Origin of the sequence: Nocardia sp. NPDC003269, from assembly GCF_042888005.1 — a bacterium.
Taxonomy (GTDB): domain Bacteria; phylum Actinomycetota; class Actinomycetes; order Mycobacteriales; family Mycobacteriaceae; genus Nocardia.
The window spans coordinates 1-55,578 of sequence record NZ_JBIAPA010000006.1 but is presented as its reverse complement, the minus strand read 5'-3'; the positions used below and the strand labels follow the sequence as shown (position 1 = coordinate 55,578).

The following is a 55,578-nucleotide window of genomic DNA, read 5'->3' as shown; positions in this document are numbered from 1 at the left end:
CTCCCAGCTGCCGGTGCGCGGGTCGATCCTGTTGCTGCTGGTGCTCATGGTGGTGGCCGAACGCTTCGACCTGGATGTGGTGCTCGGCGCCTTCGCCGCGGGCATGGTGCTGCGCAGGCTCATCGCCGCGGGCCATCCGCGCGTCGACGAGCAGCTCGAGACCATCGGCTACGGGCTGCTGATCCCGGTGTTCTTCGTGGTCTCGGGCATGGCGATCGATATGTCGGCGGTGGCGGACAGGCCGCTGCTGTGGGTGTCGTTCGTGCTGGCGATCGCCGTCGCGCGCGGGTTGCCGGTGTGGCTGAGCGAGCGGTTCGTCCCGCACGGGCGCAATCTGGCATCGCCGCACGAGCGGGCTCAGCTGGCCCTGTTCGCGGCCACCGGCCTGCCGATCATCGTCGCCGTCACCCAGGTGGCCGTGTCGACGGAGCTGATGACGGCGGATACCGCCTCGGTTCTGGTCGCCGCCGGCGCGACGACGGTTCTGCTGTTCCCGCTGGTAGCGCGCCTGATCGGCGGGAAGGCGCCACTCGCGACCGTACCTGCTCATGAATGAGCTTGCATAGTCGTGCATAATCATCACATGGTTGATTCGTCGGGAGGACCCGCGCTGCGGGTGGCGGTTGCCGGTGCGAGTGGATACGCCGGTGGCGAAGTGTTGCGTTTGCTGCTGTCGCACCCCGAATACCGAACCGGGCGCCTCGAGATCGGGGCGCTGACCGCCGGATCCAACGCGGGCACCGCGCTGGGCGCGCTCCAGCCGCATCTGCTGCCGCTGGCCGACCGGATCCTGCAGGAAACCACCCCCGAGGTCCTGGCCGGGCACGACATCGTCTTCCTCGGCCTGCCGCACGGCCAGTCCGGTGCCATCGCGCAGGTACTGCCCGAGTCCACGGTGATCATCGACTGCGGTGCCGACTTCCGGCTCACCGACGCCGCCGCCTGGGAGAAGTACTACGGCAGCGCCCACGCGGGCAGCTGGCCCTACGGCCTGCCCGAGCTGCCCGGCGGCCGGGCGCGGCTCACCGGCGCCCGGCGCATCGCCGTGCCCGGCTGCTATCCGACGGTGTCCAGCGTCGCGCTGGCGCCCGCCATCGCGGCGGGCATCATCGAGCCGACCGTGAACGTGGTCGCCGTCAGCGGCACCTCGGGTGCCGGCCGCAAGCTCGATGTCGGCCTGCTCGGTTCCGAGGTGATGGGCAGCGTCCGCGCCTACGGCATCGCGGGCGCGCACCGGCACACCCCCGAGATCGCGCAGAACCTGAAGGCGGCGGGCGGCGTCGACGTCGCGGTGTCGTTCACTCCCGTGCTCGCCCCGATGCCGCGCGGCATCCTCGCGACCTGCACCGCCCCGGTGAAGGTGGACGCGGCCGAGGCGCGTGCCGTCTACGAAAAGGCCTACACCGATGAGCCGTTCGTGCACCTGCTGCCCGAAGGCGTTCTGCCGCAGACCGGTTCGGTGCTGGGCTCCAACGCCATCACCCTGCAGGTCGCCGTCGACACCGACGCGGGCCTGCTCGTGGTGATCGGCGCGATCGACAACTTGACCAAGGGCACCGCGGGCGCCGCGGTGCAATCGATGAACCTGGCCGTCGGATTCGACGAGACCGCAGGACTTTCCACCGTAGGAGTGGCACCGTGACGACCCCTGATCCGCACTCGACGGACCACGGCAACTTGATCCACACCCAGGGCGTCACCGCCCCGCTCGGCTTCCGCGCCGCCGGCATCGCGGCGGGCATCAAGGCCAGCGGCAAGCCCGACCTCGCCCTGGTCCTCAACGAGGGCCCCGAATACGCGGCCGCCGGTGTGTTCACCAGCAATCAGGTCAAGGCCGCCCCGGTGCTGTGGTCGCAGCAGGTGCTGAAGTCGGGGCGCGTGCGCGCGGTCATCCTCAACTCGGGCGGCGCGAACGCCTGCACCGGGCCCGGTGGCTTCCAGGACACCCACCGGACCGCCGAGGAACTCGCCGCCGCGCTGAGCAACTGGGGCACCGAGACCGGCGCCGGCGAGATCGCGGTCTGCTCCACCGGCCTGATCGGTGACCGGCTGCCGATGGACAAGCTGATCCCCGCCGTCACCGAGATCGTGCACGAGATGGGCGGCGGCATGTCCGGCGGCTCCGACGCCGCGCACGCCATCATGACCACCGACACCGTGCCGAAGGAATCGGCGTTCCACCACGAGGGCAAGTGGAACGTCGGCGGCATGGCCAAGGGCGCGGGCATGCTCGCCCCGTCGCTGGCCACCATGCTCGTCGTGCTCACCACCGACGCGGTGGCCACGCCCGAGCAGCTCGACCGGGCGCTGCGCCAGGCCACCAAGTACACCTTCGACCGGCTCGACGTCGACGGTTCCTGCTCCACCAACGACACCGTGCTGCTGCTGGCCAACGGCGCCAGCGGCGTCGCCCCGTCGCAGGAGGACCTCGACGCCGCCGTCTTCACCGTGTGCGACGACCTGGCCGCCCAGCTGATGGCCGACGCCGAGGGCGTCACCAAGCGGGTGCAGATCACCGTCACCGGCGCGGCCTCCGAGGACGAGGCGCTGACCGTGGCCAGGGCGGTCGCCCGCGACAGCCTGGTCAAGACCGCGCTGTTCGGCTCGGACCCGAACTGGGGCCGGGTGCTCGCCGCCGTCGGCATCGCCCCGGTGACGCTGGACCCGGACCGGATCGCGGTGTCGTTCAACGGCAATCCGGTCTGTGTCGACAGCGTCGGCGCGCCCGGCGCGCGCGAGGTCGACCTGTCCGGCGAAGACATCGCGGTGCTGATCGAGCTGAACGTCGGCACGGGCACCGCGATGGTGCGCACCACCGATCTCTCGCACGCCTACGTCGAAGAGAACTCGGCGTACAGCTCATGAGCAGCGGTGTGGTGCAGTCCCTTTCGGCGCTGGACAAGGCGCACGTGCTCGCCGACGCGCTGCCGTGGCTGCAGAAGTTCCGCGACAAGGTCGTCGTCGTGAAGTACGGCGGCAACGCCATGATCGACGACGAGCTCAAGGCCGCCTTCGCCGCCGATATGGCGTTCCTGCGCACCGTCGGCGTGCACCCGGTGGTCGTGCACGGCGGTGGCCCGCAGATCAACGCGATGCTGAAGAAACTCGGTATGGCGGGCGAGTTCCGCGGCGGTTTCCGCGTCACCACCCCCGAGGTGATGGACGTGGTGCGGATGGTGCTGTTCGGCCAGGTCGGGCGCGAGCTCGTCGGGCTGATCAACGCGCACGGCCCGTACGCGGTCGGCATCTCCGGTGAGGACGCGCACCTGTTCACCGCGACCCGGCGAACGGTCACGGTGGAGGGTGTCGCCACCGACATCGGCCTGGTCGGCGACGTCACCGAGGTCAACCCCGGCGCCGTGCTCGACCTGATCGACGCCGGGCGCATCCCGGTGGTGTCCACCATCGCCCCCGACGCCGACGGCGTGGTGCACAACATCAACGCCGACACCGCCGCCGCCGCGCTGGCGGAGGGCATCGGCGCGGAGAAGCTCGTCGTCCTCACCGACGTCGAGGGCCTCTACACCGACTGGCCCGACCGTTCCTCGCTGACCAGCGAGATCGACGCGGCGGCGCTGGCGGAGTTGCTGCCGCGCCTGGATGCGGGCATGGTGCCGAAGATGGAAGCGTGCCTGCGGGCGGTGCGGGGTGGGGTACCCAGCGCCCATGTGATCGACGGCAGGGTGCCGCATTCGGTACTACTGGAGTTGTTCACCGGAGAAGGAATCGGAACGATGGTGACCGCATGAGTGAAGTAGAGAAGCTGCAGCAGCGGTGGTCGGCCGCGATGATGAACAACTACGGCACCCCGAAGGTCGCGCTGGTGCGCGGCGCGGGCGCGGTGCTCTACGACGCCGACGGCAAGCGCTACGTCGACTTCCTCGGTGGCATCGCGGTGAACAGCCTCGGCCACGCCCACCCCGCCATCCTGGAAGCGGTCACCCAGCAGCTGGGCACGCTCGGCCACGTGTCGAACCTGTATGCCAGCGAGCCGGTGATCGAGCTGGCCGAGAAGCTGCTCGCGCACTTCGGTGACGGCGAGGGCAAGGCGTTCTTCTGCAACTCCGGCACCGAGGCCAACGAGGCCGCGTTCAAGATGGCCCGGCTGACCGGCCGGACCAAGATCGTCGCCGCCGAGGATGCCTTCCACGGCCGGACCATGGGCGCGCTCGCGCTCACCGGTCAGCCCTCGAAGCGGGAACCGTTCGAGCCGATGCCGCCCGGCGTCGTGCACGTGCCCTACGGTGACGCCGCCGCGCTGGAGGCCGTCGTCGACACCGACACCGCCGCGGTGTTCCTGGAGCCGATGATGGGCGAGAGCGGTGTGGTCGTCCCGCCGTTCGACTACCTGGCCCGGGCGCGCGAGATCACCTCGCGGGCGGGCGCGCTGTTGATCCTCGACGAGGTGCAGACCGGAATCGGCCGCACCGGAACGTTTTTCGCGCACCAGGCGGCGGGCATCGTGCCCGACGCGATCACCCTGGCCAAGGGCCTCGGCGGCGGTCTGCCGATCGGCGCCGTGCTGGCGCAGGGCCGCGCCGCGGAGCTGCTCACCCCGGGCCTGCACGGCACGACCTTCGGTGGCAACCCGGTGTGCGCCGCCGCAGCGCTGGCGGTCCTGCGGACGATCGACTCCGAGGATCTGCTCTCCCATGTGGAATGGGTGGGCAAGAAGCTCAGCGACGGTATCGCGCTGCTCGAGCACCCCGAGATCGATCATGTGCGCGGGGCGGGCCTGCTGATCGGCATCGTCCTGAAGAACGACATCTCCGCCCATGTCGACGAGCGGGCGCGGGAGGCGGGCTACCTGATCAACCCCGCCAAGCCGAACGTGATCCGGTTGGCGCCGCCGCTGGTGCTCACCGAAACCCAGGCCGACAACTTCGTCGCCGACCTGCCCGAGATCCTCGACAAGGCCGCCGCCGATGCGAAGGGAGCGAGTAAGTGACCCTGCGCCACTTCCTGCGCGACGACGATGTGACCCAGGCCGAGCAGGCCGAAATCCTCGCCATCGCCGCGGATCTGAAGAAGAACCCGTTCGCGCACCGGCCGCTCGACGGCCCGCGCGGGGTCGGGGTGATCTTCGAGAAGAACTCCACCCGCACCCGGTTCTCGTTCGAGCTCGGCATCGCCCAGCTCGGCGGGCACGCCGTCGTCGTCGACGGCCGCGACACCCAGCTGGGCCGGGAGGAAACCCTCGGCGACACCGGCAGCGTGCTCTCGCGCTACGTCGAGGCCATCGTCTGGCGGACCTTCGAACAGTCCCGCCTCGACGAGATGTCGGCCACCGCGACGGTGCCCGTGGTCAACGCGCTGTCCAACGAGTTCCACCCCTGCCAGGTGCTCGCCGATCTGCAGACGATCAGCGAGCGCAAGGGCGCCCTCGCCGGGCTGAACCTCACCTACTTCGGCGACGGCGCCAACAATATGGCGCACTCGTTGCTGCTGGGCGGGGTGACCGCGGGAATGAACGTGACCGTCGCCGCGCCCGCCGGTTTCGAACCGCTGCCGTGGATCCTCGAGGCCGCCGCCAAACGGGCCGCGGAGACCGGGGCGACGGTGTCGGTCACCAACGACCCGGTGGCGGGCGCGACCGGCGCGGATGTGCTGGTCACCGACACCTGGACCTCGATGGGGCAGGAGAACGACGGTCTCGACCGCGTCGGCCCGTTCCGTCCGTTCCAGGTCAACGCGGCGCTGCTCGCCGCCGCCGACCCGGAAGCCATTGTGATGCACTGCCTTCCGGCGCACCGCGGCGAGGAGATCACCGACGAGGTGCTCGACGGCCCGCACAGCGTGGTCTGGGACGAGGCCGAGAACCGGCTGCACGCCCAGAAGGCGCTGCTGGTCTGGCTGCTCGCGAAAGCCGCCGCGTGAGACCGCGAATCGGGGCCGGCGCGGAGGTCGGTCGATGAGTGCACCCGAGAAGGGCTCGCCCGCCATCGCCCGCACCCGCGCCGGCCGCCAATCGCGCATCGTCGAGCTGCTGTCCGCGCATTCGGTCCGCAGCCAGACCGAACTCGCGACCCTGCTGGCCGCCGAGGGCATCGAGACCACCCAGGCGACCCTGTCGCGTGATCTCGATGAGCTCGGCGCGGTCAAGCTGCGCGCCGCCGACGGTGGCGCGGGCGTCTACGTCGTCCCCGAGGACGGCAGCCCCGTCCGCGGCGTCACCGGCGGCACCGGCCGCCTGTCCAAACTCCTCGGCGACCTGCTGGTCTCCACCGATGCCAGCGGCAACCTCGCCGTCCTGCGCACCCCACCCGGCGCCGCCCACTTCCTGGCCAGCGCCCTCGACCGCGCCGCCCTGCCCTTCATCGTCGGCACCATCGCCGGCGACGACACCATCGCCGTCATCGCCCGCGAACCCCTCACCGGCGCCGAACTCGCCGCCCGCATCGAGGAATTGGCCTGACCCTCAGGGTTTCGTTCACCTGATGTTCCGCGCGGACCCCTGGTCCGCGTGCCGGGCCGAGTCGACACTCTCTGTATCGGCGCCGCGCGTCCGCGCTGCCGGTGGAGGCAGTGTTCGTGTGGATGGGGTCGGGTCGCTGTCCCCGTCGCACCGGGGAGGGGAGATGCGATGACTCTGCGGAAGGTATTCGCACGTTATCGGCAGTACCGGATCAGGCGGTTCCGGAAATTGGCCCAGGAGGCCGCGGCCATTTCGCCGAGCTGGCGTGCGCAGCGACGACGGCGTCAGCAGGTGCGAGTGCTCGGTGTGATTCTCGCCGTCATGTTCGTGTCCGCGCTGGTGGTACCGGTGCGGGAGGACCCGGCGTTCCTCGTCTGGATGCTGGCAATATTCCTGTTCACCTTTGTGTCGATCCCACTGGACCGGGTGATGGGTGGCCAGTCGGTGGCTCCCGCAGAGGTCCTCGAGGAGTGGGAGATCCAGCGGCGCAACGCCGCTCGCGGGATCGCCCTCATCGTCACGGTGCGGCTGTCGTTGATTCCAGTCTTCTGGCTCTACATCGTAGGAAACTTCGTCGACGGTGCGGACTATCCGCGAGTCATTCGCGGCTGCGCGATTCTGCTGCTCACCGTTCTGGTGATCGGCGGCCAGCTGCCGAACTTGGTGCTGGCATGGACCCGTCCCGACACCGACCCGGTGGACCGGCGGCCGCATCCGCCGACGCCCTTGCCCGGGTGTCCCGCACCGGCGCCGAATCATTGACGCCGATCGTGCCGGGTTACTCCCTGGCAGCGCCGTCGGGCCAGACGACGTCTACCGGGATGCCGTGGGCGCGGGCGGATTCGACGACGGTGGCGGTGCCGCCGCGCTCGCCCTCGTTGCCGTCCCACACCGCGACGAGGCGGTCGCAGTCGGTGAGGAGGACTTCGTTGGCGGCCTCGTAGGCGTTCTTGCCCGCGGTGTCGAAGTCCATCACCCGGACCGTGCTCGCGCGGGCGAGCAGGGCGTCGAACAGGGGTGCGTGGTCGGGCTTCACCTTGGCCGCGCGGTAGTCGCGGGAGGGGAGGACGACCTCCAGGCGTCCGTCTGCCGCCAGTACCGCTTCGGCGAAGATCGAATCCGCGCCGCGGGCCAGGCAGGTGATGCCGATCAGGTCGGGGACTTCGGTGAGGAGGGCCGAGATCGCCTCGCGCACCAGGGTTTCGGTGGCGGGGGTGAGGTTCATGTGGCCGGTGACGCTGATCCGCATCGGGGTCATCCCGCCGGAGTGGGTGGGGTGCGCAGGCCGGTCAGGGCGATCTCGGTGAGCAGGGGTGCCGAGTCGGGGGCGGCTTGGCAGCCCGCGCCGATGCCGTGGCCCAGTCGCAGGATGTCGCGCGGGGTGACGTCACGGCGTACGAGCCCGGCTTCCTGGACGGGGACCAGGACGGACTCGGCCGCCTCGGCGAGCATCGTCGAGCAGGCGGTGAAGACGTCGGAGGTCCGGTCGATCGCGGCCTTGAGGGTGGCCGCCAGGCCGTGCCGGTGCAGGATGTAGGAGACCAGTTCGCCGAACCACTCGGTGAAAGCGTCCGGGGGAGTGCGGGTTTCACGGAGCTCGGCGGCGCGCGCGGCGAGGGTCTCGATATTGGCGCGGTAGACCGCCTCCATCAGCGCCGTGCGATTCGGGAAGTGCCGGTACAGGGTGCCGGGTCCGACGCCCGCGCGCCGGGCGATGTCGTCGAGGGGGGCCTCGATGCCGTGCTCGGCGAAGGCGTCGCGCGCGCATTCGATGATGCGTTCGTAGTTGCGGCGCGCGTCGGCGCGCATCGGCCGCGACGGTGCGTCCACTCGGTCCTCCACTGGAAACGGATGAAGTCTCCGTTTAGGCTTGCGGAACCGGAGACTTTCTCCCTATGCTAGCTCTGTCATAAACGGAGACTCTCTCCGTTTAGCTTCCCCCTTGATGGAGCGCACTTGACCACCACCACACTTCCGGCGAAAGCCCAGGTAGCGCGCGCCCGGCCGGGCGTCGTCCTGGTCACCTTGCTGACCTGCCAGCTGATGATCATTCTCGATGTCACCGTGATGAACGTGGCCCTGCCGCGGATCCGGACCGATCTGGAGTTCAGCGCCACCGGCCTGTCCTGGGTGATGAACTCCTACACCCTCGTCTTCGGCGGCCTGCTGCTGCTCGGCGGCCGCGCCGGCGACCTGTTCGGCAGGCGCAGGCTGTTCATCGCGGGCACGACACTGTTCACCCTCGCCTCCCTGGCCGGCGGGCTGGCGCCCTCGGCGGGCTGGCTGCTCGCGGCCCGGGTACTGCAGGGCATCGGTGGCGCGATGGCCGCGCCCAATACCCTCGCGCTGCTGACGACGACGTTCACCGAGCCGAAGGCGCGCATCCGCGTGCTGGCCTTGTTCTCCGGCATGTCCAGCGCCGGATTCGCGATCGGGCTGATCGTCGGCGGACTGCTGACCGAATGGGTCGGCTGGCGCTCGGTGCTGTTCATCAATGTGCCGTTCGGGCTGCTGATCCTGGCGCTCGCCCTGCGCTACCTGCCCGACGCGCCACGCCGCGCCGCCCGCCTCGATCTGCCGGGCGCGGTGACCGCGACCGCCGGTGTCGCCGCGCTGGTCTACGGATTCATCAGCGCGGCCGCCGACGGCTGGGGCGCGCCGGGCACCGATATCTCCCTGGCGGTCGGCGCGGCACTGCTCGCGGGGTTCGTGGCGATCGAACTCCGGGCACCGCAACCGCTGCTGCCGCTGCACCTGTTCGCCGATCGCGATCGGGCCGCCGCCTACCTGAACATGTTCCTCGGGCCGATGGCGGGCATGTCGATGTTCTTCTTCCTGACCCAGTACCTGCAGGACGTGCGCGGCATGAGCGCGCTGGCAACGGGATTCGCGTTCCTGCCGACGGCGGCCCTGATGTTCGCGATGATCCGGCTGATTCCCCGGTTGCTGGCCCGCTTCGGCCCGAAACCGGTGACCGTGACTGGCACCGTCGCGATGACCACCGGGCTCGTGCTGCTGACCCGGCTCTCGGCCGACACCGGCTATTTCCCGCTGCTGTTCGTCGCCATGGTCGCGATGGGCTGCGGGATCGGGCTGGCGTTCTCGCCGCTGAACGTGATCATCATGTCCACGGTGTCGCCGGACGAGGCGGGCGCGGCGGGTGGTGCGTTGCAGACCATGCAGCAGACCGGTGGCGCGCTCGGCCTGGCCGTCCTGGTGACGGTCTTCGGCACCGCGGCCCGCGAGGCTGGCGGTTCACCGACGCACGCCCTCGTCGGCGGGATGACCGCCGCGTTCGGCGCCGCCGCCGTCATCGCGGCGCTGACCTTCGTGGTCGCCCTCACCTTCCGCAGTATCCGGTCGCCGCGATGAGCCGAAACTCCTGATCTGCCAGAGCAATACGTAGAGCGTCCAGGCGCAGCCCAGTCCCTGGGCTGCGCCGACGATCGTGTGCCGGACCAGGTCGTAGGAGCTGGCCCGGGTCACCGGGTCGTCGATGGCGAGCACGGCGCCGAGGACGGGGGCGAGGATCAGCCCGGTGCGGATCGCGCGACCCCACCGGGCAGGCGCCGATGACCGTCGGCTGGTGCGGCGAACCAGGTAGCGGGCGAGCGCGGCGGTACCGAGCAGCGATGAGGCATAGCCGATCACGTTGTACACCGTGTGCGGCCCGACCACCGGGGCGCGCAGCAACTCCCAGTGCCGCACCACGAAACCGGCTGTCTGCGTGCAGGAGTCCCACGCGAGGTGCGTCAGGGCGCCCAGGGCGATGGCGACGACCGGAACCCACAGGCGCCGGAGACCATCGGCGGGCACACGGGCCGGGAGGGCGACACGGAACGGGAAGAGCGCGGCGGCCGGTCCGGCGGAGAGCCGGAAGCACAGCAGCAGACCGACACCGATCACCAGGTCCCAGCTCAGCACCCCGACGAGCGAATGCGTCGCGGCGCCACCCAGCGGAATCGGCAGGTAGTAGACGACATCGGGCGCGATCGCCCCGGCCACCAGCGCCGACAGCGGCAGGCGCCGAGCCAGGGGCAGCACCGCGACCGGGTGGGCGAGCGTGATCGGCACCCCGCCACGCTATCCCGCCCGCCGCGGTGTCAGTCCCGGGTCAACCGGCGCCAGGTCCAGTCCACCCGGATATCCAGCGGCGCGTCCGGCGTGACCATCCGGGGATCGGTGTTCACGCCGTTGGGCGGACCCGACTGGGCCTCCACCGACAGCGACTCCTCCGGCAGGGTCCAGACGACGACATCGGTGACGGGACTGGTGATCGTGAATTCCAGGAAACCGGGCCAAGTGAGGCGCGCGGTGACGCCGTCGGGCATGGCGAAGCAGTCGTCCCACGGCGGGGGCGACGGCGGGATGTGACGGCCGGTGGGCAGGTAGTCCGGCCCGCGCTCGTATTGCCAGGCCGGCCGGACATCGAGGGCGAGCGGACCCGTGGCCGCGGGGACCTCGCGCAGGAACCAGGGATGCCAGCCGCCCTGGGCGGGAAAGGGATCGGCGTCGGTGGCGATGCGCAGGTGGAGTGTGAGGCCGGTGTCGGTGAGGGTGAACCGCTGGGTGACGGTGCCCGCGAACGGCCACGGGTCGGTCAGCCGGTGCCGCACCGTCGCCTCGGTCGCCGTGGCGGACACGACCTCCCACGCGCCGTCGCGCGCGGTGCCGTGGATGCTGTGCGGCGGATTGTTGATCGGCATCTCGTAGGTCCGGTCACCGACCGTGAACGTGCCGTAGCCGAGCCTGCCCGCCCAGGGCGCCATGACGAAACAGCCCGTCCCCGGGTCCTGCCGCAGCAGTTCGGTCCCGTCGACGGTGAGGCTGTGCAGCGCGCCGCCGTCACCGGGCGCGATGGTCAGTCCGGTGGTGCCCGCGTGGAGTCGCACGTCGTCGGCGGCCATGCCGGCGAGACTAGCGGCGCGCCGCGCTCAGCGGCGGGAGCCCACGCCGGATCAGGTGAACGGGTACTGCCCACCGCCCGCGCCGCCGCCGGGGGAGTTCGGGGTGGCGACGTCGATGATGCTCTGGACCAGGGCGACGACGGCCCGGCCGACATCGAGCACGCCGTTGCCGAGCGTGGAGAATTCCTGCGCGACGTAATGGAGCATCTTGTTCGTCCTCACGTTGGCGAGCCGAATAGTGCTCTCCCAGAGTGCCACACACCGCCGACATGGGCACTACATTGCACAGGTGACCGAGAGTCCAGCGACCGTCCGATTCCAGCCCGTGCCCGATCCCCGGCCCGACGACAAGCCCTGGCCGGACATGGTGTGGCCGGTGCCCGACGGCGCCCGGTTGAGCGGCGAGACGGTGCGGCTGACCACTGTCGATCCGTCGGCGGACGCCGGTGAACTCTTCGCCGCCCTCGACGCGGACGCGGTCTGGGCGCACCTGCCCTGGCGCCCGCGCGGGGCGAGCGAATTCGCCGATCATCTCCAGGAACTGAACGCCAACCCCGACTGGCATGTCTGGATCGTCCGCGCGCGCACCGGCATCGGCGATCGAGCGGCGGGAGCGGTGCTCGGCGTCACGTCCTACCTGGACGTCCGCCCGCGGGACGCGGCGCTGGAAATCGGGTTCACCGCCTACACGCCGTCGGTCTGGGGCGGTCCGGTCAACCCGGAAGCCAAACTGCTGCTGCTGGAATACGCGTTCGACGAGCTCCATGTAGGCCGGGTGCAGTTGAAGACCGATGTGCGCAACCAGCGTTCGCAGCAGGCGATCGCGCGGCTCGGGGCGCGCTACGAGGGGACGCTGCGGCGTCAGTTCCGGCGCGCGGACGGCACCGTGCGCGACAGTGTGCTGTTCTCGATCACCGCGGAGGACTGGCCGCGGGTGCGCGCGGGGCTCGCCGCGCGGCTCGGCGACCGCTGATCGGGCGGGTCAGGAGTTGAGGAAGTTCAGGATGGCCAGCGCCAGCGGGGCGCTCAGGTCGAACAGCACGCGACCGACGTGCAGGCCAGCGGTGGCGCCGGATTCGTAGTGGTCGGACAGGAACTGCAGGATCGCGTCAACCATGGATGCTCCCGGTGGGGTGGTGCGGGCGGGGGATCAGGCGAAGAAGCCCTGGAGGATCGGCGTGCCGAGGTCGATCACCGTCTTGGCGACCGTCAACCCCAGATTGCCGAGCCCGATGACGACGGCCCCGATCAGGTCGTAGTTCGCCTGGGCGAAATCACGTAGCTGCTGCATGTCCACTCCTCGACCCCGACCGATGGGTAGCTGATGTGACCAGCGTCTCACAGACGATGCTTGCTGCCAAGTTGCTGTCGGGCGTCGCCGCAGGTGATGGGCGATTTCGTCCGCGCCGGGCGATGCGATATGCGGTATCTCTACCCCCGGGTATGAATGAGATTGCATCATCGTGCATAATCATTTGCAGCAGCGGCGCGAGCCGACCGGCGGCCGGAGCATTCATACTGCTCCAGGCAGCCCGTGCAGATCACGTACACACTTCGAGGAGCACAACAGACATGTCCGATCGCGTCGTACTCGCCTACTCCGGTGGGCTTGACACCTCCGTCGCCATCAGCTGGATCGCGAAGGAGACCGGTGCCGAGGTGGTGGCCGTGGCCATCGACCTGGGCCAGGGCGGCGAGGACATGAACGTGGTGCGCCAGCGCGCCCTGGACTGCGGCGCCGTCGAGGCCATCGTGGTCGACGCGCGCGACGAGTTCGCCGACGAGTACTGCCTGCCCACCATCCAGGCCAACGCCATGTACATGGGCCAGTACCCGCTGGTGTCGGCCATCAGCCGCCCGCTGATCGTCAAGCACCTGGTCGAGGCCGCGAAGTTCCACAACGCGACCACCGTCTCGCACGGCTGCACCGGCAAGGGCAACGACCAGGTCCGCTTCGAGGTCGGCATCGGCGCCCTGGCGCCCGACCTGGAGGTCATCGCCCCGGTCCGCGACTACGCCTGGACCCGCGAGAAGGCCATCGCCTTCGCCGAGCAGAACAACCTGCCGATCAACGTCACCAAGAAGTCGCCGTTCTCGATCGACCAGAACGTGTGGGGCCGCGCCGTCGAGACCGGCTTCCTCGAGGACCTGTGGAACGCGCCGACCAAGGACGTCTACGACTACACCGCCGACCCGACGGTGAACTTCGAGGCGCCCGACGAGGTCATCATCACCTTCGACAAGGGTGTGCCGGTCGCCATCGACGGCCGTCCCGTCACCGTGCTGCAGGCCATCGAGGAGATGAACACCCGCGCCGGTCGCCAGGGTGTCGGCCGCCTCGACATGGTCGAGGACCGGCTCGTCGGCATCAAGAGCCGCGAGATCTACGAGGCGCCGGGCGCCATCGCGCTGATCACCGCGCACCAGGCGCTGGAGAACGTCACCATCGAGCGTGAGCTGGGCCGCTACAAGCGCCAGGTCGAGCAGCGCTGGGGCGAGCTGGCCTACGACGGCCTGTGGTTCTCCCCGCTCAAGCGCGCGCTGGACGCCTTCGTGCAGGACACCCAGCAGCACGTCACCGGCGAGATCCGGATGGTGCTGCACGGTGGTTCCGCCGTCGTCAACGGCCGCCGCTCCGAGCAGTCGCTCTACGACTTCAACCTGGCCACCTACGACGAGGGCGACACCTTCGACCAGTCGCTGGCCAAGGGCTTCGTGCAGATCCACGGTCTGTCCTCGAAGGTCGCCGCGCGTCGCGACCTGAACCAGAAGTAGTAGTCAGCACGTCGTAGTCTCGACACCGGCCGGTCCTGTCACGGACCGGCCGGTGCCGTGCCCAGCCATGCCCGCCAGCCCGACCGGAGGAGAATCCGATGACCCACAGCGGAACCAACGAAGGTGCCCTCTGGGGTGGGCGATTCGCGTCCGGCCCGGCCGAGGCGATGGCGGCGCTGAGCAAGTCGACGCACTTCGACTGGGCACTGGCGCCCTATGACATCCGCGCCTCCAAGGCGCACGCCCGCGTGCTGCACAAGGCCGGGCTGCTCGCCGACGACGACCTGACCGGCATGCTGGCCGGGCTGGACACCCTGGCCGCCGACGTCGCCTCGGGTGCCTTCGGGCCCGCCGAGTCCGACGAGGACGTGCACGGCGCGCTCGAGCGCGGCCTGATCGAGCGGGTCGGCACCGAGCTCGGCGGCCGACTGCGGGCGGGCCGCTCCCGCAACGACCAGGTGGCCACCCTGTTCCGGATGTGGCTGCGCGACGGTGTGCGCCGCGTCGCCGTCGGCGTGCTCGACGTGGTCGACGCCCTGGTCGCCCAGGCCGCCGCGCACCCGGACGCGGTGATGCCGGGCAAGACCCACCTGCAGGCCGCGCAGCCGGTGCTGCTCGCGCACCACCTGCTCGCGCACGCCCACCCGCTGCTGCGCGACCTGGAACGCCTGCGCGACTTCGACAAGCGCGCCGCGATCTCCCCGTACGGATCGGGCGCGCTGGCCGGGTCGTCGCTGGGCCTGGACCCCGAGCAGATCGCCGCCGAGCTCGATTTCACCGCGTCGGCGGCCAATTCGATCGACGCGACCTCCGCGCGCGACTTCGCCGCCGAGGCCGCGTTCGTGCTGGCCATGATCGGCGTCGACCTGAGCCGGATGGCCGAAGAGGTCATCATCTGGAGCACGCCGGAATTCGGGTACGTCACCCTCGCCGACGCGTGGTCGACCGGTTCGTCGATCATGCCGCAGAAGAAGAACCCCGACGTCTCCGAGCTGACCCGCGGCAAGGCGGGTCGCCTGATCGGCAACCTGACCGGCCTGCTGGCCACCCTGAAGGCCCAGCCGCTGGCCTACAACCGGGACCTGCAGGAGGACAAGGAACCCCTGTTCGACTCGGTCGCCCAGCTCGAACTGCTGCTGCCCGCCATCGCGGGTCTGGTCGGCACCCTCACCTTCCACACCGACCGGATGGCCGAGCTCGCGCCCGCCGGTTTCACCCTCGCCACCGACATCGCGGAATGGATGGTGCGCCAGGGCGTTCCGTTCCGGGTCGCACACGAGGCGGCGGGCGCCTGCGTGCGGGCCGCCGAAGCGCGCGGCGTCGGCCTCGACGAACTGACCGACGCGGAATTCGCCGCCGTCGACGCCTCGCTGACCGCGGGCGTGCGCGACGTCCTCACCGTGCAGGGCTCGATCGCCTCCCGCAACGCGCGGGGCGGCACCGCCGGTGTCCGCGTCGCCGAGCAACTCGACGAGGTCCGCAAGACCGCCGAGGACGCCCGCGCCTGGCTGAGCTGAACCGGGAGCGGGCTACCGCGCACGGAGTATCCGGCGGTGCCCGCTACCTCCCGCGGAGGAGTCCCGGCTGCGTTCCGTAGGCCGATGTTTCGGCCGATGTCCACGGGCATTGTTGTCCCCGAAGGCTTTCCGCATCGGAGGACATCATGGGACAACGCTGGGCCCTGCCCGTACTCGCTCTGCTGACCGCGACGACCGCCTTCGGCGCCGGTCTGTCCTGGATGACCCACATGCATCATCGCGCGCTCCGCTACCTCGACCCCGCGCGCATGACCGCCTTCGACGCCGGCTACGAGACGCTGTCGGACCTGACCGTGATCCCGGCCGGGGTCCTCGGCGTCGCGCTCTCGGTGCTGGTGCTGTGGATCCGGCCCCGCGGCGTACCGATCTGGCTGCCGATCCTGACCCTGGTGCTGCAACTGTCGGTGTTCGTCACGCGCGTCTGGTGGTGGGGCGCGTGGGCCGAGCAGGTGCGTGACGCGGGCTCGGTGTGGATCGCGGGCGGCCTGCATCCCGCGTACGAACGGTATATGGCCACCAATGGGATCCGGATCGCGATCATCGCCGGATACGCGCTCCTCGCCCTGGTCATGACGGTCCTCGCGGCGCGAGCGCGCTCGGGATCACGCGGCGCGATCGAGGCGTGAGCGTCGCGCGACGGTTACCCTGCGGCCATGACCCTGGTCCTGCTGGCATTGGCCATCGCCTCCGAAGTCACCGCGACGGTGTCGCTGAAACTCTCGGAGGGCTTCACCAAGCTCGTTCCCTCGATCGTCGTGGTCATCGGGTACGGCGCCGCGTTCTACTTCCTGTCCCAGGCGTTGAAGCGGGGGATGGCGATCGGGGTGGCATACGGGATCTGGTCGGCGGTGGGTGTCGCGGCGATCGCGGCGATCGGGGTGCTGTTCCTGGGGGAGCGGCTCACCCTGGTGCAGGTGGCCGGGATCGGTCTGGTGATTCTCGGGGTGCTCGCGCTGGAACTCGGTGGCGCGCACTGACTTCGGTGCGCTACAGCTCGGCGCGGACGCGGAACCCGGCGTCGCGCAACGCTTCCAGGACGTCGTCGCGGTGGGCGGGGCCGCGCGTCTCGACTGTGAGCGACACCTCGACCTCGTCGACCTCGAGCCACATCCCGGTGCGCGAGTGGACGATGTCGACCACGCTCGCCCCGGCCCGCCCGACCACCCCGAGCAGCGCCGACAGCGCGCCGGGACGATCGGCGATGGTCACCCGCATGGCCAGGTAGCGGCCCGCCGCGCTGAGGCCGTGCCCGATCACCCGGGTGAGCAGCAGCGGGTCGATATTGCCGCCGGACAGGATGGTCACCACCGGGCCGGGTAGCGCGCGGTCGCGCAGGGGCGACAGCAGCGCGGCCACACCGGCCGCGCCCGCCGGTTCGACGATCAGCTTGGCCCGCTCCAGACACAGCAGCAGCGCCTTGGACAGGGCGTCCTCGTCGACGGTCACGATCTCCCGGACCAGGTCCGCGACATACGCGAACGGCACCGCGCCGGGCAGGCCGACCGCGATACCGTCGGCCATCGTCGCCATCCGCGGCACCCGCACCGGCTTGCCCGCCGCCAGGGAATCCGGCCAGGCCGCGGCCTCGGCCGCCTGCACCCCGATCACCGTGACGTGCGGCGCGAGCGCGGCCAGCGCGACCGCGACACCGGCGAGCAGGCCGCCACCGCCGGTCGGCACGACGACGGTGCCGACCTCGGGCACCTGCTCGAGGATCTCCAGCGCCACCGTCGCCTGCCCGGCCACGATATCGGGGTGGTCGAACGGGTGAATCAGCGTCGCACCGGTGCGCTGGGCGAATTCCTCCGCGGCGAGCAGGGATTCGTCGATGGTGTCACCCACCTGGTGCACCTCGGCCCCGTAGGCGCGGGTCGCCACGAGCTTGGGCAGTGACGCGCCGATCGGCATGAACACCGTCGAGGTGGTGCCGAGTTCGGCCGCCGACCACGCCACTCCCTGCGCGTGATTACCGGCACTGGCCGCGACCACACCCCGCGCCCGCTCGGCGGCGGGGAGATTCGCGATCCGGTTGTAGGCGCCGCGCGGCTTGAACGACCCGGTGCGCTGCAGGTTCTCGCATTTGAGCAGCACCTGCGCACCAGCCCGCTCCGACAGCACCCGCGACCCCACGGTCGGCGTGCGCCGAATCACCGGTGCCAGCAGCCGCGCGGCCGCCTCGATCCGCTCGAGCCCGACGATCTCCATGGGCCGAACGTACCGCCCCGAGCGCCGGCGAGGTCAGAAGGAGTTGATCGCCTCCTGCTCGGTGTCGTAGGCATCGAACACCGTGAGGAGCCCGGTGAGCATGAACAGATCTCGAGCTTGGTCGGTCACGTTGACCAGTTTGAGTTTCCCGCCTTCGCGGGTGACGCTCTTGTAGCTCGATACCAAACCGCCGGCTCCAGCGGAATCGACGCGAGGCACCGCTGCGAGGTTCAGCAGGATCTTTTTCGTCCCGGCGTCGATCAGATTCCGGATCTCCTCCGTGAGCCGAATCTCGCCCATGCCGAGGACGAGGTCGCCGGTCAGATCCAGGATGGTGACGCCGTTGACGCTACGTTCTTTGATCTCCATGGAACCCTCCTCTGTGGGGTGGTACTCCCCGCGCGCCGGAGCGGGGGAGCTTGGTGCGCAGGGTGAGTGTGAACCGCCCTCGCGGACCGTGGGCGGCCGCGAGGGAATCGACGGCTGTGCGCATGAGGAGCACACCGCGTCCCGACGCGCGCAGCACTCCCTCGGCGAGGCGCGGATCGGGCACGGTGTCGGGGTCGAATCCCGGTCCCTGGTCGCTGATCTCGATCAGTAGTTCGTCGTCCTCGATATCGAGGACGATCTCGACCGTGGCGTCCGGAGTACCGTCGCCACCGTGTTCGATCGCGTTGACCACCGCTTCGTGTAGTGCCAGCTCGATCGGCCAGACCGCGGACTCGTCGCCCCACAGGCCGTACAGGATCGGCGTGAGCCGGGCGCGCGCTCGCTCGATCTGCTCGATTCGGCTGCCGATCACGACACACAGCGGCAGCCGGGTACCGGCATCGACTCCCATGGGACGCGTCACCGAAACCGCTGAACTCGCTGGTCGTTCGCCATCTGTGCACTCCTCGAATCGAAGGTGTCAGCATCGAGAACAATCAGAAACGCACGCACAAGACTACCGCCCGGGACCTGCTCACAGCCGGTGTTGCCGGTGCGGAGGTGTGGTGTTGTGTCGGGTCTCAGCGGAGCCTGTCGGCTTTCGCGATGTTGTGGGCGGTGGTCCCGAGGCGGGTGAGGCGGGCGTCGCCGAGGGGGGTGAGCTTGCCGCCGAGCCGGTTGGTGACAAAGGCCAGCGACATGCCCGTCTCGGGGTCGGCGAACGCGCCGGAACCGCCGAGGCCGAAGTGGCCGAAGGCCGAAATCGGGTCGGCCTTGGACGGTTTCATAGGGACGCCGTGGAAACCCAGCGCCCACGGAATGCGGAACGCGAGAACATAGTCGGGAGTGAAGACCTGGCGGGTGGCGAAGCGGCGGATCGACCCGGGCTCGAGGACGCGGGTGCCGTCGAGCTCGCCGTCGTTGGCCAGCGCCGCGTAGACGCGGGCCAGCGCGCGGGCCGAGAACACACCGTTGACGCCCGGCATGACCGAATCGTGCACGCGCGGATCGACGATGAGGTCGGCGAAACCGCGCGGCGTGGTCTCCGCGGCGGCGGCGTACCTGGTGCGGGTGAGCAGATCGGAACCCCGGTCCCAGTCCATGCCCGCCGCCCGCAGTCGCGGGAAGGTGGTGGCGATGCGGTGCCGCTCCTCCTTCGGCACCCGGAACCAGAGTTCGTCGGCGCCGAGCGGTTCGGCGAGTTCCGTGCGCACGACGTCGACGAAATCGCGGCCCGTCACCCGGCGCACCAGTTCGGCGGCCAGGTGCCCGTAGCTGATCCCGTGATAGCCGCTGGTGACGCGATGCCGGGGATCGGGGGTGGCCGCGGCCAGCGCGGCGGTGACGGCCTCGTCGTCGAGGAAGCGTTCGGCGGGCCCGGGCAGCAGACCGCGCAGCCGGTGCAGGCCGGCCCGGTGGGTGAGCACATCGCGGACCGTGATGTGTCCCTTGCCCGCCGCCGCGAACTCGGGCCAGTACTCGGCGACCGCGGTGTCGTAGTCGAGCTGTCCGCGCTCGGCGAGCTGATGGATCACCGTGGAGGCCACGCCTTTTCCGGTGGAGAAGGCCAGCGCCACCGAATCCGACGCCCAGGGCACGCCGGGGCTCGCGTACCCCGCCCACACATCGACCACCGGTTCGCCGTGCAGGTACACGCACAGCGCGCCACCACCGTGCGACGGCTTGCGGAACAGACGGTCGAACATCGCGACCAGGCTGACGAAACGGCGATCCACCGACTGCGTTGTCGAAACTCCCATCGTTCGAGCATGCCACCCCGCACACAGGACCGGTCGGTACGGTGATCGTTTCCTGACCGTCACATAGATGACCGCGAGCGCAATACATCGTCCATAGCATGTGGATATGCCCCCGAGACGACGATCGGCGCTGCTCGCGAGGCTCGTGGTGGACGAGCCCGGCCGCCCCCAGGTGATCCTCGGCGAACTACGCCGGGTGATCCTCGACGGCGCCGTGCCGCCGTGCACCGTGATTCCCCTGCGTGAAGTGGCCGTGCTGTTCGGGGTGAGCCACATCCCCGTGCGCGAGGCGCTCAAGACGCTGATCGGCGAGGGACTGGTCACCCACCGCCCGCAGCGCGGCTACCAGGTGGCCCAGCTCACAGCCCGCGAATTGCGTGAGATGTACATCGTGCGCGACACCTTGGAAACCGCCTCGCTCGCGGCCGCGGCGACCAATGCGGGCGAGGCCGAGCGCGCGCACCTGCTCGCGGTGAACGAACTGCTCGAACGGGCGATCCTCGACGACGACCCCGAGACCTATCAGCGGCAGTCGCGCAGCTTCCATGTCGCGCTGACCCGGCCGTCGCGGATGTTCCGGCTGTTGCACATGCTCGAATCCGCGTGGAACGTCACCGAACCCGTGCAATCGATGGTCCACATCGACCGGTGTGACCGGGAACGGCTGCACACCGACCACATCGCGATGCTCGACGCGTTCCTGGCCCGCGATGTCGAACGGCTGCTCGCCGCCGCCGAGGAACACCACCGCCGACTGGAATCGGTCATCGCGACCCTGCCCACCGACACCGGATTGCTCGCGCCGGAAGATATATCTTCGGTGCAATAGCCGGGAAATTGTCGGGAAACCGAAGGGCAACTGCTGATACTTACCGTCAGCGAAGCAGATTCACCCTTCGGATGGGAACGACCATGACCGATACCATCACCTCCTCGGCGGGGGTACCCGCCGGTGATCCACCCGCCTACGATCCGCGGCTGACGAACGAGGATCTGGCGCCGCTGCGGAAACAGAGCTGGGGCACCTACAACATCTTCGCGTTCTGGATGTCGGATGTGCACAGTGTCGGCGGATATGTCACGGCCGGTAGCCTTTTCGCGCTCGGCCTGGCCAGCTGGCAGGTGCTGGCGGCGTTGCTCATAGGTATCACCATCGTCTATTTCTTCTGCAATCTGGTGGCCAAGCCCAGCCAGGTGACGGGCGTGCCCTATCCGGTGATCTGCCGCAGTGCTTTCGGGGTCCTCGGCGCGAATATCCCGGCGATCATCCGCGGGTTGATCGCGGTCGCCTGGTACGGCATCCAGACGTTCCTCGCCTCCGCCGCGCTGGATGTCGTCCTGGTGAAACTGTTTCCGGGGCTGGCGCCATACGCCGTCACCGCCGACTACGGGTTCCTGGGGTTGTCGCTGCTCGGCTGGGGGAGCTACCTGCTGCTCTGGGTGGTGCAGGCGTGCGTGTTCTGGCGCGGCATGGATTCGATCCGCAAGTTCATCGACTTCTGTGGTCCCGCCGTGTATGTCGTCATGTTCGTGCTGTGCGGATATCTCATCGCGAAGGCAGGCTGGGGCGCGATCGACCTGAGCCTGGGCGAGGTGAAGTACACCGGCTGGGCGTCGGTGCCGGTGATGCTCGGCGCGATCGCGTTGGTGGTGTCCTACTTCTCCGGGCCGATGCTGAATTTCGGTGACTTCTCCCGCTACGGCAAGAGTTTTCAGGCCGTGAAGACCGGTAATCTGCTCGGCCTGCCGGTGAATTTCCTGCTGTTCTCGTTGCTGGTGGTGATCACCGCGTCGCTGACGGTGCCGGTCTACGGTGAATTGATCACCGATCCGGTCGCCACCGTCGCCAAGATCGATTCCACGTTCGCGATCGTGCTCGGCGCGCTCACCTTCACCATCGCCACCATCGGCATCAATATCGTCGCGAATTTCATCTCGCCCGCGTTCGATTTCTCGAATGTGAGCCCGCAGCGGATCAGCTGGCGGGCGGGCGGCATGATCGCCGCGGTCGGTTCGGTGTTGATCACGCCGTGGAATCTGTACAACAATCCCGATGTCATCCACTACACGCTCGAGGTGCTCGGCGCCTTCATCGGCCCGCTGTTCGGGGTGCTGATCTGTGACTACTACCTGGTGCGCAAGCAGAAGGTGATCGTCGACGATCTGTTCACGATGTCCGAGCGAGGGGCGTACTGGTACCGCAAGGGCTATCACCCGGCCGCGGTCGTGGCGACGGCTGTCGGCGCCCTCGTCGCGGTGTTCCCGGTGCTGGCCAACAGCCTGCCGGGGATGCACACCGCGGCCCAGTACAGCTGGTTCATCGGCTGCGGTCTCGGTTTCCTCACCTACTATCTGCTGACCGCGGCCAAGCGCGCGGCGGCTACCCAGGAGGTCGGTGCCTGATGCGGATCCGGGTCGTCAACCCGAACACCACCCGGGCGATGACCGAGACGATCGAGCAGTGCGCCCTGGCCGTCGTCGGCCGGGGCACGCTGCTCGACGCGGTCACCTCCGAGACCGGTCCCGTCTCCATCGAGAGCCACTACGACGAAGCGATGAGTGTGCCCGGTCTACTCGCGGCGATCCGGCAGGGCGAGGCCGACGGCGTGGACGGCTATGTGATCGCCTGCTTCGGTGATCCGGGGCTGGACGCGGCCAGGGAACTGGCGGCGGGTCCGGTGATCGGTATCGCGGAGGCGGCCATGCACACCGCGAGCCACCTCGGCCGCGGGTTCAGTGTGGTGACGACGCTCGGCCGCACCCTCGGTCGCGCCGCCGACCTGGCCGAACGCTATGGGATGGACCGCTTCTGCCTCGGCATGCACGCCTGCGACCTGCCGGTGCTCGCCCTCGACACCGACCCGGACGCCCGCAAGATCGTCACCGAAGCGTGCCGGACGGCCGTGGCCGCCGACGGCTCCGACGCGGTGGTGCTGGGCTGCGCGGGCATGGCCGACCTGTGCGCGCACATCAGCGCGGAGATCGGTGTGCCGGTGATCGATGGCGTCGCGGCCGCGACCCTGACCGTGCAGTCGCTGATCACGCTCGGGCTGCGCAAGTCGGGCAGGGGAGAGTTCGCCGCGCCGCCACCGAAGCCTTACACCGGGTTGCTGGAATCGTTCGGCTCCTGAGTGCCGGTGCGCCCGGTCAGACGGCGATCGCCTCGGGCGTCAGCGCTCGCAGGACGGCGTCGAGGTCGTCGACGTCGACGACCAGCCGGGTGAAATCGGGTCCGTCCAGGTCGATGCGGACAGCGCTGCCGCCGAAGGTGGTGTCCCAGAATTCCTTCCGGCCCTTGCCGCGGTAGACGCCGGCGGCGATGACGCCGGGGATGAAGGTGCCGGGTGCGCGGACCCACGGCGGGCGCAGGTCGACCTCGGCGGGGCGGATGCCGGTGATGGCGGCGCGGTCGATCACGACCTGCTGGCGCAGGGCGAGCAGGCGATGCCCGCCGAGCACATTGACCGTCACCGTGTCGTCGTTGATCTCGACCTCGACCATCGCTACCTCACTCGCCGTCGGTGGAACCGTTCCCTGTTCAGGGTCCGCGCCCGGCCTGGTCGGCGACTGTGGCCAGCCTGTGATTTCACCAAGAAGTCTAAACATCGGCAGATATAGATATGCGCATCTAACGAATAGATGCCTCCTCGGTGTGGGTGGACAGCGTGCTGTCAGGGAAAACGGCAAGGAGGGGAGGGGGCTAGGCCTGGGTGGCGGTGTGCGCCCGGTCGGCGATCTCGAGCACCTCGGCCAGCCACGGCGTGTACCGCCCCGGATTGTCGGCGAGGTCGGCCCGCAGGGCGTGCGGGGCGATCCAGGCCCAGGTGGCGATCTCGGCGGGATCGGGCCGCGGTGGCACATCGCCGACCACGCCGATCACGACGTGGTCGTATTCGTGCTCCACCCGGCCGGTCTTCTCGTCGCCCGCGCGGTACCGGAAGGTGCCGACCTCGGTGAGCTCGGCCGCCATGCCGAACTCCTCGCGCAGCCGGATCGCGGCGGCCTCGAGCACCGCCTGACCGGGCGCGGGATGACCGCAGCAGGTGTTGGCCCACTGCAGCGGGAACCTGGTCTTCACCGCGGCGCGCTGCTGGATCAGCACGTGGCCGTGCCGATCGAACAGCAGTACCGAGAAGGCGCGGTGGAGCGTGCCCGGTGGCCGATGAGCATCGGCCACCGAGCACGCTCCGATCGCCAGACCCGCGTCGTCGACCAGTTCCACGGAAAGGGCTTCGCGGTCGGTCGACAGTTCGGCGAGCTGTTCGGTCACCTGGCCACCTTATCGGCGACGATCATCAGGTACTGGAAGCTCCCCTCGCGGTAGGCGGTGAGGAAGGGCTGCTCGACGCCGGTGGCGAGCTCGGAATGGGTGCGAAGCTCCCAGTACGGGATGGTGTCGGGGGTGAGGTCGACCACGGTGGTGGGGATGAGGCCGTTGTCGGACAGGGCCCGGAAATACTCGCTGCGCGGATGGATCATGCAGCCGTAGTGCGCGTCGATCCAGCTCACCGAGGCGGACCGGCCGCCGGTCACGTCATTGGAGCAGCCGGTGATGCAGACGTAGCGGCCGCCGGGTTCCAGGAGCCGGGCGAACTCGTCGAACAGGTCGAACAGGTCGACGTACATGGTGGTCTCGTTGGTCCAGATGCCGCGCACCGACTCGTCGGCGAAGCCGGTGTCGAGCATGTTGCGGAAGTGGAACTTGACCCGGTCGGTGACGCCACGCGTCGCGGCCTGGTCGTTGGCGAAGCCCACCTGGTATTCGGAGATGGAGACCCCGTCGACCTGGCAGCCGAAGCGCTCGGCCGCCATGAAGCTGGTGCCGCCGCGGCCCGAGCCGCCGTCGACGAGGCGGTCCGCGTTCTGGATCGGCCCGAGATTGTCGAGGAGGAAGTCAGCCTGGGCGGTCTCGAGCCGGTGCAGTTCCCGCACGATCCGGTCCTGCTTGGTCGCGTCCGGCCCTTCGATGACCGACCAGTCGGGGGCGCCGATGCCATAGTGGTGGTGGTAGAGACCGTCGACCTCGCCGAGCTTGGTGTTCACCCGATCGTCGTTGGGGTTGTTGTTCCAGTAGGCCGCGACGGAGCGCTGGTACGTGGTGCGCAGGACGGTGCGGTCGGTCTGGGGGTTCGCGATGGTCATCGGTCGTCCTCTCCTGGAGCGATGTCGTGGTAGCGGCGGCTGCCGGCGTGCCAGGCGCGGTTGCCACCCATCCAGGCCCACAGGCCGGCCAGGAATCGGCGCAGCTGGGGTGAGCCCGCGGCGGCGAGCGGGGCCGCTTCCCGTTCGAAGCGGTGCATGAGCTCGTCGTGGATCTGTGCGGTTCGCAGGACCGCGTCGGCGCGGCCGCAGCCCTCCTCGGCGGCCAGGACCGTCGGCAGGTTGAACTCCCTGCCGCCGGAAAGGTCCTCGCGCGCCATCGAATACAGGTCGTTCACCATCTGGGCGGCCAGCGCGGCCGTGGTGGTGACCCGTCGGACGGCCGGATCGGTGTACTCGGGGGCCCCGAGCTCGTAGCCCCCGACGACGTCGATCGGCGCCATACACGGCAGGAAACTGTGCGGCTGCCGGTTGGTGAGGTACTCCCAGACCGGTGGCATCCGGTCCGCGGCGCGCCAGCCGGCCTCGGCGCCGAGCGCGATGAACCAGCCCGCGATCTCGGTGCGTAACCTGGCCAGCTGCGCCGGGCTCGCGTACCCCGCCAGGCACGCGAAGGAGGTGCGGAACGCGCGCAGGATCGGGTCGGCCTGCATGGCCTGTTCGAGCCGGGGCGCGTACCGCGCGGGCAGGTGCGCCGGGTCCATCGCGGCCGCGGCGAGCTCGAGCCGGGGTCCGAGTTCGGCGGCGGCGCTGGACGGGGTGCCGTCGGGTGCGGTGTCGCCAGGGGCGTCCTCCTCGCAGTAGTAGTCGTCGACCGACCATTCGGCGACCGCGCAGCGGGCGGCGCCCAGGAGCAGGTCGGGGTCGTCGCAATCGGGGTGGGCGAGCATGATCAGCCGGCCGAAGTCGGCCTTGCCGAGTTCGTCGAGTCGGCCTTCGTAGAGGCCGATCTCGGCGGCCCAGGCGAGCAGGCCGACATTGACGGCCTCAGCCAGCGCGGGATCGTCACGTTCGGGTGGCGGACAGTAGAGAGGCGGAATCTTTTGCGGTGCACCGCTCTTCGTCTCGGTGACCGGTGGAGCCTGCTCGCTGCGCCACAGGCTGGTGGTGCCGAGGCCGGTCGGACCCGGCAGCCGGCGCGGGCCGAAGGGTCGGGGCGCGGACGGCGAAACCCGGTGGGGGAGTGTGGATGCCGAGGTGCCGAGTCGGGTGAACAGGACCGCGGGTGCCGTCGCGTCGTGCAGCAGGGCGGCCACCGTGGCGGCGAGCTCGGTGCTCGCGTGCGGCGCCGCCGCCCTGGTGAGGATCGACACGGCGCGCGCCGCTCAGTCGGCCCGGCGCGCGACGAGGACGTCGTCGAGAACGCCGAGCGCGTCGGGGACCAGAACGGCGGCCGAGTAGTAGCAGCTCACCAGGTAGGACATGATCGACTGGTCGTCGATCTGCTTGAACCGGACGTTGAGGCTCGGCTCGTACTCGTCGGGGATGCCGGTCTGATGCAGCCCGACCACGCCCTGGTCCTTCTCCCCGATACGCATCGCCATGATCGAGGTGGTCTGCGTGGCGCTGACGGGGATCTTGCCGCACGGCAGGATCGGTACGCCGCGCCAGCCGGGGACGCGGTGGCCCTGGAACTCCACCGGGTCGGGATACAGTCCGCGGCGCGAACATTCGCGACCGAACGCCGCGATCGCCTTCGGGTGCGCGAGGAAGAACTTGGTGCCGCGGCGCATGCTCAGCAGCTCGTCCATGTCGTCGGGGGTCGGCGCGCCGGACTCGGTGGTGATGCGCTGCTTGAGGTCGCAGTTGTGCAGCAGGCCGAACTCCGGATTGTTCACCAGGTCGTGCTCGCGGCGTTCGTAGAGCGCCTCGACGGTCAGGCGCAACTGCTGGTCGACCTGGTTCATCGGATCGTTGAACAGATCCGCGACGCGGGTGTGGATCCGCAGCACGCTCTGCGCCAGGCTGAGCTCATATTCCCGGGGACTCGCGTCGTAGTCGACGAAGGTGCCCTCGAGCAGGGGCTCCCCGGAGTGACCCGAGGAGATCTCGATGTCGGCCTCGCCCTTGGAATTCTGCGTCCGCTGCGGCGCCCGGGCGGCGTCGGAGCGAATGCGGGCGAGGTCGGGATTCATTTCCAGGAATTGCTCGAACGATTGTCTTGGCAGACACAGAATTGTCGTTCTGGTCACCGTTTTCACGGTGTCCGGCCAAATGGCCGACGGGTCGGTGAGCATGTCCTCGCCGTAGTAGTCACCGCCTGACAGCATGCCGAGTTTGGTCGACTCGCCGTATTCACCGGAGCCGATCCTGGCGAGTTTCCCGTGGACGACCAGGATCACCTGGTCCATGGGATTACCGAATTCGGCGACGACGGCGCCGGGATCGAGATCGTACTGGACGAAATTGTCGGCCAGCGGGCGCAAGATCAGCTCGTCGTCGACATCGCGCAGCGCGGGCAGTTCGCGCAATTCCTGGGGGATCACCCTGGCGCGCGCACCGTCGACGACGAACTCGACCTCGCCGTTGCCGACGGTGTGGGTGAGTCGCCGGTTGACGCGGTAGATACCGCCCGCGACCTGCACCCACGGCAGCGCGCGGGACAGCCACCGGGAGCTGATGCCCTGCATCTGCGGCTCGGATTTGGTGGTGTGCGCCAGCTGATGCGCCGCGGTGGTACTGAGGCTCTTGCGGACGGAATTGTCTGTGGGCAGCGGCATTTCGATGGTCATGGAGATCCTCACCTCGGGACGGAAATCGGCACGGCCGATCGGCCTGTGTGGCGCGACGATGCGCGACAGGCTGGGGGTGGGTAACGATGCGAATCGAATGGTCCTGCGCGGGGTGAAACCGGGCGTGTGAAACGGTGTTACACGAAAGTCGATGCGTGTCAGTGCGTTCCGGACGAGTTCGATGGTAGGTGGTCGGCGGTGCCGTGCGCGAGCTATTCGCGAAAACATGGCTGTGACCGGGAGATCCCTTGCGCGGTAGGCGATTGCGGGCCACGAGATGTCCTGGGATGAATCGCGGATCGATGCCGGAATCGGATCCGGGGTCGTTATCGTCGGATCATGTTCACCTGGATATACGAGCTACCGATCTGGCTGGACTTCCTTCTCATCACCGGCACGGCCGTCGGGCTCACCGTGACCGGGATCCTGCTCAGCAGAGCGGCGGTGCAGCGCGCGTTCGGGCCCGAACCCGGCTGGAACGAGACCGTCACGATGGTGCTCACCGTCGGCGGGGTCTTCTACGGGTTGCTGCTCGGGCTCATCGCGGCCGCCACCTACGAGTCCTACGACGTGGCGCAGAGCCGGGTCGCCGACGAGGCCGCCGCGATCGGCACGCTCTACCGGGAGGTGAGCGCCTATCCGGAGCCGTACCGGGAGCTGCTGCGCGAGGATCTCGCCGACTACACCCGCGATGTGCTCGACGTGGTCTGGCCCGCGCTGCGGGAGGGCGAGGAGCCGATGGGCGGCACCGCGCTGGTGACCAGGTTCCAGGGCCACCTGCTCGAATTCCGGCCGTCCAGCAGTGCGGAGGAGATCGTGCACGCCGCCACCATCGACCAGTTCGCCCGCTTCGATTCCGACCGCAGGCACCGGATCAATGCCACCAAAGGCGGCATTCCGGACGTGCTCTGGTGGACGATCCTGGTCGGCGGCGCGGTGAACCTGGTGCTGCTGTGCCTGTTCAGCCTCGGCAAACACGCGCATCTGGTGCTCGGTGGATTGTTCGCGTTCTTCCTCGGCGCGATGATCTTCCTGATCGCCGCGCTGGACTATCCGTTCCGCGGCGATCTCAGTGTGAGCAGCGAGCCGTTCGACAGCGTCTACGTCAACGTGATGGGCCGCTGAACTGCCACGGTGTGACCCGAATCGCCGCAACATGCGGCCTGTCACAGCCGACACATAATGGAGGTCCGGTGTGGTTAGCTCATATGAGCACATCGGGGTGTGTGAGGTGTGTCACTTTCAGCAGGGTAGGCCAGGTGGGAATGGTGGATATCAGTCCAAAAGGTGTGGTCGGTTCGATGCAGCGGTTGCTGGCTACCGCGCAGAACGGACTGGAGGTGATCCGCTTCGGCGGATTGGCCCACGATGTCGAGTCCTCGCCCTTCGAGGTCGTCGAGCGCAGACGCATGTACCGGCTGCGCCACTACTTCCCCGACGATACGACACCGGGCCGCCCGGTGGCGCTGCTGGTTCCGCCGCTGATGGTGAACGCCGACATCTGGGACGTGAACGCCGCGGGCGGTGCCGTCGGCATCCTGCACGCGAGCGGAATCGACTGCTGGGTCATCGATTTCGGCTCGCCGGCCACCGAGGAGGGCGGCTGGGAACGTGACCTGGCCGACCACGTGCTCGCGGTGGACTCGGCCATCGACACCGTGTGCGAGGCCACCGGCGCGCAGCTGCACCTGATGGGGTACTCGCAGGGCGGCATGTTTGCCTACCAGACCGCCGCCTACCGGTACGGCAAGGGCGTGGCCTCCATCGTCACCTTCGGCAGCCCCGTCGACATCGTCGCGGGCATGCCGTTCGGGCTGCCCTACGGCGTGGTCTCCGAGGTCGCCGACTTCCTGGCCGACCACGTGATGCACCGCCTGCCGATCACCGAGTCGATGGTGCGCATCGGATTCCAGATGCTGGACCCGGTCAAGACCGCCAAGTCGCGGATCGACTTCCTGTTGCAGCTGCACGACCGGGAAGCGTTGCTGCCCAAGGAACGTCAGCGCCGCTTCCTCAACAGCGACGGCTGGGTGGGATATTCGGGTCCCGCGGTCGCGGATCTGCTCAAGCAGTTCGTCGCGCACAACCGGATGATGCTGGGCGGCTTCGTGATCCGCGATCACCCGATCTCACTGGCCGAGCTGCGGTGCCCGATTTTGGCCTTCGTCGGCGAGGTCGACGACATCGGCCAGCCCGGTGCGGTGCGCGGCATCGTGCGGGCCGCGCCCAACGCCGAGGTCTACGAAGCCAGTTTGGTGGCAGGGCATTTCGGTCTCGTCGCCGGTTCGACCGCGACCAATCACACCTGGCCGATGGTGCGCGACTGGATCGCCTGGATGGACGGCAACGGCGCGCTGCCCGAGCAGATCGTGCCGATGAAAGAACACGTGGCGAGCAACGCCCCGCGCACCGCGGCGACCCGGGTGGTGCACACCGCGGCGTCGCTGGCCGAGGCGGGCGCCGGCGTCGGCAAGGCGCTGGAAGGCATCGCCAGCAACACGATTCGCGGTTCCGTCGAGATGGCGGGGGAGGCCGCGCGGGCGCTGCCGCGCCTGACCCGGCTCGGCATGATCCAGCCGCACACCCGTATCTCGCTGGGCAAACTGCTGCACGAGCACGCCAAGCGGGCGCCGCAGAAGGACCTGTTCCTCTTCGACGACCGGGTGCACACCAACGCCGCGGTGGAGGTGCGCATCGACAATGTGGTGCGCGGCCTGATCTCGGTCGGCATCCGGCCCGCCACCAGGGTGGGCGTCGTCATGGAGACCAGGCCGAGCGCGCTGGCCGCCGTGGCCGCGCTCTCGCGCCTCGGCGCCGTCGCGGTGCTGCTGGCCCCCGGCGCCGAGCTGGACCGGGCGATGGAGCTGACCGGTGTGCAGACGCTGATCACCGACCCGGAGAACCTGCGCACCGCCGCCGCGACCGGCGCCAGGGTGCTGGTGCTCGGCGGTGGTGACGCCCGGCGGCTCGCGCTGCCGACCGGGGACCGGGTGATCGATCTCGAGCAGATCGACCCGTCGAAGGTGCGCGTGCCCGCGTGGTACCGGCCCAATCCGGGCCTGGCGCGCGAGCTCGCGTTCATCCTCGTCATCGGCACCGGTGACCGGCTCGAGGCCAAATACATCACCAACCACCGCTGGGCGCTGTCGGCGTTCGGCACCGCCAGCGCGGCCGACCTCGATCGCCGCGACACCGTGTACTGCCTCGCGCCGCTGCATCACTCGTCGGGTCTGCTGGTGAGTCTCGGTGGCGCGATCGCGGGCGGCAGCCGGATCGCGCTGGCCAGGCCGATGGACATGGAGCCGGGCCGGTTCGCCGAGGAGGTGCACCGCTACGGCGTCACCGTGGTCACCTACACGTGGACGATGCTGCGTGACCTGCTCGACGCGCAGGTCTTCCCGGCCGGGCACAACCACCCGATCCGGCTGTTCATCGGCTCCGGCATGCCCGCCGGGCTGTGGCGGCGCACCCTGGAGCAGTTCACCCCGGCCCGGGTGCTGGAGTTCTACGCCTCGATCGACGGCGATGTGGTGCTGGCCAATGTGCCCGGCGCCAAGATCGGGTCCAAGGGCAGGCCGGTGCCGGGCACCGCGCACGTCGAACTGGTCGCCTACGACCCGGTCACCGAGCAGATCCTCGTCGGCGACGACGGTTTCGCGCGGCGCTGCGCCGACAACGAGCCGGGTCTGCTGCTCGGCAAGTCGGTCGACGGTGGTGACCTGTCCGACGGTGGGCTGCGCGGCGTGTTCCGGGCCGGAGACGCCTGGTGGCCGACGGAGAACCTGTTCCGGCGCGACAGCGACGGCGACTACTGGCTGGTCGACCGCCGCGACACGGTGATACGTACGGCGCGCGGGCCGGTGTTCACCCAGCCGATCATCGACGTGCTCAACGACATCACCCCGGTCGACATGGAGGTCGCCTACGGGTTGACGACGCCGTCGGGTGTGCTGGCCGTGGCCGCCCTGAGCGTGCGCACGGGGTTCCGCATCGAACCGGGTGACGTCACCGAGGCGATGCGGGCGCTGGCCCCCGATCAGCGACCCGATCTGGTCTACGTCGTCGACGAGATCCCGCGCAGCACCAGCTTCCGGCCGTCGGCCACGGCGGTGCAGGCCGCCGGCCTGCCGAAGGCGGGGCCGAACACCTGGATCTACCACCGGGAGGCCGACGTCTACGAGGTGCTCACCGACGCCGCGGCCGCGGCGTTGTTCGGCGGCCACTGAGTCGAGTCCGGTCCGATCGGTGCGCGTCGGGTAGATTGCCCGCGGCACTGATCGGCGTCCCGCGCTCCGGCGCGGGCGGACTCGGAGGTTCGGTAGTGATCGGCTCTCGGACGGGGACTGTCGCGGCTCGACTGGCGGCGCCGGTGGCTGTGCTCGCCGCGCTGCTCGCGGTCGGCCCGCCCGTCGCGATCGCCGAGACCGGACCGGCTGGGCTCGAATTCTATTCGCCCGCAGCGGATCTGGTGCCGGGCGAGCACGGCTCGGTGATCCGGTCGCGACCGCTCACCGGCGATCCCGCGCTTCCGGGTGCGCGCAACTACCTGGTGCTGTACCGCTCGGTGGACATGCAGGGCGCTCCGGTCGCGGTCTCCGGCACGCTCGCGGTGCCCGAGGGCGAGCCGCCCGCCGGTGGCTGGCCGCTGATCTCGTGGGCGCACGGCACCACCGGCACCGCCGACGTCTGCGCGCCGTCGCGGGACACCGACCCGTCCTTCCCCGCGCACGACTACACCGCACTCGCCCGCGACGTGCAGGCGCGCTGGATCGCCGCCGGATACGCGGTGGCCCAGACCGACTACCAGGGACTCGGCACGCCGGGCGCGCACGGCTACCTGATCGGGGAGGCCGAGCAGCGCGCCGTGGCCGATATGGCGACCGCCGCCCGGGTGGTCGCGCCGGAGGTCGGCACCCGATGGGTGGCGATGGGGCATTCGCAGGGCGGGCAGGCCGCGATCTTCGCCAACGCGCGCTCGCAGGAGTGGGCGCCCGGGATGCGGCTGCTCGGCTCGGTGGCGATGGCCCCGGCATCGCACCTGGGCCCGGTCGTGCGGGGGCTGGGCGTGATCGGGCACGCCGGGATCGCGGCGGACCGCATCCCGGCCGGTTCGGTGGCGTTCCTGCCACTGTTCATTCGCGGCGCGGAAACAGTCGCCCCGATCGACCCGTCGACTTTCCTTGCGCCGCAGGCATTGTCGATGCTCGGTCAGGCCGACGACCGCTGCGTCGGGCAGCTGCGGGCCGCCGACTCCTGGGGTGGACTCGATCCGGGCACGGTGTTCACCGATGACCCGGACGTCGACGCGCTCACCGGGGTCCTCGACGCCAACGACCCGAGCTCGCTAGCGCTGACCACACCGCTGCTGGTGCAGCAGGGGTCCGGCGACACCGTGGTGCTGCCGCTCGCCACCGACGCCATGGTGGCTCAGTAGCGGATCGCGGGTCAGGCGGTGGACTACCGCACCTACTCCGGCATCGACCACCGCGGCCTGCTCGACGCGGGCTACGACGATGCCCTGGCCTGGGTGAACACCCGCTTCGGCCGCTGAGCGACCCGCGACGGACGGTGGTTCCTACACCCGGAACTCGGTGACCGCGTCGATGACGCGGGTCTGCTGCGCTTCCGAGAGCAGCGGCCACAGCGGCAGCCGCACGATCGTCGCCGAGAAGTTCGCCGATCGGGTGCAGGGCACCGGCGTGCGGCCGTACTTGAGCCCGGCCGGGCTGGAGTCCAGCGGAATGTAGTGGAACGGCGCGACGATCCCGCGCTCGGCGAGATGGCCGATGATGCCGTCGCGGCTCTCCTCGGTCGGCATCCGCAGGTAGAACAGGTGCGCGGTGTGGCCGCGGTCGGCGGGCACCGTCATCGGACGGACGTCGTTGCGGGCCGCCCACTCGGGCAGCGCGGCCGCGTAGGTGTCCCACACCCGGTGGCGCTGCTGCTGGATGGTGTCGAACTCGGCCAGCTGCGCGTCCAGGACCGCCGCGTTGAGTTCGCTGGGCAGGTAGCTCGAGCCGATGTCCTGCCAGGAGTACTTGTCGACCTGGCCGCGCAGGAAACGCGCCCGGTCGGTGCCCTTCTCGCGCATGATCTCGGCGCGACCCATCAGGATCTCGTCCGAGAGCAGCAGCGCGCCACCCTCACCGCAGTGCACGTTCTTGGTGTCGTGGAAGCTCTGGGTGCCCAGCGTGCCGATGGTGCCGAGCTGCCTGCCGCGCCAGGTGCCGCCGAGGCCGTGCGCGTTGTCCTCGATGATCGCCACCCCGTGCTGGGCGGCCAGCGCGAGCAGTGGCTCCATGTCGGCGGCCACGCCGCCGTAGTGCATGACGACGATCGCCTTGGTGCGGTCGGTGATCGCGGCCGCCGCGGCCGCCGGGTCGATGTTGCCGGTCGCGTCGTCGATGTCGACGAACACGCACGTGGACCCGCGCAGCGCCATCGCCGTCGCCGCCGAGGTGAACGCGAAACTCGGGACGATCACCTCGTCCTCGGGCCCCAGCTCCAGCAGCAGCGCGCCGAGTTCGAGGGCGTGCGTGCACGAGGTGGTCAGCAGGGCGTGGTCGGCGCCGGTGATGGCCTTGATCTTCGCCGTCGCCGACTTGGTGAACCGGCCGTCGCCGTGACTGTGATCGGAATCGAGCACGGCCAGCAGATTGGCGCGCTCGGCGGCGGCGCGGAACGGCCTGCTGAAGATGATGCGCTCGTTCACTCGTGGTGACCCTTCTCCGCCGCGGCTGCCGGCGCCACGGCGTCGACTCGATGAGACACGGCCGGCGCATGCATCGTATCCGGGCGCGGCGTGGGGCTCTCGACCGTCAGGTACAGCGGCTTGCCGACCAGGATGTGCAGCGCCACACCGAGATACTCCGCGATCAGGCCCAGCGAGAACAAGGTGGCACCCGAGCACAGCAGCAGCACGACGATGATCGACGCCCAGCCCTCGGGATTGTGGTTGTCCTGGGTCAGTGCCTGCGCGATGATCACCGCCGCCATCACGACACCGCCGAGCGCGAGGGTCAACCCGAGCATGCTCACCAGACGCAGGCCACGGGTGCCGCTGCACAGCACCATCTTCCAGAACAGGGAGAACAGGCGGCGGTAGTTGTAGCCGGACTCGTCGCGGCCCTCGGCGCGCAGTTCCACCGGCACCTGGACGGCGTTGCCGACCACCCAGGTCAGCGCCACGTCCAGGTACACGCCGTTGGCGGCGACCTCGGCCAGCTGACGGCCGATGTCGCCGCGGATCAGCCGGAAGCTCTCGAACCGCGTCGAGTCCGGGAACGCGAACACCGTCGCCAGCACGATCTTGGCGCCGCGTGAGGTGAGATTGCGCAGGAAACCGTGCGGGCGGGTGTTGGTCGGCTTCGAGTAGACCAGGTCCGCGCGCGAGGCCAGCGCGGCGTCGAGGAAATCGGCGATGAAGGCCGGATCGTGCTGGCCGTCCTCGTCCATGGTGACGATCCAGTCGCCGCGTGCCGCGGCCATGCCCGCGATCGTCGCGGCGTCCTGGCCGAAGTTGCGGCTCAACCACACCGGGCGCACCTGCGGGTAGGTGCGGGCCAGGTCCTGCAGCACCACGTCCGAGCGGTCGGGGCCGTTGTCGTGGACGAGGATGATCTCCTCGACCGCGAAGCGCGCGCCGTCCTTCGACGTCGACGGACCGGTCAGCCGGTCCAGCTCGGCCACCAGCGCCGCGATCGTCTCCTCGCCGCGATACACCGGGACCACCACCGACACCGAGTGCACCGGGCGCGACCCGTTGCGGTCGGGCGCACCGGCACGCAGAACGGCGCCGGAGCGGGACGAGGGTGCGGGAGGAAGCGGCATCGTCGACTTTCGTGTCTATTGGCGGCTGGCGCCGAGGACAGCAGAGACTCCTGCGGTGGTGCGCACTTTAACACCGGAATGCGACGCTTCGTGGTGTGGCATCGTGGGGCGATCGGAGGGTATTCCTGCAATGCCCGTGCGGCGGTGGCGCTGTGATCGTATACCTGTAGGGTCTGGTCCTCGTGGTGGAAAGTAGAACCCCTCCCCGTCGTGCCGTGTACCTGTGGGGCTTGATCACCTCCCTCGGAGTGATCGCGGGCTACGGCGCGGTTCTGCTGGCCAACGCCAGGCACTTCTACACCGACGACACCGAATCCCAGTACGTGCCGCTGTGGGTGATGCTCGGCAGGCGGCTGCGCGACGGTGATCTGCCGGTGATGGTGCCCGAGCACTGGATGGCCGGAAACTACTCGATCGAAGAAGCGGGACTGCTGAATCCGCCGCAGCTGCTGATCGATCTGATCGCGCCCTCGGTAGACAATCTCGTGCTGTACGCGACCGTGGTGAAACTGATCTTCGCGATCATCCTCGGCCTCGGCGTGTACCGGATCTGCCTGGCCTACGGCTCGAAGGTGCAGTGGGCCGCGCTGGCCGGCGTCTCGATCCCGTTCACCGGGTGGCTGTTGTTCTTCGACGAGGCCAGCTGGATGACCGCGTTCACCGGCACCGCGTGGATGGTGCACGCGTGGGCCTCGGGAGTCCGCTACGCGCGCGGCCGGGGCGGGCCGATCCCGGTGTTCGTCTACCTCTACCTCGCGATCTCGGTGCAGTACATCTTCCCGGCGGTGGAGGCCGGTCTGATGATCGGTGCCGTCGCGGTCGGCGAGCTGATCTACCAGAAGGCGTGGAAGCCGCCGCTGCGGCTGCTGGCGGTCGCCGGGCTGGCGGCGCTGGCCGGGGTGGCGACCTACCTGCCGTCGATGCTGTCGGCCAAGGTGACCTGGCGTGGCACCGCCCAGATCAACAACGACCAGTTCCTCACCGTGCCGTGGTCGGAATCGCTGAACGCGAGCCTGCCCTCGACGCTGCCCGCCTTCACCTCGTGGTGGGGCTATGTGCAGCCGCTGCCGGTGGTCTACATCGCCTGGTTCCTGATCCCGGCGCTGGCATTCATCGACTGGGGTAAGGCGCGGGCCGCGTGGCGCGAACTCAGTGGCATCGCGCTGTTCGCGATCGCGGCGCTGATGTGGACCGCGGGCCCCGGCACGATCGGCCCGCTGCGCTGGCCCGCCCGCGTGCTGCCGATGGTGGCGCTGGGTCTGCTGCTGCTGGTCTGCGTGCTGCTCGGCCGGTTCGCCACCTTCAAGGACTGGCGTTCGCGCGGCATCGCCGCCGCGGTGCTGATCGGTCTGCTCTGGGTGCGCTCGTTCTCGGCCGACCCGCACAACTGGGCGGTCCACGTCGGCGCGGCGCTGGTCCTGGCCGCGCTCGGCGCCGGGGTGGTGTGGCTGGCGGTCCACAAGGGCACCTCGGCGGCGGTCGCGCTGGCGATCGTCGCGGTGTTCCCGATCGCCTACTTCCAGGTCGACCGGGCGCAACCGACCCCGATGAGCTGGAACCTGCCCAGCGACCGCGCGGCCGCCATGGCCGCGTTCCCCGACTTCGCGGGCACCACCCTGCAACTGGGTGATCGTGCGCTGATCCAGCCGGGGGAGCGCACCCTCGACGGCGCCTACGGTTCGCTGGTGTTCGGCAACTACGCCAAGGACCTCGAACTCACCTACGTCAGCGGGTACACCCCGAACGGGCACTACTGGTTCGGCGACATGCTCTGCATGCGCTGGGACACCAGCGTCTGCCCCGACGCGTACCGGCGCGCGTTCGCGGTCGAGCCGTCGACCGGCAAGACCATCGTCGACCTGATGAACGTCGACCGGGTCGTCCTGCAGCGCGCGCTCTACCCGGACGCGCGGGCCCAGGAAGCGCCCGCGGGCTGGAAGTGGGTCGACTACCCGGGCCACGAGAAGTACATCGCGGTGCTCGAACGCGAGAACGGCCTGATCTCCACCCGCAACGGCCGCGTCTCCGCGGTCGAGGGCGGCACCGCGGTCTCGGTGTCGGAGTCCGACACCACCAGCGAGGTCAGGGTCAGTTCCGAGAACGGTGGCCGGGTGGTGTTCGCGCGGCTCGGCTGGCCGGGCTACCGGGCGAGCATCGACGGCAAGGACGTGCCGTTCACGGTGGTCGCGAAGAGCTTCGTCGCGGTCGACATCCCCGCGGGCACCCGCAACGGCGACCTCGAGCTGACCTGGCGTCCGCCGGGCTGGAAGATCGGCGGCGCCGCCATCGTGCTCGGCCTGCTCGGCCTCGGGCTGTTCCAGTGGCTCTACGTGCGCGGCCGCAAGCCCGAGGACGAACAGGACGCGCCCGCGGCCGAGTCGATCCTCGCCGACGACACCGAGCTCGCGGACGCGGTGCGATGACCGCCGAGGCGGCGTCGGCGGGCGGCGTGCTCGAGACGCCGGGCCCGCTGCTGCGCATCGTCAAGCGCCAGGAGCTGGCGTTCGCGATCGTCGGCGGCTTCAACACCCTGCTCGGCATGGCGCTGACGGTGTTCTGGCTGAGCGTCTTCGGCGACGGCAGGCCAGGGCTCGCGGTGGTCGCGGCGTACGCGGTCAGCATGGTGCTCGCGTTCGTGCTGCACCGCACCCTGGTGTTCCGGGTGCGGGGGCGGGTGCTGCGCGACTTCGTCGCCTTCTGCGGGGTCAACGCGGGCGGGCTGGTGCTCAACGTGATCCTGGTCGAGGTGGCCGTGACGGCGCTGGGGTTCCCGGCCGCGCCGGCGTCGGTGATCGTGATGGGTCTGGTGGCGGTGCTCAGCTTCTTCGGGCACCGCTACATCTCGTTCCGGCGGGCGCGGTAGGTTAGGGGCATGGCGCACGAATCCACCATCGACGCAACCCTGCTCGGCCTGCTGGCCTGCCCCCAGGACAAGGGCCCGCTGCAGCTGGTGCGCACCGAATCGGACGCGAGTGTGCTCTACAACCCGCGCCTGCGCCGGGCCTACCCGATCGACAACGGCATCCCGGTGCTGCTGGTCGACGAGGCCCGCGATGTCGACGACGCCGAGCACGAGTTCTTCACCGCCCAGTCCTGAGCGGAACGGCCCACAGCGCCGCGGCACCGGCGATCAGCGCGATCCCGGTCACCAGCAGCGCGGGCCTGCCACCCCACAGCTGCGCGAACACTCCGATCGCCACCGTGGTCGCGGCGACGACCGCGCTGTTGGTGACGGTCCAGGCGGTCAGCACGCGGGTGGTGACGCCGGGCGCGATGCGTTCGAGCCGGTAGGTCGCGAACACGGGGGTGAACACCGCCATCGCCGCGACGATCCAGGTCTGGATCACCAGCACGACGACCATCCCCGGCACACCCGCGGGCGTCCACGCCAAGCCGATCGACACCCCGACCCGCGCGACTCCCGCGACCCGCAGGACCACGCCGGCGCCGAAACGGCGCACGAGCGGCCCGGTCAGCCGGGTCGCCGCGAGACCGCCCAGGCACGGCACCCCGAGGACGACCCCGTACTGCCAGGTCGCGAAGCCGAGATCGCGGACGAGCAGCACCGTCAGCACCGGCGCGCTGCCCAGGATCAAGCCGTTGACCAGACAGGTGTGCACGCACAGCAGCCGCAGCGCCGGATCGGCGACGATGATCCGCAGACCCACCCCGGTACCGCCCGCCACCGCTGACCGCGTCGCGACCGACTCCCGCGCCCGGATCCCGGCCAGTGCGCAGGCCGACCCGAGATAGCTGACCGCATCGATCGCTACGGTGATCACCGGCCCGAACAGCCCGAGCAGCACCCCGCCGACGGGCGGTCCGGTCGCGGTGACCGCCCACTGCGTCGCCTCTAGCCTGCTGTTGGCCGCGAGCAGCAGCTCCGGCGGTGCCACCACGCGCAGCAGCGAACCCCGCGCGGCGGTGAACACGATCGTCGCCGCTGCGGTGACGGCCGCGACCGTCACCAGCAGTCCGTACCCGAGCATCCCCAGCCACCACGCGGCGGCCACGCTCCCCAGCACCGCGCAGCGCACCAGATCGGCGCCGATCAGCACCGCGTGCTTGGGCGCGCGCTCCGCCCAGCCACCCAGCGGCGCCGCCAGCACCGCACCGGCCGCCGGTCCGATCGCGGCCAGCGCCGCCGCCGCGAGCGCCCCGGCCCCCAGCTGCGTCACCGCGAGCAGGGCGAACGAATCCAGCGCGATCCGGCTGCCGAGGGCGCTGACGCCGAACGAGGTCCAGAGCCTGCGGAAGTCGCGGCCGAGCCGGGGCGCCGAGACGGCGGTGCTGCGCATGCCCGCCACCGAAACACCGCGCACCCCAGCGGATCAAACAACGGATCGCGCGATTCGCACAACCCACGGTTGTCCGCCGATGTCCGCGTGCCTGTCTAGGGTGGACCCCGTGGATTTCCGAGCCGTCGCCACCTTCGTCGCCGTCGTCGACACCGGGCAGTTCCAGGAGGCCGCGATCGATCTCGGCATCAGCCAGCAGGCGGTGTCCAAGCGCATCGCGGGCCTGGAGGCCGCCTACGGCACGCAGCTGTTCCGCCGCACGCCGCACGGCGCCGAGCTGACCTCGACCGGCCGGGAGCTGCTGCCGCATGCCCGCGAGATCCTGCTGGCCTGCCGCCGCGCGGAAGCGGCTCTGCGGCCACCGACGCGGCCGCTGCGCGTCGACGTGATCGCCACCAGGGTCGGTTCGGCCGCCCTGCTGCAGCGCTTTCACCGCGCCCACCCGGCGGTGGAGCTCGACGTCGTGACCCTGCGCGGCGACGCGGCCGTGCCTGCGGTCGCGGACGGCGAGATCGACGCGGCACTGCTGGCGGTCGCGACGCCCGTGCTGCCGGACGCGGTCGTCGCCCACCGGGTCTACGACGAACCGCTGCAACTACTCGTCGGCGCGGAACACCCACTGGCCGAACGGGATTCGATCCGGATGGCCGAACTGCGCGCGGTGCGGCTGTGGATGCCGGGCCTGGCGCCCGGCACCGAATGGGACGCCTACTACCGCGATCTCACCGCCGACTTCGACCTCGACATCGATCGCGCCGGACCCGACTTCGGGATGGAGCACCTCCTCGACACGATCGGCGGCGATCCGCGGACCGCGACCCTGATCAGCCTCGACACCCGCATCGAGGCCGCCTCCCGCCGGAATCTGCGCCGCATCGAGCTGATCGACCCGACGCCCTGTTACCCCTGGTCGGTCTGCGTGCGCATCGACGACGCCCACCCGGCGGTGGCCACCCTGCTGGCCCATTTCACGACCGGACGTCCGGCCGAACCCGCCGACCGCTGGCTGCCACCGTGGGCACGCGCCGCCGCGAGTCTCCCCACAGCCCCGCTTTAAGAGTTAGGGTTACCTCAGTCGTCACCCGGCGGGTGGCGATACCCGTCCGGCGACCGGAAGAGGTGCCTTCGATGTCCGACGACGTAGCTCTGAGCGGTGTCCCGCTGACCATGCTCTGGACCCTGCACAACCGCGGGTCGGAGGTGAAGCGACCCGACGCGGTCCTCACCGACCCCGACTGCGAACGCCTGTACGACACCATCGATTTCGACTATGTCCGCACCTTCGGCGCACCCGACGGCACGCACGCGGTGCGCTCGGCGCGCTTCGACGAGGCGCTGCGGCCGTGGCTGGCCGCCCACCCCGGCGGGACCGTGGTCGAACTCGCCGCCGGGCTGGAGACCCAGTTCCAGCGCTGCGACGACGGCACGGTGCGCTGGTTGTGTGTCGACGTGCCCGAATCGATCGAGATCCGCCGTCGATTCCTGCCGCCCACCGAACGCTGCGAGTACCTGCCGATCAGCGCGCTCGATCTGAGCTGGCTCAACCACGTCGACCCGGCGCGCGGCGTGTTCGTCACGGCCCAGGGGCTTTTCATGTATTTCGCGCCCGAGGACGTGTGCCATCTGGTCACCGCGATCCTCGAACGCTTCCCCGGCGTCGAGCTGATGTTCGACACCATCCCACCGTGGTTCTCGCGCAAGACGATGCGCGGCTTCCGCAAGACGCCGGACTACCTCGCGCCGCCGATGCCGTGGGGTGTCGAACGGAGCCGGATCGCCGCGCTGCTGCGGTCGTGGACACCCGCCGTCGACGAGGTCACGGTGAGCTCCTACGGGCCATCGCACGGTCCACTCGCCGCGACCCTGCCGCTGTTCGCCGCGCTACCGGTGCTGCGCGACATCCCGCCTGCCATCGTGCGGGTGCGCTCGCGCTGAATCACGCACCGCCGGTACCGATATCGCCGGTCAGGTAGCGCTGCACCGCGGGGCCGACCGCGGCGACGACCTCGTCGATCGGCATCGACGCCAACGGCTCGATGTCGACGATCTTGCGCGCGGTGAGCAGGCCGACCATCTGCGCGGCCGCCAGCGCCACCCGCGCCCGGCCGTCGTCGCTGGGGGTGGCGATCCGCACCCGGACCCGTTCGAGCACCACCTGGAGCAGGAACGCGCGGGCCGGGCTCGCCTCGCCGCCGCCGAAGATGCTGCGCACCGTGGCGACCACGCCCGGCCCGGCGGGGGAGTCCCACACCCCGACCACCGAGCGCACGATCGTGGCTCCGAGCTCGTCGAGCGGCGCGTGGTCGACCGCGGTCAGCGTCGCCTCCGGATCGACGGGGAACTCCACGGCTGCGGCGAACAACTGCTGCTTGGTGCCGAAATAGTGGTGCACCAGCGCGGGGTCGACGTCGGCGTCCCCGGCGATCGCCCGGATGGAGGTCTTGTCGAAACCGTTGTCGGCGAACCGGATCCGGGCCGCGTCGAGGATCGCCGCGCGCGTATCGGTATTGCCGGGCCTGCGCCCGGTCCGTCCGGATCGCGTGGTGCCCGAACCGGATTCGCCGTCGGTCATGTGTCCGTCTCTCCTCGTCCGCTAGGGGGTCCGTCGTCGCAGGGTAGCCGCGCCGAGGCACAGCGCGATCACCGCGAACCCGGCGACCACCGCGATGTCGCGCCACATGGTCGCCGTCGGCTCCGGGTACAGCGACACCTGCTGCAGCGCGTCCACCGCGTAGCTCAACGGCATCACATTGCTGATCGCCTCCAGCCAGTCGGGTAGCTGGTCGCGCGGAACGAGCAGGCCGCACAGGAAGATCTGCGGCGCCACCACCACCGGCATGAACTGCACGGCCTGGAATTCGGTGCGCGCGAACGCGCTGGCCAGCAGGCCGAGCGCCACTCCGCACACCGCGTCGACCATGGCGATGAGCATCACCCAGCCGGGATTGCCCGCCGCGTTCATCCCCAGCAGCCAGAAGGCCACCAGGCAGGCGACGGCCGCCTGCGCGGCCGCGGCCAGCGAGAACGCGCTGCCGTAGCCGGCCAGCAGGTCCAGCTTGCGCAGCGGAGTGGTGAGCAGCCGCTCGAGCGTGCCCGAGGTGCGTTCGCGCTGCATCGCGATGGCGGTGATCAGGAACATCACGATGAACGGCAGGATCCCGAGCATGGTGATGCCGACCCGGTCGAAGATCGTCAGCGGGGCGTGCGGCGGGCGGGGCGCGTCCTGGTAGATGAAGTACAGCAGTGTCATCAGCAGGGCCGGGACCACCAGGATCATGGCCACGGTGCGGTGATCGTTGCGCAGCTGCCGCAGGATCCGCCCGGTGGTGGCGGTGTAGGGGCGCAGGGTGGTGATCATGCGCGCTCTCCCATCGTGATCAGGGTGAGGAAGGCGGTCTCGAGGTTCTGTTCGTCGGTGCGTTCGCGCAGTTCGTCGGGGCTGAGCTGGGCGAGCAGGTGGCCGTCGCGCATCAGCAGCAGTCGATCGCAGTGCTCGGCCTCGTCCATCACGTGACTCGAGACGAGCAGGGTCGTTCCTTGCGCCGCCAGTTCGTGGAACTGCTTCCACAGCTCGACCCGCAACACCGGGTCGAGACCGACGGTCGGTTCGTCGAGCACAAGCAGTTCCGGCTTGCCGACCAGCGCGCAGGCCAGCGACGCCCTGGTCTTCTGCCCGCCCGAGAGCTGGTCGCCGAGCTGGTCGGCGTATTCGCGCAACCCGACCGAGGTGAGCGCGGAGTCGATGTCGTCGCGGTCGCGGCCGTAGAGCGCGGCGTAGTAGGCGACGTTCTCGCGGACGCTAATGTCGGCGTAGATGCTCGGCGCCTGGGTGACGTAGCCGACCCGGCGCCGCAGTCCGGCGCTGCCCGCCGGCTCGCCGAGCACGGTGACGCTGCCCGACTCGACGATCTGCGTGCCGACGACGCTGCGCATCAGGGTGGTCTTGCCGCAGCCCGACGGTCCGAGCAGGCCGGTGATCGAACCGCGCGGGATGTCGAGGGTGAGCCCGTGCAGGACGGTGCGTTTGCCGCGCGTGACGGTCAGTCCGTCGACCCGGACGGCGGACGGTGGCGGCGTGGGGTGCGACATGGTCGCCTCAATTCATCGAGTGTTGAATTCACTACGTGATGAATTTAGCGCGACCACGTCGGCGGGACAAGGGTCAGTGCGCGTGTCGAGGGGGTGTCGCGGCCTGCTGACCTGGCTCGACGACCACGAACTGGCCCATCATCCCCAGGTCCTCGTGCCAGAGCAGGTGGCAGTGATACATGTACGGGGTGTCCGGATCGGCGGGTCCGTCGAAGCGCAGGGCCAGCGTCGCGGTGGTGTTCGGCGGCAGGAAGATGGTGTCCTTGGCGCCGGTCAGCGCGGGCGGCGGCGGGGCGCCGCCGTAGTCGAGCACCCGGAACTGCACATCGTGGACGTGGAAGTTGTGCGGCATCCCGTCGGCGTTGCGGACCACCCATTTCTCGGTCGTGCCCCGGGTGACGGTCGCGTCGACGCGGTCCATCGCCATGGGGGAGCCGTTGATCCCGGCGAAGGTGAGATCGAAGCGGCGCTCCACGACGGCGTCGGCGCCGTCCGGCGTCGACGCGGGGACGAGCGCGCCCGGCAGCTCGGGGGAGGGGCGCAGGGTGTTCGCGGCGCGGAGTTCGAGGACATCGAAGCGGTCGTCGCCCCCGGAGAACCGGTTAGTCCAGAAGTCCAGGCCCACGTCGAGTTGTTCGCTGCGCAACACCGCGTGCTCACCCGGCTCCATCCGCACCACGATCTCGGCCCGCTCGCCGGGCGAAAGATGCAGGGCCGTCATGGTTTCCGGGCGTTCGAGCAGGCCGCCGTCCGAGGCGATCAGCGAGAACCGCTTGCTGTCACGGAAGGCGAAATTGTAGATCCGCGCGGTCGAAGCGTTGAGCAGGCGCAGCCGGACCAACTCGTCGCCGACCTCCTGGTACGGCGCGAGGGTGCCGTTGACCAGGAGCCGGTCACCGAGGAACCCGACATCGCGGAAGGCGCCGTGGCTGCCGTCGAAGCGGTCCCCGCGCAGGCGCATGTCCTGCACGATCACCGGGATGTCGTCGACGCCGTAGGTGTCGGGCAGCGGCAGCGCGCCCGCGGCGTCGTCGTCGACGAGGAACATGCCCGCCAGGCCGCGGCGCACGTGGTCCTCGGTGGCGCCGTGCGGATGAGGGTGGTACCAGAGCGTCGAAGCGGGTTGCGCGACAGTCCATTCCGGCGTCCACGTCCGGCCCGCGTCGACCATCTGATGCGGTCCGCCGTCCATCTTCGCGGGCAGGTGCATGCCGTGCCAGTGCACCGTCGACGCCTCGGGCAGCTGATTGCGCACGTGCACCCGCACCCGCTCGCCGCGGGCGGCCCGCAGGGTCGGGCCCAGATAGCTGCCGTTGAACCCCCAGGTCTCGGTCGCCCGGCCCGGCTCGAATTCCGTGGTGCCGGAACGCATGTCGAGGGCGAACACCCGGGTGCCGTCCGGGTCGACGGTCGAGGGCGCCAGGGGCGGAATCGCCAGTGGCCGGGCGAAATCCGTGCTGCCGACGGTGGACACGTCGGCGTCGGCCCAGGTCCAGGTCACCAGGCCGGCGATCGCCAGCACCAGGGTGAGGGCGAGCGCGGCGGCGCCGAGCAGTATCCGGCGCACGCGGCCGGGTCGAGAGGGGGAAGCCATGATCCGACGGTAGGGATGGCGACCGTGCTCGCACATCGGGAAGATTCCCCCACCCGACCCTGGCTCGCACCCTGACCGCATCGGTATTCCGGCAGGTCACCGCCGGTTTCCGAACCTCGATCGGGTGATGTGATGCGGGTCACATACGCTGGTTGTCACGTTCCTGCGAGGTCGTTTGTCCTATCGACATCCCACCGACAAGGAGCACCGCAATGCACACCACCACGCACCGCATCGTCGTCCTCGGCGCCGGCTACACCGGCATGCTGGCCGCGGTCTGCCTGGCCCGCCGGACCCGCAGGCTCGACGTCGCGATCACCCTGGTCAACCCGTCGGCGCGGTTCACCGAGCGGCTGCGGATGCACCAGATCGCCGCAGGCCAGGAACTCGCGAACCACCACATCCCGGACCTGATCGCCGGCACGGGAATCGAATTCGTGCGGGGCTGGGTCACCGCGGTCGACCCGGACGCGCGCCGGGTACACGTCGACGGCGTCGGCGACCTCGCCTACGACGAGCTCGTGTACGCCCTCGGCAGCACCACCGACACCACCGGAGTCCCCGGCGTCGCCGACCACGCCTGGACCCTGAACGACCCCCGGCACGCGCACGCCTTCGCGGGCGAGCTCACCCGGCTGGCCGCCACCGGCGGCACGGTGACGGTGTGCGGCGGCGGCCTCACCGGCATCGAGGCGGCCACCGAGATCGCCGAGAGCCACCCCGGCCTGCGCGTGAACCTGGTCAGCTCGGCCGAACCTGGCGCGATGATGGGCGACAAGGCCCGTGCCCATCTGAACAAGGTGATGGACCGGCTCGGCATCGTCCGCGTGGTCGGGCACCGGGTCACCAAGGTGCTGCCCGACGCGGTCGAGCTCGCCGACGGCACCAGGATCGACGCCGACCGCACCCTGTGGACCAGCGGGGTTCGGGTGTCGCCGCTGGCCGCCGCGGCGGGCATCGCGACCGACGAGCGCGGGCTGATCGTCGTCGACCCCACCCTGAAGTCGGTGTCGCACCCCACGATCCACGCGATCGGCGACGCCGCCGCGGTCCGCCAGGCCTGGGGACAGATCCACGGCACCTGCCAGAGCGGCCTGCCCACCGCCGCCTACGCGGCCGGGGCGATCGCGGCCGGGCTGCGCGGCAAGACGGTGAAACCGTTCCGGTTCGGCTACTTCCACCAGCCGGTGAGCCTGGGCCGCCGCGACGCGGTCATCCAGTTCACCCGCGCCGACGACACCCCCGGCCGCTTCTACCTGACCGGCTGGGCCGCCCGGACCTACAAGGAGATGGTGAGCGGCAGCCCGGTGCCGTCGTTCAAGGTCAACCGGCGGGTGCCGATGAGCGTGCAGCTGTCCAAGGGCGGCAAGGCGACTCGCGCCACCGCGTGAGCGAACCGACGGAGCGTGCCATGGTTGACCCCATGCCAGACCAGGATCCCTTCCTCGAACACCGCAGGCTGCTGTTCGCGACCGCCTACCGCATGCTCGGCACCGTCACCGACGCCGAGGACATCCTGCAGGACGCCTGGATCAAGTGGAACGGCACCGATCGGGCCGCTGTCGACCATCCGAAGGCCTACCTGGTCCGCACCGTCACCAACCTGTCGCTGAACCGGCTCACCTCCGCCCGGGTGACCCGCGAGTCCTACGTCGGCCCCTGGTTGCCCGAACCGGTGCTGACCTCACCCGACATCGCCGAGGACACCGCATTGGCCGATACCGTCTCCACCGCGATGCTGGTGGTCCTGGAAACCCTCACCCCGGTCGAACGCGCGGTGTTCCTGCTGCGCGAGGTGTTCGGCTACTCGCACGCCGAGATCGCCGAGGTCCTCGACCGTTCGGAGGCGAGCGTGCGCCAGATCGCGCACCGCGCCAAGAACCACGTGCAGTCGCGTCGGCCGCGGTTCGACACCGACAAGGCCGCCCGCGCCCACATCACCGAACGGTTCATGGCGGCCTGCGCGGGCGGCGACCTGAACGCGCTGATGGACCTGCTCGCCCCCGATGTGACCTGCTGGTCCGACGGCGGCGGGGTGGTCACCGCCGCCCGCAGGCCGCTGCACGGCCCCGACCACGTCGCCCGCTGGATTCTCGGCGTGCTGGCCAAACCGTCCTCGGCGGGCGCCGAACTCAGCGCCGCCGAGATCAACGGCGAACTCGGCACGCTCGCCTCCTTCGGCGGCAACCCCGGCGCCGCGTTCACCTTCGACCTCGTCGACGGGCGCATCCACAATCTGCGCTTCCAGGTCAACCCGGGCAAGCTGGCCGGGCTCTACCACGGCACCGAGCTGCTCGGCTGAATCCCGCTGCGGGCGAGCCGACTTCGGAATATCATCGAGGTCGACGCCTCGCCCCGCGCGGAAGGTGGCTGCGATGCCAGGTCCCGGCGTGTGGAACCCCGACCGAACTCCCGCGGAGTTCGCCGACCGCTATCACGATCTCGTCCTCGAGCAGTACAAGCTCTACGTCGAGATGGCCGACCGGATCAGCGCGCGTCGCGCCGTCACCAACGGCTTCTTCCTCACCCTCAACACCAGCGCCTTCACCGTCATCGGGCTCGTGCTGCAGCTGCGGCCGGGCCGGGGCGTGTGGACGCTGATCTTCCCGACGGTGGCGCTGGTCGTGCAGTGCGGCGCTTGGTATTACACGCTGCGGTCCTACCGTCAGCTCAATGCCGCCAAGTACCGGGTGGTGGGCGAACTGGAGGAACGGCTCCCCGCCTCGCCGTACTGGCGGGCGGAGTGGGCGGCGCTCGGGCACGGCCGCGACCGCAAGCTCTACACCCCGATCACTCACCTCGAACAGTGGGTGCCGGTGGTCTTCGCGAGCACCTATGTGGTCATCTACCTCGTCGCCGTGCTGACGTGACGGTGGGACGACGACATGACCGCCGAGGATCTCCGGGAACGCGTCCGCGCGAAGGAAACGGAGGCGCTGCGCTCGGCGCTGGGTAACACCGTGCTGGCGGTGCCGTGGGCGGCCGCGATCGTCGGGCTCGTCGTCTTCGCGCCCGAACCGCTCGCCGACGCCGTGCCCGAGGTACCCCTGTCGACCTGGCGGACGCTGGTGTTGTTCCCGGTGGTGCTGTGCTGCTTCGGCCTGTTCGAGCGCGGATGGAACGGCACCCGCGACTGGTACGACTGGCAGCGCGCGCACAGCGTGCGACTCGCGGTCGACCGGCGGCCCGAGCACGCCGCGCTGCTGATCCCGCCGCTCGAGGATCACCTCAGCGCGCTGCGCGCGGTCCGCGGACATCGGCAGGTGATGTGGCGACGAGCCAGATGGGTGGTGATCCCGGTCGGCCTGGTCGTCGCCATCGCGATCTGGGGCGTCCAGGTGGAGGAGCCCGACGGCACCATGCGGGACGTGCCCGCGGCGCCGTACGTGGTGGTGCTCGTGCTGATCGCGATCGCCGTCGTCGGCGCGGCACTGCCTCGCTGGCGGCGCTGGCAGGCGGGCGCCACCGCGGAGAAGTGGTCGCGCGACCCCGCCTACGCGGCCGCGCTGGATCGCCTGGCCGCCGACCCCGTCGACGTCCGCGCCGCCGACATCCCCACGCTGCGCGTGCGGTTCGTGCGGCCGAGCCCGGCCGCCTACAAGGTGAGAACTGTGACGGCCACCCGCAATGTGTTCGGCTGGCCACCCGAGGAGATCGCCTACCTGCGCCTGTTCGACAACCACGCCAGGATCCGCGGCTTCCTGCGCGGGGCGTGGCGGGAATTCGGCTACGTCCACATCCTGCGCGGTTCGGGATCGGTCAGTCCGGCGGAGGTGGCTCGAGCCAGGTCCGGCAACGCGATCCGCACCCTGTTCGCCACCTCGCCGCGCACCTTCCGCGCCGCGCTGGCGGCGTGTCCCACCGAACCGCTGCCACCCGGTAGGCGCAGGCTCACCGGCATCACCAACACCGCCGAACGCGTGCACGACCCGGCGGGCAGCTACCCGGTCCGGGCCCTGCTGTGTCACGGCAGTTTCTGGCAGAGCGCCGTCGACATGCTGCTCGCCCGCGTCGGATTCGTCGTCGTCGACCTGTCCGGCTACCTCCCCGCCAACACCGGAACCCAGTTCGAGCTGCAACGCGTGATCGACCGGTTCCCGCTGACCGGTGTGGTGCTGCTGTGTGACGAGTCCGCCGACCGCACCTTCCTGCGCGCCCAGATCCACTACCACTGGACCCGCATGGCGGCCGGTTCCCCCAACGCGGGCTTCGGCGAGCGCACGGTCCTGGTCGCCATCACCGGCGCCGGTCGCGACGCCGATCGCGCGCTCATGGCCCAGCTCCTCGAACGCCGCAGGGGCCGGGCATAACCGACCGGTCATCATGCCGCGCGCCGAGCTCGCCGCCGACCTACTATTCGCCGGTGACAGATACATCTCCGGCGCCCGGCCCCGACGGCGGGCAGGTGCGGGTCTCCACCCTCGAACTGTTCTTCGATCTCGTCTTCGTCTTCACCATCACCCAGCTCACCCACGTGTTCGTGCACCACCCGGACTGGGAGGCGCTGCTGCAGGTGGCGTTGATGTTCGGCGTGATCTGGTGGATGTACGGCGGGTACGTGTGGCTGACCAACGAGGTCGCGCCGAGCAGTTCCTCGCGGCGCACCTGGTTGCTCGTCGGGATGTCGGCGTTCTTCGTGCTCGCGCTCGCCGTGCCGGATGCCTTCCACGGCACCGGGATAGCGTTCGGCGTGGGGTACGCGCTGGTGACCGCGATCCACACGGCGATGTTCGCCTCGGCGGGCGGTGCCTCGGCGAGCCTGGCGATCCGGCGGATCGGGCCGCTCAACGCGCTGTCGGCCGCGCTGGTCCTCGGTGGTGGGTTCACCCACCCGCCGGTGCAATACCTGCTGTGGGCGGCCGCGTTCGCGGTGCAGATCCTCAGCCCGTACCTCGTCGACGCAGGCGGTTTCGTGGTGCGCGCGTCGCACTTCTGCGAGCGGCACGGTCTGGTCATCATCGTGGCGCTCGGTGAGTCGATCGTCGCGCTCGGTGTCGGGCTCGCGGACGAGCCCATCACGGTCGGGCTGATGGCGATGGTCGCTCTCGGTCTCGCGCTGGCGTACGTCCTGTGGTGGGCCTACTTCGGCTTCGACGACGAACGCGGCGAACACGCGCTGGCCGCGCGCCCGGCCACCGACCGCGTCCGGCCGGCCCTGGTCGCCTACGACTACGCCTACTACCCGCTGCTGATCGGCGTCATCCTGACCTCGGCGGGCATCGCGCTGAGCATCGCGCACGGTGACGAGCCGGTGGGCTGGGGTGCCGCGGGCGCGCTCTCGGGCGGTGTCGCGCTCTACTTCGCGGGGCAGGCGTGGTTCCGCGCGACCCTGGGCCTGGCCGGTGCCCGCGCCCGGCTGATCGGAGCCGTCGTGGTCGCCGCGACCGCCCCGATCGGGGTGTACACCGTCGCGTGGGCGCAGCTCGCCGCGCTGGTCGCCCTCGCGTACGCGGTCGTCATCCTCGACGACCGGCGCATCCTGCGCGCGGGCCAGCACAGCGCCTACGCCTGACCCGGCCGCGCGGCGGGATGGGCGACAATGACGATCGTGTCCGCTCAGGAACTGGCCGTCGATCCGCCCACCGCCGCGCGCAGGCTGCTCGGCGCGACCCTGTCGTCCGGGCGGGTGGCGCTGCGCGTCGTCGAGGTCGAGGCCTACGGCAGCGACCCGGCCGGGCCGTGGCCCGACCCGGCCGCCCATTCCTGGCCGGGACCGACCGCCCGCAACGCGGTGATGTTCGGCCCCGCCGGGCGGCTCTATGTCTATCGGTCCTACGGAATCCACCTGTGCGTCAACGTGACCACCGGTTTCGACGGAATCGCGGGCGCTGTGCTGATCCGCGCGGGGGAGGTGGTCGACGGTCTCGACGTCGCCCGCGCTCGCAGGCCCGCGGCCCGCACCGACGCCGATCTGGCGCGCGGGCCCGGCAATGTCGGCAGCGCGCTCGGAATCAGCCTGTCCGACTACGGCACCGAGCTGTTCGATCCCTTCGCCGGCATCCGGCTGCACCTGGCCGAACCGGTGCCCGCGGCCCAGATCGCGGAGGGGCCGCGCGTCGGTGTCAGCGTGGCCGCCGAGGTGCCGTGGCGGTTCCGGTTGCCGTCGCCCGCGGTGTCGGTCTATCGCCGCAGTCCGCGCGCTCCGGAACTCCCGCCGAAGAATTCTTCCGCGCGGCGATGAATTCCGCGGATGGGGTCCGTCCTATCTGGTGAACGCGCTACCCACCGAGCGCGACCGACCCGAAGGACACGAAATGACCACCACCGCCACCGCTTCCGCGAACTTCTCCGGCACCGCCTACCGCCCCGGCACGATCCGCAACCGCGTCTTGTGGACCCTGCAGGTGGTGCTCGGCCTGTTCTTCATCATCGCGTCGGGTGGCCCGAAGCTCGTCATCCCGAACATGCTGATGGACAACGCCCCCGAGAACCTGACCATCCCGCTCGGGCTGCTCGTCTTCATCGGCCTCGCCGAGGTGGCCGGTGGTATCGGCCTGATGGTGCCGCAGCTCACCGCCCTCGCCGCCGCGGGCCTGTCGGTGCTCACCGTGCTCGCCGCCGCGACCCAGGCCTTCATCGCCGACAAGCCGTCGATGGCGATCTTCCCGCTGGTGCTGGCCGCGATCTTCGCCTGGATCGCCTACGAGCGCCGCGGCAGCCTGCCCTTCTCGGCCCGGTGAGCCACCGACCGCGCTGAGCATCGCCGGACCCTCGGGTCCGGCGATTTTCGGCGTCCACGGACACCGGTGGGGTTGTCCGTGGGCACAAGGTCCCGGCGCGGAACTCGTTGGCGAATCCTATGGGACGCAGGGTACTTCCGATGCGACGATCGATGCCTACATGCCCCGACGGCCTTCCGCAGGAGAAATTCGTGCTCACGTTCACCAGCAGCGACGGCATCACCATCCACGTCCGGAGCTGGTCGCCCACCGCCGCGGAACCGGTGGGCGTCGTGCAGATCGCGCACGGGATGGGGGAGCACTCCGACCGGTACAGCCACCTGGCCGCCACGCTGGCCGGCGTCGGCTACGTGGTCTACGCCGCCGATCACCGCGGCCACGGCTACAGCATGTTCTCCGAGCCGGGACAGCTCGGCGCGGACGGCTGGAACCTGCTGGTCGCCGACCAGGTGACGCTGACCGGTCTGCTGCGCGAGCGTCATCCCGGCCTGCCGGTCACCCTGTTCGGGCACAGCCTGGGGTCCTTCGCGGTGCAGCAGTACCTGCTCGACCACTCCGCGCTCGTCGACGAGGCCGTGCTGTGCGGGTCGACGGCGGTCGACGGCCTGTTCGACGCGATCGCGGCCGCCGGCGGCGACCTCACCGCGTTCTTCAACGCGCGCTTCCAGCCGACCCGCACCGACGCCGACTGGATCAGCACCGACGAGGCCCAGGTCGACGCCTATCTCGCCGACCCGTGGTGCGGCTTTCCGGTCGACGACGCCAATATGGCGCTGCTCGCCACCACCGCCTACCAGCGCCTGTCGGATCCGAGTACCGTGCGCACCGATCTGCCGGTCTACGTGATGGTCGGCGACCAGGACCCGCTCAACGACGGCACCCGGCTGTCGGATCGGCTCGTCGAGCGCTATCGCGACGCGGGGCTGACCGACATCACCTACCGGATCTACCCGGGCGCCAGGCACGAGGTCCTCAACGAGGTCAACCGGGACGAGGTCGAGGCCGATCTCGCCGCCTGGGTCACCCGGGCCCGGGTCTGAGCACGCCGTCCGCCGAACACGGCCCGACCTGCGCGCGGGCGGCGGAACGAGTACGGAAAGATAGAACACCGTGACCGGCGACATCTTCGACGAACTGACCTGGCGCGGCCTGATCGCGCAGTCCACCGACCTGGACGAACTGCGCGCGGCGGCCGCCGCCGCGCCGCTGACCCTGTATGCCGGCTTCGATCCCACCGCGGCGAGCCTGCACGCGGGTCACCTCGTCCCGCTGCTCGCCCTGAAGCGGTTCCAGCGCGCCGGTCACCGGCCGATCGTGCTCGCCGGTGGCGCCACCGGCCTGATCGGCGACCCGCGCGATGTCGGCGAGCGCACCATGAACTCCACCGACACCGTCGCCGAGTGGGCAGGCCGCATCCGCTCCCAGCTCGAGCGGTTCGTCGACCTCGACGATTCGCCGACCGGCGCGATCATCGCCAACAACATGGACTGGACCGGGCCGCTGTCCACCGTCGACTTCCTGCGCGATGTCGGCAAGCACTTCTCGGTGAACGTCATGCTGGCCCGCGACACCGTCAAGCGGCGGCTCGAAGGGGAGGGCATCTCCTACACCGAGTTCAGCTACATGCTGCTGCAGGCCAACGACTACCTGCAGCTGCGCCGCGAGTACGGCTGCACGCTGCAGGTCGGCGGCTCCGACCAGTGGGGCAACATCATCGCCGGCGTCGAGCTGAACCGCCGGGTCGACGGCGCGCACGTGCACGCCCTCACCGTCCCGCTGGTGACCTCGGCCGACGGCAAGAAGTTCGGCAAGTCCACCGGCGGCGGCAGCCTCTGGCTCGACCCCGAGCTGACCAGCCCCTACGCCTGGTACCAGTACTTCGTGAACACCGCCGACGCCGATGTCGTGCGCTACCTGCGCTGGTTCACCTTCCTGAGCCGGGAGGAGCTCGACGCGCTCGAGCAGGCCACCACCGAGCGTCCGTTCGCCCGCGAGGCCCAGAAGCGCCTGGCCGCGGAGATGACCACGCTGGTGCACGGCGAGGCCGAGACCACCGCGGTGGAACTGGCCAGCCAGGCCCTGTTCGGTCGCGGCGAACTGCGTGACCTGCCCGCGTCCACCCTGGGTGCCGCCCTGCGCGAGACCGCGATCGACGGCAAGGTCGCCGAGGTGGTGCCCGGTGAACCGAACACGATCGTCGATCTGCTCGTCGCGTCCGGCCTGGCCGAGAGCCGGGGAGCGGCCCGGCGCGTGGTGACCGAGGGCGGTGCGTCGGTGAACAACGAGCGCATCGGCGACATCGAGTGGACCCCGTCCGACGCCGACTACCTGCACGGCGAGTGGCTGGTGCTGCGTCGCGGCAAGAAGAACATGGCCGGCGTGCGCCGCATAGCCTGACCGCGCCGCGGAGGCCTGAATCACATCCGTGTGATTCAGGCCGGTACGCGGTCCGATGGCATCGCGCTGACCTGCGCAGATGCCCTGCTGTCCAGGCGATTTGACGCAGCGTTTTCCGGCGCGTAACTTATTGGAAGTCAGAGCGACACGGACACCAACCCGGAGCCGAGACGCTGATCCAGAGGATCGGCGGGCCAGGGAAAACGCGGTAGGACGGGGAGCGCCTGGCGTTGCCTCGACTGTGTGACCAGCGTTACGATTGACATCGCCTGGAAGCACCGTTAGGCTGGAACAGTTGCCCTGCAGAAGATCCGGACGAGAGCCGGTGGTTCTGCTTGTGCGTGTGTTCTTTGAGAACTCAATAGTGTGTCGATGAATGTCAGTGCCAATATTATTATTGGTTCCGGCCTCTCATACCCCCCGGTTGACGAGGTCGGACATTTCGAATGTCAGCAAACTTTTGCTGGTGTTCGGCATTGCTAGGTTTTCGGACTCTAGTTAGATATTTCTGATTACGCCTTCGGGTGTGATTGAGAGTCTTCAACGGAGAGTTTGATCCTGGCTCAGGACGAACGCTGGCGGCGTGCTTAACACATGCAAGTCGAGCGGTAAGGCCCTTCGGGGTACACGAGCGGCGAACGGGTGAGTAACACGTGGGTGATCTGCCTCGTACTTCGGGATAAGCCTGGGAAACTGGGTCTAATACCGGATATGACCTTCGGATGCATGTCTGAGGGTGGAAAGATTTATCGGTACGAGATGGGCCCGCGGCCTATCAGCTTGTTGGTGGGGTAATGGCCTACCAAGGCGACGACGGGTAGCCGGCCTG

57 protein-coding genes and 1 rRNA gene (1 of these 58 only partly in view) are annotated in these 55,578 nt (G+C 69.7%); 35 read left to right on the top strand and 23 right to left on the bottom strand.

Translation table 11 applies throughout. The features are described from left to right. The 8 genes from ACFYWJ_RS32820 to ACFYWJ_RS32785 form a co-directional block, all read left to right on the top strand. On the top strand, positions 1-556 hold the 3' portion of the coding sequence (locus tag ACFYWJ_RS32820) for a cation:proton antiporter (RefSeq protein WP_355281703.1). Its footprint begins 668 nt before the window's first position; only the last 556 of its 1,224 coding nucleotides appear in the window; its start codon lies off the left edge, out of view; its stop codon occupies positions 554-556. Positions 557-583: 27 nt separating this feature from the next. Further along, positions 584-1,642 (top strand): N-acetyl-gamma-glutamyl-phosphate reductase, encoded by a 1,059-nt coding sequence (argC, locus tag ACFYWJ_RS32815; RefSeq protein ID WP_355281706.1) that lies wholly within the window; start codon positions 584-586, stop codon positions 1,640-1,642. Beyond that, entirely contained in the window at positions 1,639-2,865 is a 1,227-nt protein-coding gene (gene argJ / locus ACFYWJ_RS32810) for a bifunctional glutamate N-acetyltransferase/amino-acid acetyltransferase ArgJ (RefSeq protein ID WP_355281708.1), read from the top strand. The genes argC and argJ overlap by 4 nt, the downstream gene beginning before the upstream one ends. Further along, entirely contained in the window at positions 2,862-3,749 is an 888-nt protein-coding gene (gene argB / locus ACFYWJ_RS32805) for an acetylglutamate kinase (RefSeq protein ID WP_355281710.1), read from the top strand. The genes argJ and argB overlap by 4 nt, the downstream gene beginning before the upstream one ends. Continuing rightward, positions 3,746-4,948 carry an acetylornithine transaminase gene (locus tag ACFYWJ_RS32800; protein WP_355281713.1) on the top strand — a complete coding sequence of 401 codons (1,203 nt, stop codon included), beginning with the start codon at positions 3,746-3,748 and terminating at the stop codon, positions 4,946-4,948. Before argB ends, ACFYWJ_RS32800 begins: the two co-directional genes overlap by 4 nt. Continuing rightward, the gene (argF, locus tag ACFYWJ_RS32795; protein ID WP_355281716.1) at positions 4,945-5,877 is read left to right on the top strand and encodes an ornithine carbamoyltransferase; all 933 of its coding nucleotides are present in this window, start codon (positions 4,945-4,947) and stop codon (positions 5,875-5,877) included. Before ACFYWJ_RS32800 ends, argF begins: the two co-directional genes overlap by 4 nt. Positions 5,878-5,911: 34 nt before the next feature. Continuing rightward, a complete protein-coding gene (locus ACFYWJ_RS32790; RefSeq protein WP_218718167.1) occupies positions 5,912-6,415 on the top strand; it encodes an arginine repressor in 504 nt (167 codons plus the stop codon). Between the two features lie 168 nt (positions 6,416-6,583). After that, positions 6,584-7,177 carry a hypothetical protein gene (locus ACFYWJ_RS32785; protein WP_355281719.1) on the top strand — a complete coding sequence of 198 codons (594 nt, stop codon included), beginning with the start codon at positions 6,584-6,586 and terminating at the stop codon, positions 7,175-7,177. 16 nt (positions 7,178-7,193) lie between these two features. Here ACFYWJ_RS32785 and ACFYWJ_RS32780 read toward each other — a convergent pair whose 3' ends face one another. After that, the gene (locus ACFYWJ_RS32780) at positions 7,194-7,664 is read right to left on the bottom strand and encodes a hypothetical protein (protein ID WP_355281722.1); all 471 of its coding nucleotides are present in this window, start codon (positions 7,662-7,664) and stop codon (positions 7,194-7,196) included. Between the two features lie 5 nt (positions 7,665-7,669). After that, positions 7,670-8,245, bottom strand: coding sequence for a TetR/AcrR family transcriptional regulator (locus ACFYWJ_RS32775; RefSeq protein WP_387163639.1), 576 nt, complete (start codon positions 8,243-8,245; stop codon positions 7,670-7,672). Between the two features lie 126 nt (positions 8,246-8,371). On the opposite strand from ACFYWJ_RS32775, the gene ACFYWJ_RS32770 reads away from it, so the two are divergent. Beyond that, entirely contained in the window at positions 8,372-9,787 is a 1,416-nt protein-coding gene (locus tag ACFYWJ_RS32770; protein WP_355281724.1) for an MFS transporter, read from the top strand. On the opposite strand, the gene ACFYWJ_RS32765 is transcribed toward ACFYWJ_RS32770, so the two are convergent. Genes ACFYWJ_RS32765 through ACFYWJ_RS32755 form a run of 3 tightly spaced genes read right to left on the bottom strand, consistent with a single transcriptional unit; the run spans position 9,671 to position 11,529 of the window. Beyond that, positions 9,671-10,489, bottom strand: a complete 819-nt coding sequence (locus ACFYWJ_RS32765) for a DUF4184 family protein (RefSeq protein WP_355281727.1) — start codon at positions 10,487-10,489, stop codon at positions 9,671-9,673. The two genes, ACFYWJ_RS32770 and ACFYWJ_RS32765, sit on opposite strands and share 117 nt — an antisense overlap. A 29-nt stretch (positions 10,490-10,518) precedes the next feature. Continuing rightward, positions 10,519-11,322, bottom strand: a complete 804-nt coding sequence (locus ACFYWJ_RS32760) for an aldose 1-epimerase (protein WP_355281730.1) — start codon at positions 11,320-11,322, stop codon at positions 10,519-10,521. Positions 11,323-11,373: 51 nt separating this feature from the next. Beyond that, the gene (locus tag ACFYWJ_RS32755; protein ID WP_355281733.1) at positions 11,374-11,529 is read right to left on the bottom strand and encodes a hypothetical protein; all 156 of its coding nucleotides are present in this window, start codon (positions 11,527-11,529) and stop codon (positions 11,374-11,376) included. A gap of 82 nt (positions 11,530-11,611) precedes the next feature. Between ACFYWJ_RS32755 and ACFYWJ_RS32750 the strand changes: the two genes are divergently transcribed. After that, positions 11,612-12,295, top strand: coding sequence for a GNAT family protein (locus tag ACFYWJ_RS32750; RefSeq protein ID WP_355281736.1), 684 nt, complete (start codon positions 11,612-11,614; stop codon positions 12,293-12,295). Positions 12,296-12,304: 9 nt separating this feature from the next. Here the strand turns inward: ACFYWJ_RS32750 and ACFYWJ_RS32745 are convergent, their stop codons facing one another. Next, the gene (locus ACFYWJ_RS32745) at positions 12,305-12,439 is read right to left on the bottom strand and encodes a hypothetical protein (RefSeq protein WP_355281738.1); all 135 of its coding nucleotides are present in this window, start codon (positions 12,437-12,439) and stop codon (positions 12,305-12,307) included. Between the two features lie 33 nt (positions 12,440-12,472). Then, entirely contained in the window at positions 12,473-12,613 is a 141-nt protein-coding gene (locus ACFYWJ_RS32740) for a hypothetical protein (protein WP_218718162.1), read from the bottom strand. 281 nt (positions 12,614-12,894) lie between these two features. Between ACFYWJ_RS32740 and ACFYWJ_RS32735 the strand changes: the two genes are divergently transcribed. The 4 genes from ACFYWJ_RS32735 to ACFYWJ_RS32720 all read left to right on the top strand — a co-directional run bounded on the left by ACFYWJ_RS32735 (position 12,895) and on the right by ACFYWJ_RS32720 (position 16,612). Next, a complete protein-coding gene (locus ACFYWJ_RS32735; RefSeq protein ID WP_355281740.1) occupies positions 12,895-14,097 on the top strand; it encodes an argininosuccinate synthase in 1,203 nt (400 codons plus the stop codon). Between the two features lie 98 nt (positions 14,098-14,195). Next, complete coding sequence (gene argH, locus ACFYWJ_RS32730; protein WP_355281743.1) at positions 14,196-15,614, top strand: argininosuccinate lyase; 1,419 nt, start codon at positions 14,196-14,198, stop codon at positions 15,612-15,614. Positions 15,615-15,760: 146 nt separating this feature from the next. Then, positions 15,761-16,261 carry a hypothetical protein gene (locus ACFYWJ_RS32725; RefSeq protein ID WP_355281745.1) on the top strand — a complete coding sequence of 167 codons (501 nt, stop codon included), beginning with the start codon at positions 15,761-15,763 and terminating at the stop codon, positions 16,259-16,261. Positions 16,262-16,288: 27 nt separating this feature from the next. Continuing rightward, positions 16,289-16,612 (top strand): multidrug efflux SMR transporter, encoded by a 324-nt coding sequence (locus tag ACFYWJ_RS32720; protein ID WP_355281748.1) that lies wholly within the window; start codon positions 16,289-16,291, stop codon positions 16,610-16,612. 10 nt (positions 16,613-16,622) lie between these two features. Here ACFYWJ_RS32720 and ilvA read toward each other — a convergent pair whose 3' ends face one another. The 4 genes from ilvA to ACFYWJ_RS32700 form a co-directional block, all read right to left on the bottom strand. Then, positions 16,623-17,840, bottom strand: a complete 1,218-nt coding sequence (gene ilvA / locus ACFYWJ_RS32715; RefSeq protein WP_355281750.1) for a threonine ammonia-lyase — start codon at positions 17,838-17,840, stop codon at positions 16,623-16,625. A gap of 33 nt (positions 17,841-17,873) precedes the next feature. Next, positions 17,874-18,209, bottom strand: coding sequence for an STAS domain-containing protein (locus ACFYWJ_RS32710; protein ID WP_355281752.1), 336 nt, complete (start codon positions 18,207-18,209; stop codon positions 17,874-17,876). Continuing rightward, positions 18,190-18,681, bottom strand: coding sequence for an ATP-binding protein (locus ACFYWJ_RS32705; RefSeq protein ID WP_355281754.1), 492 nt, complete (start codon positions 18,679-18,681; stop codon positions 18,190-18,192). Before ACFYWJ_RS32705 ends, ACFYWJ_RS32710 begins: the two co-directional genes overlap by 20 nt. Before the next feature lie 169 nt (positions 18,682-18,850). Continuing rightward, positions 18,851-20,029 carry a serine hydrolase domain-containing protein gene (locus tag ACFYWJ_RS32700; protein ID WP_355281757.1) on the bottom strand — a complete coding sequence of 393 codons (1,179 nt, stop codon included), beginning with the start codon at positions 20,027-20,029 and terminating at the stop codon, positions 18,851-18,853. Positions 20,030-20,135: 106 nt separating this feature from the next. Here ACFYWJ_RS32700 and ACFYWJ_RS32695 point away from each other — a divergent pair, with 106 nt between their 5' ends. From ACFYWJ_RS32695 to ACFYWJ_RS32685, 3 genes are all read left to right on the top strand, one after another. Beyond that, positions 20,136-20,858 carry a GntR family transcriptional regulator gene (locus ACFYWJ_RS32695; RefSeq protein ID WP_355281760.1) on the top strand — a complete coding sequence of 241 codons (723 nt, stop codon included), beginning with the start codon at positions 20,136-20,138 and terminating at the stop codon, positions 20,856-20,858. A gap of 83 nt (positions 20,859-20,941) precedes the next feature. Continuing rightward, positions 20,942-22,432, top strand: a complete 1,491-nt coding sequence (locus ACFYWJ_RS32690) for an NCS1 family nucleobase:cation symporter-1 (RefSeq protein ID WP_355281763.1) — start codon at positions 20,942-20,944, stop codon at positions 22,430-22,432. Beyond that, a complete protein-coding gene (locus ACFYWJ_RS32685) occupies positions 22,432-23,160 on the top strand; it encodes an aspartate/glutamate racemase family protein (RefSeq protein ID WP_355281765.1) in 729 nt (242 codons plus the stop codon). The genes ACFYWJ_RS32690 and ACFYWJ_RS32685 overlap by 1 nt, the downstream gene beginning before the upstream one ends. A gap of 16 nt (positions 23,161-23,176) precedes the next feature. Here ACFYWJ_RS32685 and ACFYWJ_RS32680 read toward each other — a convergent pair whose 3' ends face one another. The 5 genes from ACFYWJ_RS32680 to ACFYWJ_RS32660 all read right to left on the bottom strand — a co-directional run bounded on the left by ACFYWJ_RS32680 (position 23,177) and on the right by ACFYWJ_RS32660 (position 27,861). After that, positions 23,177-23,530 carry a hypothetical protein gene (locus ACFYWJ_RS32680; RefSeq protein ID WP_355281768.1) on the bottom strand — a complete coding sequence of 118 codons (354 nt, stop codon included), beginning with the start codon at positions 23,528-23,530 and terminating at the stop codon, positions 23,177-23,179. Between the two features lie 199 nt (positions 23,531-23,729). Continuing rightward, the gene (gene idi, locus ACFYWJ_RS32675) at positions 23,730-24,299 is read right to left on the bottom strand and encodes an isopentenyl-diphosphate Delta-isomerase (RefSeq protein ID WP_355281771.1); all 570 of its coding nucleotides are present in this window, start codon (positions 24,297-24,299) and stop codon (positions 23,730-23,732) included. Then, complete coding sequence (locus tag ACFYWJ_RS32670; RefSeq protein ID WP_355281773.1) at positions 24,296-25,171, bottom strand: geranyl diphosphate 2-C-methyltransferase; 876 nt, start codon at positions 25,169-25,171, stop codon at positions 24,296-24,298. Before ACFYWJ_RS32670 ends, idi begins: the two co-directional genes overlap by 4 nt. After that, positions 25,168-26,442: a family 2 encapsulin nanocompartment cargo protein terpene cyclase gene (locus ACFYWJ_RS32665; protein WP_355281776.1), complete on the bottom strand. Its 1,275-nt coding sequence runs from the start codon at positions 26,440-26,442 to the stop codon at positions 25,168-25,170. The genes ACFYWJ_RS32670 and ACFYWJ_RS32665 overlap by 4 nt, the downstream gene beginning before the upstream one ends. 12 nt (positions 26,443-26,454) lie before the next feature. Further along, positions 26,455-27,861: a family 2B encapsulin nanocompartment shell protein gene (locus tag ACFYWJ_RS32660; protein WP_355281779.1), complete on the bottom strand. Its 1,407-nt coding sequence runs from the start codon at positions 27,859-27,861 to the stop codon at positions 26,455-26,457. A gap of 339 nt (positions 27,862-28,200) precedes the next feature. On the opposite strand from ACFYWJ_RS32660, the gene ACFYWJ_RS32655 reads away from it, so the two are divergent. From ACFYWJ_RS32655 to ACFYWJ_RS32645, 3 genes are all read left to right on the top strand, one after another. Further along, positions 28,201-28,986 (top strand): hypothetical protein, encoded by a 786-nt coding sequence (locus ACFYWJ_RS32655; protein ID WP_355281782.1) that lies wholly within the window; start codon positions 28,201-28,203, stop codon positions 28,984-28,986. A gap of 140 nt (positions 28,987-29,126) precedes the next feature. Next, positions 29,127-32,087: an AMP-binding protein gene (locus tag ACFYWJ_RS32650; protein WP_355281785.1), complete on the top strand. Its 2,961-nt coding sequence runs from the start codon at positions 29,127-29,129 to the stop codon at positions 32,085-32,087. Between the two features lie 143 nt (positions 32,088-32,230). Further along, positions 32,231-33,295 carry a lipase family protein gene (locus ACFYWJ_RS32645; protein WP_355281787.1) on the top strand — a complete coding sequence of 355 codons (1,065 nt, stop codon included), beginning with the start codon at positions 32,231-32,233 and terminating at the stop codon, positions 33,293-33,295. Positions 33,296-33,436: 141 nt separating this feature from the next. Here ACFYWJ_RS32645 and rffA read toward each other — a convergent pair whose 3' ends face one another. After that, positions 33,437-34,573: a dTDP-4-amino-4,6-dideoxygalactose transaminase gene (rffA, locus tag ACFYWJ_RS32640; protein ID WP_355281789.1), complete on the bottom strand. Its 1,137-nt coding sequence runs from the start codon at positions 34,571-34,573 to the stop codon at positions 33,437-33,439. After that, complete coding sequence (locus ACFYWJ_RS32635) at positions 34,570-35,610, bottom strand: glycosyltransferase (RefSeq protein ID WP_355281850.1); 1,041 nt, start codon at positions 35,608-35,610, stop codon at positions 34,570-34,572. The genes rffA and ACFYWJ_RS32635 overlap by 4 nt, the downstream gene beginning before the upstream one ends. Before the next feature lie 296 nt (positions 35,611-35,906). Here ACFYWJ_RS32635 and ACFYWJ_RS32630 point away from each other — a divergent pair, with 296 nt between their 5' ends. From ACFYWJ_RS32630 to ACFYWJ_RS32620, 3 genes are read left to right on the top strand one after another with little or no spacing between them, the layout of a single operon-like run. After that, positions 35,907-38,114: a hypothetical protein gene (locus ACFYWJ_RS32630; RefSeq protein ID WP_355281851.1), complete on the top strand. Its 2,208-nt coding sequence runs from the start codon at positions 35,907-35,909 to the stop codon at positions 38,112-38,114. After that, positions 38,111-38,554, top strand: a complete 444-nt coding sequence (locus ACFYWJ_RS32625) for a GtrA family protein (protein WP_355281791.1) — start codon at positions 38,111-38,113, stop codon at positions 38,552-38,554. Before ACFYWJ_RS32630 ends, ACFYWJ_RS32625 begins: the two co-directional genes overlap by 4 nt. Before the next feature lie 9 nt (positions 38,555-38,563). After that, entirely contained in the window at positions 38,564-38,788 is a 225-nt protein-coding gene (locus tag ACFYWJ_RS32620; RefSeq protein WP_355281793.1) for a Trm112 family protein, read from the top strand. On the opposite strand, the gene ACFYWJ_RS32615 is transcribed toward ACFYWJ_RS32620, so the two are convergent. Beyond that, positions 38,772-39,989, bottom strand: a complete 1,218-nt coding sequence (locus tag ACFYWJ_RS32615) for an MFS transporter (RefSeq protein ID WP_355281795.1) — start codon at positions 39,987-39,989, stop codon at positions 38,772-38,774. The two genes, ACFYWJ_RS32620 and ACFYWJ_RS32615, sit on opposite strands and share 17 nt — an antisense overlap. Positions 39,990-40,098: 109 nt before the next feature. Between ACFYWJ_RS32615 and ACFYWJ_RS32610 the strand changes: the two genes are divergently transcribed. Both ACFYWJ_RS32610 and ACFYWJ_RS32605 read left to right on the top strand, forming a co-directional pair. Next, positions 40,099-41,046 (top strand): LysR family transcriptional regulator, encoded by a 948-nt coding sequence (locus ACFYWJ_RS32610; protein ID WP_355281798.1) that lies wholly within the window; start codon positions 40,099-40,101, stop codon positions 41,044-41,046. A gap of 71 nt (positions 41,047-41,117) precedes the next feature. Continuing rightward, complete coding sequence (locus ACFYWJ_RS32605) at positions 41,118-41,924, top strand: class I SAM-dependent methyltransferase (protein ID WP_355281800.1); 807 nt, start codon at positions 41,118-41,120, stop codon at positions 41,922-41,924. Between the two features lies 1 nt (position 41,925). On the opposite strand, the gene ACFYWJ_RS32600 is transcribed toward ACFYWJ_RS32605, so the two are convergent. From ACFYWJ_RS32600 to ACFYWJ_RS32585, 4 genes are all read right to left on the bottom strand, one after another. Then, on the bottom strand, positions 41,926-42,561 hold the full coding sequence (locus ACFYWJ_RS32600; protein ID WP_355281803.1) for a TetR family transcriptional regulator: 636 nt from the start codon (positions 42,559-42,561) through the stop codon (positions 41,926-41,928). Between the two features lie 21 nt (positions 42,562-42,582). Beyond that, positions 42,583-43,347: an ABC transporter permease gene (locus ACFYWJ_RS32595; RefSeq protein ID WP_355281806.1), complete on the bottom strand. Its 765-nt coding sequence runs from the start codon at positions 43,345-43,347 to the stop codon at positions 42,583-42,585. Beyond that, complete coding sequence (locus ACFYWJ_RS32590; protein WP_355281809.1) at positions 43,344-44,078, bottom strand: ABC transporter ATP-binding protein; 735 nt, start codon at positions 44,076-44,078, stop codon at positions 43,344-43,346. The genes ACFYWJ_RS32595 and ACFYWJ_RS32590 overlap by 4 nt, the downstream gene beginning before the upstream one ends. Before the next feature lie 73 nt (positions 44,079-44,151). Then, the gene (locus ACFYWJ_RS32585; RefSeq protein WP_355281811.1) at positions 44,152-45,672 is read right to left on the bottom strand and encodes a multicopper oxidase domain-containing protein; all 1,521 of its coding nucleotides are present in this window, start codon (positions 45,670-45,672) and stop codon (positions 44,152-44,154) included. A 212-nt stretch (positions 45,673-45,884) separates the two neighbouring features. Between ACFYWJ_RS32585 and ACFYWJ_RS32580 the strand changes: the two genes are divergently transcribed. The 10 genes from ACFYWJ_RS32580 to ACFYWJ_RS32535 form a co-directional block, all read left to right on the top strand. Next, positions 45,885-47,063, top strand: coding sequence for an FAD-dependent oxidoreductase (locus ACFYWJ_RS32580; protein ID WP_355281813.1), 1,179 nt, complete (start codon positions 45,885-45,887; stop codon positions 47,061-47,063). Positions 47,064-47,095: 32 nt separating this feature from the next. After that, on the top strand, positions 47,096-47,974 hold the full coding sequence (locus tag ACFYWJ_RS32575; RefSeq protein WP_355281816.1) for an RNA polymerase sigma-70 factor: 879 nt from the start codon (positions 47,096-47,098) through the stop codon (positions 47,972-47,974). A 73-nt stretch (positions 47,975-48,047) separates the two neighbouring features. Next, positions 48,048-48,542 carry a hypothetical protein gene (locus tag ACFYWJ_RS32570; protein ID WP_355281818.1) on the top strand — a complete coding sequence of 165 codons (495 nt, stop codon included), beginning with the start codon at positions 48,048-48,050 and terminating at the stop codon, positions 48,540-48,542. A gap of 15 nt (positions 48,543-48,557) precedes the next feature. Continuing rightward, entirely contained in the window at positions 48,558-49,982 is a 1,425-nt protein-coding gene (locus ACFYWJ_RS32565) for a hypothetical protein (RefSeq protein WP_355281821.1), read from the top strand. A gap of 53 nt (positions 49,983-50,035) precedes the next feature. Then, positions 50,036-51,184, top strand: coding sequence for a low temperature requirement protein A (locus tag ACFYWJ_RS32560; protein ID WP_355281824.1), 1,149 nt, complete (start codon positions 50,036-50,038; stop codon positions 51,182-51,184). Between the two features lie 36 nt (positions 51,185-51,220). Next, positions 51,221-51,853, top strand: coding sequence for a DNA-3-methyladenine glycosylase (locus ACFYWJ_RS32555; protein ID WP_355281827.1), 633 nt, complete (start codon positions 51,221-51,223; stop codon positions 51,851-51,853). Between the two features lie 73 nt (positions 51,854-51,926). Next, on the top strand, positions 51,927-52,352 hold the full coding sequence (locus ACFYWJ_RS32550; protein ID WP_355281830.1) for a DoxX family protein: 426 nt from the start codon (positions 51,927-51,929) through the stop codon (positions 52,350-52,352). A gap of 191 nt (positions 52,353-52,543) precedes the next feature. Beyond that, positions 52,544-53,392, top strand: coding sequence for an alpha/beta hydrolase (locus tag ACFYWJ_RS32545; protein WP_355281833.1), 849 nt, complete (start codon positions 52,544-52,546; stop codon positions 53,390-53,392). Positions 53,393-53,462: 70 nt separating this feature from the next. After that, complete coding sequence (gene tyrS, locus ACFYWJ_RS32540; protein ID WP_355281836.1) at positions 53,463-54,749, top strand: tyrosine--tRNA ligase; 1,287 nt, start codon at positions 53,463-53,465, stop codon at positions 54,747-54,749. 540 nt (positions 54,750-55,289) lie between these two features. Then, positions 55,290-55,578: ribosomal RNA gene (locus tag ACFYWJ_RS32535) — 16S ribosomal RNA — on the top strand; the annotation flags it as partial.

Excerpts from the sequence above, each read along its gene's own strand:
- argC (WP_355281706.1), top strand. The coding sequence starts at position 584 with ATGGTTGATTCGTCGGGAGGACCCGCGCTGCGGGTGGCGGTTGCCGGT.
- argB (WP_355281710.1), top strand. The coding sequence starts at position 2,862 with ATGAGCAGCGGTGTGGTGCAGTCCCTTTCGGCGCTGGACAAGGCGCAC.
- ACFYWJ_RS32800 (WP_355281713.1), top strand. The coding sequence starts at position 3,746 with ATGAGTGAAGTAGAGAAGCTGCAGCAGCGGTGGTCGGCCGCGATGATG.
- ACFYWJ_RS32790 (WP_218718167.1), top strand. The coding sequence starts at position 5,912 with ATGAGTGCACCCGAGAAGGGCTCGCCCGCCATCGCCCGCACCCGCGCC.
- ACFYWJ_RS32785 (WP_355281719.1), top strand. The coding sequence starts at position 6,584 with ATGACTCTGCGGAAGGTATTCGCACGTTATCGGCAGTACCGGATCAGG.
- ACFYWJ_RS32780 (WP_355281722.1), bottom strand. The coding sequence starts at position 7,664 with ATGCGGATCAGCGTCACCGGCCACATGAACCTCACCCCCGCCACCGAA.
- ACFYWJ_RS32760 (WP_355281730.1), bottom strand. The coding sequence starts at position 11,322 with ATGGCCGCCGACGACGTGCGACTCCACGCGGGCACCACCGGACTGACC.
- ACFYWJ_RS32755 (WP_355281733.1), bottom strand. The coding sequence starts at position 11,529 with ATGCTCCATTACGTCGCGCAGGAATTCTCCACGCTCGGCAACGGCGTG.
- ACFYWJ_RS32745 (WP_355281738.1), bottom strand. The coding sequence starts at position 12,439 with ATGGTTGACGCGATCCTGCAGTTCCTGTCCGACCACTACGAATCCGGC.
- ACFYWJ_RS32740 (WP_218718162.1), bottom strand. The coding sequence starts at position 12,613 with ATGCAGCAGCTACGTGATTTCGCCCAGGCGAACTACGACCTGATCGGG.
- ACFYWJ_RS32735 (WP_355281740.1), top strand. The coding sequence starts at position 12,895 with ATGTCCGATCGCGTCGTACTCGCCTACTCCGGTGGGCTTGACACCTCC.
- argH (WP_355281743.1), top strand. The coding sequence starts at position 14,196 with ATGACCCACAGCGGAACCAACGAAGGTGCCCTCTGGGGTGGGCGATTC.
- ACFYWJ_RS32725 (WP_355281745.1), top strand. The coding sequence starts at position 15,761 with ATGGGACAACGCTGGGCCCTGCCCGTACTCGCTCTGCTGACCGCGACG.
- ACFYWJ_RS32720 (WP_355281748.1), top strand. The coding sequence starts at position 16,289 with ATGACCCTGGTCCTGCTGGCATTGGCCATCGCCTCCGAAGTCACCGCG.
- ilvA (WP_355281750.1), bottom strand. The coding sequence starts at position 17,840 with ATGGAGATCGTCGGGCTCGAGCGGATCGAGGCGGCCGCGCGGCTGCTG.
- ACFYWJ_RS32710 (WP_355281752.1), bottom strand. The coding sequence starts at position 18,209 with ATGGAGATCAAAGAACGTAGCGTCAACGGCGTCACCATCCTGGATCTG.
- ACFYWJ_RS32705 (WP_355281754.1), bottom strand. The coding sequence starts at position 18,681 with ATGGGAGTCGATGCCGGTACCCGGCTGCCGCTGTGTGTCGTGATCGGC.
- ACFYWJ_RS32700 (WP_355281757.1), bottom strand. The coding sequence starts at position 20,029 with ATGGGAGTTTCGACAACGCAGTCGGTGGATCGCCGTTTCGTCAGCCTG.
- ACFYWJ_RS32695 (WP_355281760.1), top strand. The coding sequence starts at position 20,136 with ATGCCCCCGAGACGACGATCGGCGCTGCTCGCGAGGCTCGTGGTGGAC.
- ACFYWJ_RS32690 (WP_355281763.1), top strand. The coding sequence starts at position 20,942 with ATGACCGATACCATCACCTCCTCGGCGGGGGTACCCGCCGGTGATCCA.
- ACFYWJ_RS32685 (WP_355281765.1), top strand. The coding sequence starts at position 22,432 with ATGCGGATCCGGGTCGTCAACCCGAACACCACCCGGGCGATGACCGAG.
- ACFYWJ_RS32680 (WP_355281768.1), bottom strand. The coding sequence starts at position 23,530 with ATGGTCGAGGTCGAGATCAACGACGACACGGTGACGGTCAATGTGCTC.
- ACFYWJ_RS32670 (WP_355281773.1), bottom strand. The coding sequence starts at position 25,171 with ATGACCATCGCGAACCCCCAGACCGACCGCACCGTCCTGCGCACCACG.
- ACFYWJ_RS32660 (WP_355281779.1), bottom strand. The coding sequence starts at position 27,861 with ATGACCATCGAAATGCCGCTGCCCACAGACAATTCCGTCCGCAAGAGC.
- ACFYWJ_RS32655 (WP_355281782.1), top strand. The coding sequence starts at position 28,201 with ATGTTCACCTGGATATACGAGCTACCGATCTGGCTGGACTTCCTTCTC.
- ACFYWJ_RS32650 (WP_355281785.1), top strand. The coding sequence starts at position 29,127 with ATGGTGGATATCAGTCCAAAAGGTGTGGTCGGTTCGATGCAGCGGTTG.
- ACFYWJ_RS32625 (WP_355281791.1), top strand. The coding sequence starts at position 38,111 with ATGACCGCCGAGGCGGCGTCGGCGGGCGGCGTGCTCGAGACGCCGGGC.
- ACFYWJ_RS32620 (WP_355281793.1), top strand. The coding sequence starts at position 38,564 with ATGGCGCACGAATCCACCATCGACGCAACCCTGCTCGGCCTGCTGGCC.
- ACFYWJ_RS32615 (WP_355281795.1), bottom strand. The coding sequence starts at position 39,989 with ATGCGCAGCACCGCCGTCTCGGCGCCCCGGCTCGGCCGCGACTTCCGC.
- ACFYWJ_RS32605 (WP_355281800.1), top strand. The coding sequence starts at position 41,118 with ATGTCCGACGACGTAGCTCTGAGCGGTGTCCCGCTGACCATGCTCTGG.
- ACFYWJ_RS32600 (WP_355281803.1), bottom strand. The coding sequence starts at position 42,561 with ATGACCGACGGCGAATCCGGTTCGGGCACCACGCGATCCGGACGGACC.
- ACFYWJ_RS32595 (WP_355281806.1), bottom strand. The coding sequence starts at position 43,347 with ATGATCACCACCCTGCGCCCCTACACCGCCACCACCGGGCGGATCCTG.
- ACFYWJ_RS32590 (WP_355281809.1), bottom strand. The coding sequence starts at position 44,078 with ATGTCGCACCCCACGCCGCCACCGTCCGCCGTCCGGGTCGACGGACTG.
- ACFYWJ_RS32585 (WP_355281811.1), bottom strand. The coding sequence starts at position 45,672 with ATGGCTTCCCCCTCTCGACCCGGCCGCGTGCGCCGGATACTGCTCGGC.
- ACFYWJ_RS32580 (WP_355281813.1), top strand. The coding sequence starts at position 45,885 with ATGCACACCACCACGCACCGCATCGTCGTCCTCGGCGCCGGCTACACC.
- ACFYWJ_RS32575 (WP_355281816.1), top strand. The coding sequence starts at position 47,096 with ATGCCAGACCAGGATCCCTTCCTCGAACACCGCAGGCTGCTGTTCGCG.
- ACFYWJ_RS32570 (WP_355281818.1), top strand. The coding sequence starts at position 48,048 with ATGCCAGGTCCCGGCGTGTGGAACCCCGACCGAACTCCCGCGGAGTTC.
- ACFYWJ_RS32565 (WP_355281821.1), top strand. The coding sequence starts at position 48,558 with ATGACCGCCGAGGATCTCCGGGAACGCGTCCGCGCGAAGGAAACGGAG.
- ACFYWJ_RS32550 (WP_355281830.1), top strand. The coding sequence starts at position 51,927 with ATGACCACCACCGCCACCGCTTCCGCGAACTTCTCCGGCACCGCCTAC.